Source organism: Saccharomonospora piscinae (assembly GCF_005862235.1).
GTDB classification, from domain to species: domain Bacteria; phylum Actinomycetota; class Actinomycetes; order Mycobacteriales; family Pseudonocardiaceae; genus Saccharomonospora; species Saccharomonospora piscinae.
Genome location: NZ_VCEK01000002.1, coordinates 114,151 through 170,472 on the forward strand (window position 1 = coordinate 114,151; position 56,322 = coordinate 170,472).

A 56,322-nucleotide genomic window follows, 5' to 3' on the forward strand; every position below is an offset into this window, starting at 1 on the left:
CGCATTCTCGCCGACGTGGCACCCGAGCTGGCCGAGAAGGTCGCCGCCTACCGGGCCGGCTACCTGCCGGAGGAGCGGCGCGAGCTGGAGTCGGCGCTCATGGACGGTCGGCTACTGGGCGTGGCGACGACGAACGCACTGGAACTGGGCGTGGACATCTCGGGCCTGGACTCGGTGGTGCTCGCGGGCTATCCCGGAACGCTGGCGTCGTTCTGGCAACAGTCCGGCCGCGCGGGCCGCTCGGGTGACGACGCGCTGGTCGTGTTCGTGGCGCGCGACGATCCACTCGACACCTACCTCGCGCACCACCCGAAGGCGTTGCTGGAGCGTCCCGTCGAGGCCGCCGTGCTGGACCCGGCCAACCCGTACGTCCTCGCTCCGCATCTCGCGTGCGCGGCGGCCGAGTCGGCGCTCAAGGCGGGCGAGTTGGAGCAGTTCGGCGGCGACGCCGCCCGCCGGGTGCTGGACGACCTCGTGGCCGACCGCCTGCTGCGCCGCAGGCCGAGCGGCTGGTACTGGACGACCCGCGACCGCCCGCATCACGACGTGGACCTGCGCGGGTCCGGCGCCGAGCAGATCGCCGTGGTGGAAGCCGACACCTCGCGACTGCTCGGCACGGTGGACGGCGGGTCCGCCTGCGGGACCGTCCATCCCGGTGCGGTGTATCTACACCGGGGCGACTCCTTTGTGGTCGACGAGCTGGATCTGGAACACGGCATCGCGTACGTACACCGCGAGGACCCGGAGTGGAGCACCTCGGCACGGGACGTGGTCGACATCGAGGTCCTGGAGACCGTGGAACGCCGGGCCTTCGGCGGTGTGACGGTGAACCTGGGTCAGGTGGCGGTCACGTCACAGGTGGTGGGCTACCTGCGACGACTGCCGTCGGGCGAGGTGCTGGACCACGTGCCACTCGACCTTCCGGAGCAGGTCCTGCACACCCGGGCGGTGTGGTACACGGTCGACGAGGAGTTGTTGTGCGGCCGGCGCAGGGGGCCGGGGGGCGCCGGCGTAGAACCGGCGCGCGTCCCCGGCGCCCTGCATGCCGCCGAGCACGCGGCGATCGGGCTGCTCCCGCTGTTCGCGACGTGTGACCGGTGGGACATCGGTGGCGTGTCCACCGCGGCGCACGCTGACACCGGGGAGGCAACGGTGTTCGTGCATGACGGACATCCCGGAGGCGCGGGATTCGCCGACCGCGGTTTTCACGCCTTCGTCCCCTGGCTCACCGCCACGCGGGAGGCCGTGACCGCCTGCGAGTGCCCGGCGGGGTGCCCGTCCTGCGTTCAGTCGCCCAAGTGCGGGAACGGCAACGAACCGCTGGACAAGGCTGGGGCGGTGGCCGTGCTGGACATCGTTCTGGCCACCGTCGGGACGGCGGCCGGGCACGGCCACGATGACGCTCAGGCCGCGGAGGTACCGGCCGACAGCGCCGGGTGAGTGTCGGCGCCCACCGGCGCGGTCGGCGATCCGGCACAGGCGCGCACGAGCACGTCGTGGACCACCTCGGCTCTCGGCAGGCGCCATCCCCAGACGTCGGGCTTGACCCGCCAGTGAACGACGCCGTGCTGGAACGGGGTGGGTGGCAGGGGAATCCAGCTGCCCTCGCCGTGCCACTCGATGCCCTCGGTCTCGGCCAGCGCCGTGGGCAGTCGGTCGGCGACACCGGTCAGGAACAGCCAACGGCCGTTCGGCATCGCGACGATGGGCGCGGGCTGCCCCGTGGCTCGCAGCAACACGGCGGCACGCCGACCCACGTGATCGTCGACCTCCACCGCGTCCACCGTCACCCCGGTAGCGACCAGGAGGCTGTACGGCCTTCCCGTCCACCATGCGGCGACCTGTTGCGGATGAGCACCGAGCCGACGTTGCCAGTCCCCGTGCGCCGGAGCGGGCTTCACCCACGGACCGTTCGGGGGTTCGCCGGGGGCGCCCGCCGCCGCTGAAGTCTCACTGTCCGGATACGTGCCCGGGATCACGGGCCAACCGCGCCACGCGAGCCCGATGGCCTCGGCACGCAGCTCGATACGAAAGGCAGCACGCCAGCTGTCCGGCCATTCGGTGTCCAACATCTGTACTCGAGCCTCCTCGGGATTGACCGCCAGGGGTCGTGGTGTTGCATCTCACTCAACGGCAACTTGCACACTGCGGGAACCACCGGCTCGGCAACCGGCATCCGATGCACGACGAGCGAGCACCGCCGCACCATGCGCGCCGAACCGGCCGACCCGCTGACGGCACCGGTCGTCGAACTCGGGGCTCGCGGACCGGGTGCGAGGCCAGCGCGCCGGAGGGCACCCAAGACCGCCACACCCTGCCGACACCCCCCGGCGACCGGCTCGGCTCCGTCCGCCCTACCGCTCGTCGCAGCCGAACGACCGCTGCTCGCGGCGAGGGCCAGCGGGCCGGTGTCCGCTCACCGATGAGGGAGAACCGGCCCTGCTCGCGCCCTGGCCGTGACGGTGCCGCCCAGCCCGGCGACTCCCCGCACGGGCGCGACGACGACCACGCGGGCATCCCAGCCGTCGAGGGCGCAGTCGGTGAGCCGGGCCGCCATCCCCTCGGCGAGTTCCTCGGCCCGCGCGCAGGCCACCTCCACGCCGGCCTCGGCACGCCCCGCCGCCGCGAGCGCCGCCAGATCGGCCACCCCGGCGAGTCGGTGCCTTGTCACCACGACGACTCCCAGCGTCCAGACGATCCCAGCGACCACCAACAGCGCTGCCACGGCACCGGCGGCCCACACCGTCGCGAGCCCGGTGTCGCGGTCCGCGCCGCCGCCCCGCTCACCTCCTGGCGGCGGCATGTGCATCACCGCGGGTAACACCGGGTTCCCACTGGGCGTGCGCTTCGGCTCGGAGGGTGACGCCGGGCAGCAACCCACCCGCCGCATCGACGCTGACCCGGACGACGACGGCGTTCCCGCCGCGCCGCACGGTCATCGTCGCTCCGCCGGGTGCCAGCGCACCGACCAGACGCTCGGCCTCCGCCGTCGGCGCACCCCGTGCCAGGACACGCGCCGCCTGCGTGGCGGCATCGGTACAGCGCAGCTGTGTGCCCACGGCACCCAAGGCGGCGATGACCAGAGCGACGACCGTGACCAGCGCGCACAACGCGATGGCCGCTTCCACCGTCACGCTGCCCCGGTCGCCGGGCACCCGACGCCGTACGACGACCCGCGCGGGCACTCAGAAGTCCACGGCGATCGCCTGCTCGACCAGGGTGGTGAGCCCGTCGTACACCGAGTCGCCCGTGACGACCGCGTAGAGCAGCGCGGCGAACGCGGCTGCGGCGATGGTGCCGACGGCGTACTCCGCCGTCGACATTCCGCCGTCCGGTACACACCCGGCTTCCCGGCGGCGAAGTGTGCGCGGGCGGAACTGAAGCAACATGGGTTGTCCTTTCGTGCGAGTGGAGGTGGCGTGTCAGGGCGTGACGGCGAGACGGTCAGCAAGACCGAGGACGACCGGGATCACCCCTAGACACAGGAACGCGGGCAGGAAGCAGAGCCCCAGCGGGCCCGCGACGAGCACGCCAGCCCGCTGCGCCCTGGCCTCGACGCGGTCGGCTTCCGCACGCCGAACGCGGTCGGCGAGTGCGAAGGCCTGCGTGGCGAGCGCACTGCCGGACGACGCGGTACGGCGTGCCGCACGGGCGAGGTCCGCGGTGTCCGGGTGCCCGTCGGCGTGGCTCCACGCGGTCTCGGCATCCGCCCCGACCGCCAGCGCGTTGGCGGTGCGGCGCAACACGTCGGCGACCGGTCCGCCCGTGCCCGCCGCGACCGCGTCCACCGCCGTGGCCACGGGCAGCCCTCCGCGCAGACATGCGCCGAGCAGGTCCACGACGAGCGCTGGATCGGTCTCGGCCGGTCGTACGCCGGTCACGGCCGCGGGGCACACCGGGCTCACGGTGAGGCTCCTGATCCTCCTCAGCCGCGCCCGCGACCGGGGCACGCCGAGCATCGGCGCTGCGAACACCACCGCCGCGATCACCAGCAGCGGCACGCTCGCGTGCGTCACGGGAGAACCCGCCCGGTCAGTTTCGAGGTCCACGCGACACCGGCCAGCTGCAACAGTGCCCCGGCCACGAACAGGACCGAGCCCGTGGGCATCCCCAGCAAGACGCCGACCGGTCCGGCGCCCATGGCCTCCCCGAGTGCGAGCCCGGCCACCGGAAGGCAGGCGAGTACCGCGGCACCCGCCCGCGCTCCCGCCAGTCGAGCATCGAGCCCGCGGGCCGACCGGGCCGTCGCTTCGACATCCCGGTAGACCGCGTCGAGCACCTCCGCCAGCGGGATACCGTGCCGGGTGGACAGTGACCACGCCGCCGAGACCCGCGCGAACACCAGGTCGGCCTGCACCGCTCCGGGACCGGGCGCCTTCTCGTCACTGCGGCGGAGGCCGGTCGGGCTGCCGCGCTGACGCGCCGAAACCGCGAGCGTTCGCCATCGTCGCCCCAGCCAGGCTGGCGCCTCCCGCGCCACGGCCTCGACGGCCGCCACGGGGTGCGCTCCGGCCCGAATCTCCGTCACCACACCACGGACCGACGCGGCCAGTTCGTCGCAGGCCAGCACCGTCTCCCGCGCCCGCATTCGGCTACGCCGGTGCAGCAGCACGGCGGCCACGAGAAATCCGCCCCCGATCGTGACGGCGATCCCGGCGACGAGTACGCAAGCCAGCGCGGCGACCACTGCCGCCATCCGCCCGAGACGGGGGGTGTACCGCACTTTCTCGCGGCCCGACGATGCCCCGTCACGCAGGCCCGCCAACCGGCGAACGCCCGGCTGTGCGGGCCACAGCGTCAGCCCGGTGGCCAGCAGAGCCGGGGTCAGCACGCCGCTGCTCTCCCGGCATCGGCCCGGCGGCCCCGGCACGCATCACGACCGGAGACCAGGGCGGCTGTCAGCGGCGAGTCCCTGCGGAGCCGTTCCCCGGGCCGCCACATGGGCTCGACGCGGACCACGTGACCCTCCCGGCGCACCATCCCGATCTCGGCCAGTACCCGCCGACCCGACGGTTCACGACGCATGTGCAGCACCACCTGCACCGCCGCGGCGAGTTGGCTGTGCAGTGCCTCCCGGGACAGACCGCCCAGCGCGGCGAGCGCCTCGAGTCGTGCCGGTACCTCGGCGGGAGAGTTGGCGTGTACGGTCCCGGCACCCCCGTCGTGTCCGGTGTTCAGTGCGGTGAGGAGTTCCACCACCTCACGTCCCCGCACCTCGCCCACCACCAACCGGTCCGGCCGCATCCGCAGGGCCTGGCGCACGAGTTCCCGTAACGTCACCTCCCCCGCGCCTTCCACATTGGATGGTCGTGCGACGAGCCGGACGAACTGTGCGTGCCGGGGTTGGAGCTCGCCGACGTCCTCCACACACACCACACGCTCCGCCGGGTCCACCGCTCCGAGCAGGGCGGCGAGCAGCGTGCTCTTGCCCGAGCCCGTGGCCCCCGAGACCAGGAACGCGAGCCTCGCCCTCACGAGCGCGTCCAGCAGTGCCAGCCCGGCGTCGTCGACGGTCCCGAGGCGCCGTAGGGAGCGGAGATCATGGCTGGCGGGACGCAGGACCCGCAACGACAGGCATGTCCCGTCGGCCGCGATCGGCGGAAGCACGGCATGCAACCGGACCCGGCCCGCAGACCCGCTACCCGGCAACCACCCGTCGACGAACGGCTGGGCATCGTCGAGGCGGCGGCCCGCCGCGAGCGCCAGTCGCTGCGCGAGCGCACGCACGGCCTCCTCTCCGGGGAACCGTACGCCGGTCCTGCGCAACCCCTCGGGGCCGTCGATCCACACCTGATCCGGTGCGGTGACGAGAATGTCGGTGACGTCCGGCGTGGCGAGCAACTGCTCCAGTGGCCCCACGCCCACCAGTTCGTCGTCCAGCAGCTTCAGCGCGGCCAGCACGTCGAGGTGCCCCGCGACGCCACCGGCCTCGGCGCGCACCGCCTCGGCCACGACGCGGGGATCGGTCGCCTCGTCGGAGCCCGCGAGTCGCGCCTTGACCCGGTCGACCAGCTCAGTGCTCATGTCTCCCCCTCCTTGTCCTGTTCGGCGTGACTCCCTAGCCACATCGCCAGACTCCCCCGGCACCGGCCACCCCCACAACGCCAACCTCAGCGGCCTGTGGACAACCGCGACTCGAACGGGCACTTTCGGGGCAGAATCGCACGCCACGCGCCAGGACGAAGGACTCTGACGGTGAGCGCGGACAGCGGTGCGCCCGGTGCGCCAGTGCGGTCGCAGTGGCGACGGCGCGCTAACCACGACCGTCCTCACCGGACTCGACGCGCATCGGAATCGGCGGTGGCCTGGCGGACCGCGCGGTCTTTCCCAATCAGTCGTCCGGTCGGCGAGCACGACGGCCGACACGGCGCACGACCAACGCGCTGACAGCCGTCGGCCGTTGCACCGACCGCGCCCAGGTTCCCGGGACCGCGGTCGATGTGGACACTGGCTCAACGCCTGGTCGCCGCCGTGTGCCCGGCCAGGGACGCCAGCACTGCTTCGGCGGCCCTGGCCAGTCGGCGTTGCGAGCCGAGCCCTCCACCGTCCAGTGCGCGCCGTACCGCGCGCTCGTCCCGCAACCACGCCAGGACGGGGACGCCCACCGCGTCGGCCACGTCGGCCTCGGTCAGCCCGGAGTCGGTCCGGGCGCGCACGACCGCTCCGGTGCGCGTGCCGTGGCTCGCGAGCCGTTCCCGGACGCGGCCCGCGGCCACACAGCCGCGCACGTCCGCGGGAACGACCAGGACGACGAGGTCGGCGCGGTTCAGCACCTCGTCCGCGGCCGGTCCGGGATGTCGAGGAAGGTCGCACACGACGGTGCGCCCCGCGCGGCGTCCCGCGTCGACGACCGCGGCCACCGCGGCCGGCGTAGGGCCTGGTCCCGCACGGTCGCAGGAGAGGACGGCGATGCGGCCCCGGCCCCGGCGGCGCGACGGCAACGCGGCGTCCAGCTCGGTCATCGACACCCGGCCCGAGGTGACCCGGAGATCGGGCCAGCGCAGCCCGTCATCTGCTTCGGCGCCCAGCACGAGGTCGATCCCTCCACCCAGGGGGTCGCAGTCCACCAGCAACGCCGCCCCGCCCGTCCGCGCGGCCCGCACACCGGCCGCCGCGGCGAGCACGGAGGTTCCCGCACCGCCCCGTCCTCCGATCACGGCGAGCACCCGACCCTCGCGGGTGCTCGGGCGTTCGACGACGTCGGCGAGCGCGGTGATCACGGTGTCCTCGTCGGCAGGCAGGACCGCCACGCCGTCCACACCCGACGCCACCGCGGCTCGCCAGAGCGCGTCGTCCGGAGCCTCCGCCCGCACCAGGAGCAGTCCGGCGCGCCGGGGCAGGCCACCGTCGGTGGGGAGCTCGTCGAGCAGCACGAGCGGCGCGTCGCCCCAGTGAGGCCTCGCCGCGGTGAGGTCGTCGACATAGCGTGGCGCGCAGCCGACGGCCGCGGCCAGCCGGGCGACGTGGTCGCGGACGCCGTGGTCGGCGACCACCACGAGTGGACGATTGTCGGTCACTGGCTCCCCCGATGACGTTCGCGCTGTCCGAACCACGGTCACGCGGACCGGCGTGCCGTGACAAGACCGGTCCGCACCGCCTGTGGACATCTCACCGACTGCGCACAAGCCTGTGGACAACTCGGGCGAACAGCCCCGGGGTGGCGGCCCTCGCCAGGGGGAGGAGCGAGGGCCGCCGGTATCCGGTCCCGGGGGGTCGGACCGGACGTGCCCGGTGTAACCGAGCGCGAACACTGTAACCCGGTGAACGGAAAGGGGAGAGCGAACCAACAACGAGTGACACGCCACAGTTCGATCACGGCGCGCCCGGCCGTCACGGCGGTGGCGTGCCGAGCTTGCAATATCGTGGTGCCGTGCCAGCACGTGACGACGCCCCCACGGCCGCCTTCTTCGACCTCGACAAGACGATCATCGCGTCGTCCAGCGCGCTGGCGTTCAGCAGACCGTTTCTCCAGCAGGGACTGATCAACCGGCGGGCGGCGCTCAAGAGTGCCTACGCGCAACTGCTGTTCGCGCTGTCGGGCGCGGACGCCGACCGGACCGAACGCCTGCGCGCGGAGATCTCGCGGATGTGCGCGGGCTGGGACGTCAGCCAGGTGAAGGCGATCGTCGGCGAAACACTGCACGACGTAGTCGCGCCACTCGTCTACGCGGAGGCGGCCGAGGCGATCGAGCGGCACAAGGCCGAGGGCAGGGACGTCATCGTGCTGTCGGCCACGGGCGAGGAGGTGGTCCGGCCCATCGCCGAGATGCTGGGGATCGGTCACAGCATGGGAAGCCGCATGGAGATAGTCGACGGCCGTTACTCAGGCAAGGTGGACTTCTACTGCTACGGCGAGTACAAGGCGATCGCGGCACGCGACATCGCGGCCGAGCGCGGATACGACCTCGCCGACTGCCACGCCTACACCGACTCGAGCACCGACCTGCCGTTGCTGGAGGCCGTGGGCCATCCCCACGTGGTCAACCCGGATCGGGCACTTCGCCGGATCGCGCTGGAGCGTGGCTGGCCCGTCCACGCGTACGCGAAGCCGGTCTCACCGCGCGCCCGCATCCCGTCCGCCTCGACGGCCGTGGCGGTGGGACTGGGGGTGAGTGCCGTCGCCGCCGGGGCGACGCTGTTCGGCCTCTCCCGGCGCAGGCGCAAGGACCCGCCCGCGACGGTGTGAGACGGTCGGTGACGGTCGCCGTCACCCGGACGGACTCTGGACCGGTGCACCAGCCGGAGCCCTTGAAGTGATCGCGGTCACTGACTACAAAGGGAAGTGCGGAGGTTCTCTCGGCCAGGGGCCAGGCAGAGGAGAAGCCTGGTCCACCCCGACCGGACGTCCGTGCGTGAGCGACGGGTACCCACGCGGAGCGCGCCGCGGGAGGCTTGTCGTCGAGGGACTGCGGATCGGGACGCCGGACGCCGAGTCCCCACCAGTGACGACTCATATGCACGCTTGGTCGCCCGGCCGTCTCACGCGAACGATGTGGCGCCCGCTGGTTCTCCGCGAACCGGCGGGCGCCTTTCGCGTCACGAGTGCCTGGTTGCGACGTTCGGTCGTTGACCCGCTACGGCTCGGTGAGTAGCTTTCCGGATGCCGATTCGTCCGGGTGGACTTTCCACATCCGCGCGACGCAGACCGGGAGGCCCCGTGACCACCGTTTCAGCCCGGCCGTGGAAGGCCGGAGCCGCCGCACTGCTCGTAGGCTTGCTCTCCGTGACTCCAGGCGCGGCCTCAGCCCAACCACCATCGTCCTCACCAGGGGACGAGGCCAGGTCCCCCGGCGGGAGCCACTGGGCCGAGCGCACCCTGCGCGGCATGTCCCTCGAGCAGAAGGTCGGCCAGCTCTTCGTCGCCGACGTGTGGGGCCTGCACGCCGACGAGACCCATCCCGGCAACCAGGAGAAGTACGGCGTCGACACGGCCGCCGAGGTGGTCTCGAAGTACCAGGTCGGCGGCGTCATCTACTTCAACCACGGCGGTACCGACAACATCGAGACGCCGCGCCAGGTGGCCCGGCTGTCGAACGGGCTGCAGCGCGCTGCCCTGCGGTCGTCGAACCCGAGGGTGCCGCTCGTGGTAGCCGTCGATCAGGAGGGCGGCAGGGTCACCCGCATCGCCGACCACGTCACCGAGTACCCGAGCGCGATGGCGCTCGGTGCGACCCGGGACGTCGGGGGAGCCCGCACCACGGCGGCCATCAGCGCTGCCGAGCTTCGCGCCATGGGGATCACCCAGGACTTCGCGCCGGTGGCCGACGTGAACTCCAACCCGCTCAACCCGATCATCGGCTCCCGTTCGTTCTCCTCGGATCCCGAACTCGCGGGCGAGCTGGTGGCCGCGCAGGTAGAGGGCTACCAGGAGTCGGGCAGGGCGGCGCGCACGGTCTCCGCCGCCGCCAAGCACTTCCCCGGCCATGGTGACGCCGCCACCGACAGTCACATCGGCCTGCCGGTGATCGACCGCAGCGAAGCGGACTGGCGCGCCAACGACCTCCCCCCGTTCCAGCGGGCCGTGGACGCGGGCATCGACGCCATCATGACCGCCCACATCTCCGTACCGAGCCTGGACGACTCCGGCGACCCCGCCACGCTGTCGAAGCCCATCATGACCGGGCTCCTGCGCGAGGAACTCGCCTACGACGGCGTGGTGGTCACCGACTCGCTGGGCATGGCGGGCGTGCGGGAGATGTACTCCGACGCCGAGATTCCGGTGCGGGCGCTCGAAGCGGGCGTCGACCAGATGCTCATGCCCCCTGACCTCGACGCGGCGATGGGCGGCGTGCTGGACGCGGTGGCCGAGGGCAGGATCACCGAGGAACGCATCGACCAGAGTGTGCTGCGCATCCTGAAGCTCAAGCAGCAACGCGGCCTCGTCCCCACTCCGTTCGTGCCGGAGGACAGGGTCGACCGGGTCGTCGGCACCGACGAGCACCGCGAGACCGTGCAGCAGATCACCGACCGGAGCACCACGGTGCTCAGCGACGACGCGAACCTGCTCCCCCTGGCCTCCGACGTCGACGACGTGCTGGTGACGGGCTGGAACAACCCGGCGTACCCGGGCTACGCCGCCGAGCCGGTCGCCGCTCTCGCCGAGGCACTGGCGGAACAGGGCGTCGACACCCGGGCGATCTCCACCGGAGCGGCCCCGGACGCCGAGACGGTGGACCGAGTCGAAGCCGCGGCCGGTGAGGTCGATCTCGTGATAGTCCTCACCAACGGCTTGCGGACCAGCGAAGGGCAGCGTCAGCTTGTAGAGCGGCTGACCAGTACCGATACCCCGATCGCGGCGGTCGCCGTCCAAGAGCCGTACGACCCCGGTCACGCCGATGTGCCCACCTGGCTCGCGACGTACGACTGGCGCGACGTCACCATGACCTCGCTGGCGACGGTGTTGCTCGGCCGACAGGCCCCCGAGGGGACACTGCCGGTCTCCGTCCCGAGTGGATCCGACCCCGACCAGACGCTGTACCCGTTCGGCCACGGGCTGACGTGGTGACGGCGACCCGACGTCAGGAAACGACGACACCATGACCGTGAATAGGCGCAGCTTCCTGTCCACGAGTGCGCTGGCCGGCTCCCTGCTCGCCACCTCGGCCACCGCCGCCGCGGCCTCGCCGCCCGACGTTCCCGGCCGTAACCGCCCACGGGTACGGCCCGGCGCCGACCGTCTCGCCGCCGAGGGCTGGCGACGGCTCGCCGGGCGCAGGGTCGGGGTGCTGTCCAACCCCACCGGCGTGCTCGCCGATCAGGTACACGTCGTGGACTCCCTGGTGCAAGCGGGGTCACCACCGGTCGCCGTGTTCGGACCCGAGCACGGCTTCCGGGGCAGCGCACAGGCGGGCGGCTCCGAGGGCGACTACACCGACCCGCGCACGGGCGTGCCCGTGTACGACGTGTACGGCGTCGGCATCGACAAGTTCACCGAACTGCTGCGCAAGGCCGAGATCGACACGATGGTGTTCGACATCGCCGATGTCGGATCCCGCTTCTACACCTACATCTGGTCGATGTACCGGGCGATGGTGGCGGCGGCCAGGGTCGGGGCCTCGTTCGTGGTGCTCGACCGGCCGAACCCGGTCGGCGGCGCCGCCGCGGGGCCGATGCTGGACCCGGCGTACAGCTCCGGTGTCGGTCTCAAGCCGATCGTGCAGCAACACGGCATGACGGTGGGCGAGCTGGCACGGTACTTCGCCGCCGAGTTCCTGCCCGGCGAGGGCGTCCGGCTGGACGAACTCGACGTCGTCACCGCGCGCGGCTGGCGGCGCGACCAGGTCTTCGCCGAGACGGGACTGGCCTGGACCCCGCCGTCGCCCAACATGCCGACGCCGGACACCGCGCTCGTCTACCCGGGCACGTGCCTGTTCGAGGGCACGGTGTTCTCCGAGGGCAGGGGCACCACCCGGCCGTTCGAGATCCTCGGTGCGCCGGAGGTCGACTGGCGCTGGCGCGAGGAGATGACGTCGCTGGACCTGCCCGGCGTCGCCTTCCGCGAGTGCTACTACGTGCCGACGTTCGGCAAGTTCTCCGGCGAGACGTGCGGCGGGCTCCAGCTCACGGTGACCGACCCGGGCAGGTTCGACGCCATCCGCACGGCCGTGGACCTGATCGTGACGGCACGTCGGCTCTACCCCGGCCTGTTCGCCTGGCGCGAGGACAACTTCATCGACCTGCTCACGGGTTCGGACCGGTTCCGGACGATGGTGGACGCGGGCGCCACGACGGACGAGGTCGTGGGGTCCTGGCGTGCCGAGCTCGACGGCTTCACGCGGAAGCGGCAGCCGTATCTGCTCTATCGGTGACCTCCCGGGCCGGCTACCACCGGTCCACGGACAGCGGCGTGCGCGCCGTGACAAGGTGAGGTGAAGCGACGCGATGCGCGCGAAGGCCACAGTGTTGCGGATCGCGGCCCTGGTCGCGATCCTGACCGTGACAGGAGCGACCGCGATGGCCGCGGTACGGGCGGACTCCGGCCGGTTCGACCGGCCGCAGCGCGGCTTCGCGCCGTCGGACACCGTGCTCGAGGCCGCCTCGCCGGAACGGGCCGGGCTGGATCCCGCTCCGATCAGGGAGGCCGAGCGCACGATCGCGGGCATGGCCGAGTCCGACTACGTCGACGGCCACCCGCTGTTCGCGGGAGCGGTCGGGCTGCTCGCCCACGACGGCAAGGTCGTCGACACCTACGCCACGGGCAGTGCGCTGCGCTACGCCGACGGTGAGGGCACCGAACTCCCCGCGGACGAGCAGGTGCCGATGCGCGACGACACGATCTTCGACATCGCGTCGGTGACCAAGTTGTTCACCTCGATCGCGGTGATGCAGCTGGTCGAACGCGGCGAGGTGGAGCTGACCTCCCCCGTGGCGTCCTACCTGCCCGAGTTCGGTGTGAACGGCAAGCGCGACATCACGGTCGAGCAGCTGCTCACCCACACCTCGGGGCTGGAGCCGTCACTCTTTCTGTGGCGGGACTGGCCGGACCGGCAGGCGCGGATCGACGCCGTGCTGCGCGTCGCACCACAGGACGAACCAGGCACCACCTACACCTACTCGGACCTCAACCTCATCACGCTCGGTCTGCTCGCCGAGCGTGTCACCGGCGATCCGCTGGACGAGGTGGTCGCCGACGGAATCACCGATCCGCTCGGCATGACCGACACCGAGTTCAATCCGCCCGAACGCAAGCTCGACCGCATCGCGGCCACGGAGTTCCAGGCCACTCCCGCACGCGGCATGGTCCGTGGCGAGGTCCACGACGAGAACGCCTGGTCACTGGGCGGCGTCGCCGGGCACGCCGGGTTGTTCTCGACGGCGCGCGACCTTGGAGTGCTCGCGCAGGCCCTGCTCAACGGCGGGACCTACGACGGCGAACGCGTTCTGCGCCCGAGCACCGTGTTGCAGCTGTTCACCGACTACAACTCCGAGTTTCCCGGCGACTCGCACGGACTCGGGTTCGAACTCGACCAGATCTGGTATATGGGCGGGCTGACCTCGCCGTCCACCGCGGGACACACCGGCTACACGGGCACGTCGCTGGTGATCGACCGCCAGTCGCGGTCGGTGGCCGTGCTGCTGACCAACCGTGTCCACCCGTCCCGCTCCTGGGGATCGGTCAACCCGGCGCGGCAGGCGTGGGCGGGTGGGCTCGCCCGTGCACTCGCCGTGAAACCCACGACGGGACCGCGGGCCTGGTTCAGCGCGATCGGCGACGACAACACGGCCACCCTGACCACCCCGCGCCTCGATCCCCGGGGGCGAGAGGCGACGGTGTCGTTCGACGCCTTCATCAGCAGCGAGGAAAGCGACCGGCTCGTTCTGGAGGCCAGTACCGACCGGGGCGCGACGTGGACCACCGTGCCCGTCCGTGCCCGTGGCTCGGGCGCGCCGAAGGGCACCGTGACCAGCCTGTCGGGCACTGATCACCGGCACTGGTGGTCCGTGCGCGCCCGGACCCCGCGAGCCGAGGATCTCACTCTTCGTTGGCGATTCACCACCGATGGGAACTACACCGCACGCGGGGTGCTCGTGGACGGAATCCGGGTGATGGGTGCGCGCGGCGTGCTGTTCGACGGTGAACGCCACCCCGATCGGCTCGACGCGCGGGGATTCACCGCGACAGATCGCTGATAGTTGCCAACTCGTTAACCTTTTCGGGCTAACACCACGACCCTGAACAGCGACTTTCCGGGCAACCACTCGCCACAACCCGGAGTCCGTCGGCTCGGGTTGCGATCACTCGGGAAGGTGCGGGTAACCTTGTCATATATGCCTGGTGTTAGTAAGTTTCCCACGTCGGACGATTCGGGCATGCCGACACCCGTCAACGGAAACGGTACGGATGCGGAGCCGGACGCCAGCCCCCTGGTCCGCATCCGATCACTGCTGCCCGGACTCGCCCGCGCCGAACAGCGGGTCGCCAAGGTCGTGCTCGACGAACCGTCCTCGGTCGCCCGCCGCAGTATCACCGAGGTAGCCCTGGCGGCCAAGACCAGCGAAACCACCGTCACCCGGTTCTGCAAGGCCATCGGCGTCGGCGGATATCCGCAGCTCCGCATCGCGCTGGCCGCGGACACGGCGCGGACCCAGGCTCGTTCGTCACGTGACCTCGGCGGTGACATCACGGCCGACGACGACCTGGACTCGGTCGTGAGCAAGGTCGGTTTCGCCGACGCGCGCGCCGTCGAGGAAACAACCGAGCAGCTCGACATCGCCGAGCTCACCCGCGTCACCGACCTCGTCGCGAACGCGGGGCGCGTGGACGTGTACGGCGTGGGAGCCAGCGCGTTCGTGGCCGCGGACCTGCAACAGAAGATGCACCGCATCGGTCGCGTGTCCTTCGCGTGGTCCGACACCCACATCATGCTCACCTCGGCGGCCGTACTGTCCGAGGGCGACGTGGCGGTGGCGATCTCGCATTCCGGCGCCACCACCGACACCGTGGAAGCGTTGCGCGTGGCGGGAGAGCACGGCGCGACCACCGTCGCCGTCACCAACTTCCCCCGCTCCCCCATCACCGCCGTCGCCGATCACGTGCTCACGACGGCGGCGCGGGAGACGACGTTCCGCTCGGGTGCCACGGCGAGCCGGATCGCACAGCTCACGGTGATCGACTGCCTGTTCATCGGCGTCGCGCAGCGACACCTCGACGAGGCCGTGCCCGCGCTGGACTCCACGCGGGACGCCGTCGACGGTCACCGGCTCGGCATCCGCCCGGACGGGCGGCGCAAAACCGAGCGACAAGGCCGGTAAGGGAAGGGGCGCTCGCAGGACGTGCGCCAGTGGAGAACAGTGAGGCAGGGATGACCGTTTCACCGCAGGTCGTACACGTCGAGTCGCCCACGGAGCGGCGGAACCCGAACACGACCGACATCGACCGGATGCCGACCGCCGACATCCTCGCCGCCATCAACACCGAGGATCACACCGTCCCGGCCGCGGTACGACGAGTGCTGCCCGAGCTGGGCACGGCCGTGGACGCCGCCGCCGAGTCCCTGCGCGGCGGGCACCGGGTCCACTACGTGGGTGCCGGGACCTCCGGCAGGCTCGCCGTGCTCGACGCGGCCGAACTCGTTCCCACCTACAACGTGCCGTCCGACTGGTTCGTCGCCCACCACGCGGGCGGGCAGCGCGCGTTGCGGAGTGCGGTCGAGAACGCCGAGGACAACGCCGAGGCCGGAGCCGACGAGCTGCGCGGCAGCGTCGACGAGGGCGACTTCGTGCTCGGGCTGACCGCTTCGGGACGCACGCCGTACGTCATCGGGGCGCTCCAGGCCGCCCGGCGGCTCGGCGCGAGCACCGCACTCGTGTCGTGCAACCCCGAAGCACCCGTGCCCGACGGTGTGGACGTGCTGATCACCGTGGACACCGGGCCCGAGGCCATCGCGGGCTCGACCCGCATGAAGGCAGGCACGGCGCAGAAACTCGTGCTGACCGCGTTCTCCACCGCGACCATGGTCAAGCTCGGCCGGACCTACTCCAATCTCATGGTCAGTATGCGGGCCACCAACGCCAAGCTGCGGGGCCGGACCGTCCGGATCCTGCGCGAAGCCACCGGGCTGAGCGCTCAGGACTGCAGCGAGGCGCTGACCAGGGCCGACGGTGACCTGAAGGTGGCGCTGGTGCAGCTGCTCGCCGGAGTCGACGTCACCCGGGCCACGCTCGCGCTGGAAGCCGCGGATGGCCACGTGCGGGCGGCGCTGGACAGTGCGCGAGCGAGGGCGTCGTAACGCCGGCGACGACGAGAACTGCGGACACGGCTACACAGCCTGCGGACACGGCTACACAGCTTGCGGACACAGCTACGCAGGCTGCGGACACGGCTACGCAGGCTGCGGACACGGCTTCAGGGGGTGGCGGCGTCGGCGATGCTCTTGGCTTCGCCCGCGCCGGCCTCGAACGTCTCGCAGCAGAACAGCAGCCACTGCCGCACGCCGTCGGCCTCGCCGGAGGCGAACGCCGCCGCGGCCTCGTCGTAGCGGCGCTGCCTGCGGTAGCACGCGACCTCCGGCACGGTCAGCGCCTTGGGGTCGAGCCCCGTGGCGATCATCGCCAGTCGTGCGGCGGCACGAGCGAGCACGCCGTCGGCGGAGCCGAACGGTCGCAGTGTCAGCAGTTCCCCGTGGACGACGGCGGTGAGCACCGGGCCGGGAACGGTCGTGGCTCCGGTGACGAGCTGCCCCAGCAGCTCCAGCCGCCCCGCCACGCCGTCGTCGTCGCGCGGCCTGCCGAGTGCGTCGCTGTCCACCGCCAGGTCCTTCGCCGCCAGGACGTGCAGCTTCGCGAACACCTGGAGTGGGGCGCGGCGCCACGTCGGCAGCAGCGACTCCGTGGCCTCGGCGACCCGCAGCGAGCCCGCCAGCACCGGATCGGCCACCACCCCGTCGTCCGGCAGCTCCGGGTCCGCGCCGTCGAGGGCGGCGGAGGCCCTGGCGGCACGCACCGACGCCTCCGCGGCGGTGGCCGAGCCGCCGCGCAGGTTGGCGGGCAGGCGGTGAACGGCGAAGACGGCGTCCTGCGCGGTCTTCGCGGCCTCGGCGACACCGCCGAGTTCCAGCAGCGGTGCGAGTGGGTCGCTCATGCCCGCGAGCATAGGCAGCGCTCGTCCACCGCTCGTCAGCCACTCGTCCCCCAGCGCTTGTCGGCCGTCGCGGGCTGGCTGCAACCGTGTGACATGGGGTACTAACGTCGCTACCGGCAACGCGGGCGCGCAGAGCCAGAGTTCGGATTTCAGGAGGAACCATGACAGAGCAGTCACCGGCACTCGACAACCTGCTGACCGAGAGCCGCACCTTCCCCCCGAGCGACGAGTTCGCCGCGAAGGCCAACGCGACCGCCGAGCTGTACGCCGACGCCGACACCGACCGGGAGGCGTTCTGGGCGAAGCAGGCCGAGCGGCTGCATTGGGACACGCCGTGGACGTCCGTGCTCGACTGGTCGGACGCGCCGTTCGCGAAGTGGTTCGTCGGCGGCAAGCTGAACGTGGCCTACAACTGCGTCGACCGCCACGTCGAGGAGGGCCACGGCGACCAGGTGGCCATGCACTGGGTCGGCGAGCCCGGCGACACCCGCGACATCACCTACGCCGAGCTGCGCGGCGAGGTCTGCCGTGCCGCCAACGCCCTGGCCTCGTTGGGAGTGGGCGCTCACGACCGCGTGGCGATCCAGCTTCCCATGATCCCCGAGGCCATCGTGGCGATGCTGGCCTGCGCGCGCATCGGCGCGCTGCACAGCGTGGTGTTCGGCGGGTTCTCCCCCGCCGCGCTGCGCTCCCGCGTGGACGATGCGGAGGCCAAGGTCGTGATCACGTCGGACGGCCAGTACCGCAGGGGCAAGGCCGTGCCGATGAAGGCGGGCGTGGACGACGCGCTGGCCGGGGCCGAGAGCGTGGAGAAGGTCGTGGTCGTGCGGCGCGCGGGCGACGACCTCGACGGCGAGGTGGCGTGGACCGACGGTCGCGACGTGTGGTGGCACGACCTGGTGGACGCCCAGCCGGACGACCACACCGCGGAGGCGTTCGACTCCGAGCACCCGCTCTACATCCTGTACACGTCCGGCACCACCGGGAAGCCCAAGGGCATCCTGCACACCTCGGGTGGCTACCTGACCCAGGCCGCCTACACCCACCGGGTCGTGTTCGACCACAAGCCGGGGGAGGACGTGTACTGGTGCACGGCCGACATCGGCTGGGTGACCGGCCACTCGTACATCGTGTACGGACCGTTGGCCAACCGGGCCACGCAGGTCGTGTACGAGGGCACGCCCAACACGCCCCACGAGGGCAGGCACTGGGAGATCGTGCAGAACTACGGGGTGTCGATCTACTACACCGCTCCCACGTTGATCCGCACGTTCATGAAGTGGGGCGCGGACATCCCGGGCAAGTACGACCTGTCGTCGCTGCGGGTGCTCGGTTCGGTCGGTGAGCCGATCAACCCCGAGGCGTGGATGTGGTACCGGGAGCACATCGGTGGTGACCGCTGCCCGGTGGTGGACACCTGGTGGCAGACCGAGACCGGCGCGATCATGATCTCGCCGCTGCCGGGAGTCACCCACGCCAAGCCCGGCTCGGCGCAGCGGCCGCTGCCGGGCATCTCGGCGAAGGTGGTGGACAACGACGGCACCGAGGTTCCCGCCAAGGGCGGCGGTTACCTCGTGCTCGACAAGCCGTGGCCGTCGATGCTGCGCGGCATCTGGGGCGACGACGAGCGCTACCGCGACACCTACTGGTCGCGGTTCGCCGAGCAGGGCTTCTACTTCGCGGGCGACGGCGCGAAGTACGACGCCGACGGCGACATCTGGCTGCTCGGCCGGGTCGACGACGTGATGAACGTGTCGGGTCACCGCATCTCGACGACCGAGGTGGAGTCGGCGCTGGTGTCGCATCCGACGGTCGCCGAGGCCGCCGTGGTCGGCGCCACCGACGCGACCACGGGCCAGGGCATCGTCGCGTTCGTGATCCTGCGTGGCGGCGCGGCCGAGGGCGGTGAGGGAAGCGCGGGCGGCGAGGAGGCCATCCAGGCCCTGCGTGCCCATGTGGCCAAGGAGATCGGCCCCATCGCGAAGCCGAGGCAGATCATGGTCGTACCGGAGTTGCCGAAGACCCGCTCCGGCAAGATCATGCGGCGGCTGCTGCGCGACGTCGCCGAGAACCGCGAGGTCGGCGACGTCACCACCCTGGCGGACAGCTCCGTGATGGACCTCATCTCGAAGGGCATGAAGTCCGGCTCCGGCGACGAGTGATTCCGGCCTGACACGCGACGGCGGCCTCCACCCTGTGCGAGTGGAGGCCGCCGTCTTGTGTGATCAGCCTGTCGTCAGACGATCAGCCGGTCACGTCCAGGTGACCGGGCTGCGGAACGGGCCGCGGGGCCTGGCCGTCCTCGTCCGGCTCGGAACCCGGCGCCTCGCCACCGTTGTTGTCGTCCTCGGACGGCGGGGTGGTCGGCTCCTCGGTCGGCTCCTCCGGCTTCGGAGTCGTGGGCTCGGGCTCCTCGGCGGGCTTCTCGGTGCAGGTGGCCCGGGCGAGGTCCACGGTCTGCGTGCCGTCGAGCAGGTCGACGGAGAGGGCGGTGACGCTGCGCGAACCGTCGCCGTTGTCGACCTGCTTGTTCAGCGTGATGCGGGCGACGCCCTGCAGCGCGTCGGGAACGATCTCCGTGTTGGGAGCGATCTGGTCGAGGTTGACCTCCTTGCCACCGACCTTGAGGTCGGCGACGGAGGTGCCCATGCTGAGGTCGTCGCACTCGGCGGTCACCATGCCGACGCCGATGGCGGGCAGCCCGGGCAGGCCCAGCCCCACATCGGCGGCGCTGGCTTTGGCGTAGCCCTCCTCGACGGCGGAGTTGAACACTCCGGCACGCACGAGGCTGTTGGCCCCGCCGGGGAGCTCGGTGTGGACCAGGTGGTCAGTGCCCGCACCGGTCACGTGCGGCACCTTCATGATGTTCACCAGTCCGCTGGCGCCGAGGGCGTACGCGGAGTCCTCCGGCGCGGCGACGGCGGCCGGGGCGAACGCTACACCGCCGGCGACGAGGGCGGAGAGCACACCGGCGCCGAGAGCGGCTGTCTTCTTCTTGAGCAATGCAGTGCCTTTCGTTCGGGTCGAGCTGCTGTTCGGGAGTCCCGCCCGGATCAGACGATGTTGACGATCGTTCCGAGCGGTAGTTGGACGAGGGCGTCGAGGGCGTCCGAGGTCACCCTGATGCACCCGTCGCTGTTGGCCTTGCCGACAAAGCTGTCGTCCGGCCACGTGTGGATGCCGACGGTCCCGGGACCGCCGCCGTAGGTCTCGTGTGAGTCGGAGTGGTAGCTCAGCGGGAGAACGATGGGGCTGTAGTCGTTCACCGTCTCCTCGATCGAGGCGATGATGTAGGCGCGCCCCGTCGGTGTCGGGGAGTCGGGTTCGCCGATCCCGACGGTCCACTCGCCGATCCGCTCACCGCCGTCGAGGATCTCCAGGTGGAACTCGTCGAGATCCACGTTGACCGCGTAGTCGTTCTGGGCGGACTCGACGGCGTCGCCGGACGTGTCGATCCAGCCGGTCGCACCGTTGGGCCGGGTGGGCAGCAGGATCTGCGCCCAGTCACCGTCCCGCTGGATGACCGGCACCCAGGTCGGTGAGGAGATCTGCTTGACGGGCAACCGGGCGATCTCGGTGCCGTCGACCCCGTCGTGTACCGGCAGTTCCCGCGTCGGGTGGAGGACCTCCCCCTCGGTGGCCGCGTTCGGTTCCGGGTCCTTGGGCGCGTTGGCGACCTTTCCGTAGGTGGTGGCCTCCGGAAGGGCCGCGGCCTGCTGCTGCCCGCCCTCGGCTTCGGCCTGCTGGTCGCCGCCGTCTCCACCGCAGGCGGAGACGAGCAGCGCGAGAGTCGTGACCGCGGCGAGCGACGCCACGCGCCGGAGGGGCCGGGCGCGGGAAATCTCGGTTCTTTCCATTAATCAGAGTCCCTGAGGCATAGATCAACTGGGCGAGGTGAAAGCTATTCAAGCAAACGACTTTCACCCGGGGCACGGCAGGCCCGACTATTCCCTCCGAAACACCGGCGAACCGGCGCCGCATGGCCGGAATGCTGCGAAAACGCCGCCCCGACCGTCCACATGCACGGCCGCTTCGGGCCGGATGCACTGGCGCACAACGGTTCCCCGTCGCGGTGTTGATCACAGTAACCACTACGGAGAGTTGTCCGAGGGCTCCCGGAAGCCGCATTCGCCAACGCGAGGACACCCATCAAATCGACGTGACCAGGCACGATCTACCCGAGAGCTACCAACAGTTCCCGCATTTCACTCTTTCGTGTACATGGGTGTAACGCGGGCGTCGCGAGATCGGCGCAGAACCACATTCCACGCCGGTCTCAATACGATGACGGAGGCAACCCGAAGCACGCCCACGACTCCTATTTCCGGCGCGCCTCCGTGCCATACCCAGCGGAACACGAGTCGAACGCACGTTCTATCCTTGCCGCCTGCACGACCTCGCAGGTACACCCGCTCTCGCTAGGAGACGACACTGACGATGACCGTTGACGCTGGTTCCGCGACGCAGGAACGGGACGAGACCCCGGTGCCGCAGGACGCCGGACAGCAGGAACAGCCTGAGCGGCAGGAGCAGTCCGGGCAGACCCCGCAGACGGGGCAGTCGGGGCAGCCGACGCCGCAACGGGGCAAGCCCAAGAGCAGCGCCCGCAAGACCAGGACCGTCGTGCTCACCCTGACCGTCACCGGCACGGCCGACGGTGAGTGGCAGGCCGAGCTGAAGCACGGCAGCAAGTGGGTCGCCAAGGGCCTGGACATTCCGGCAGCCGCCGTGTCGCGCGCGGCGAAGGAACTGCACGAGGAGCTGTCCGTGCCCATCGACGAGGTGATCAACGAGGCTCGGGAGCAGCAGCAGGCCAAGGTCGCCCAGTTGGAGGCCGAGCTGGAGCGGGCCAAGCAGGCGCTCGCCGAGCTGGAGGACTGAGAACTCCGGGCACAGAGTGCCCGGTTCGGCACGCGGGAGCGCCGGTGGCCGTGCCCGCCGGCGCTCCCGCGTGTTGCCGCGTGTTGCCGCGAAGCCGCCGCTGCGTTGTGATGGCGCGGTGGCCGAAGTTCCGCAGGATTTCCACGACGACGAGCCGCACCGCGACGACGTGAGCGGCAGGCTCAACTGGTTGCGGGCCGGGGTGCTGGGCGCCAACGACGGCATCGTGTCGACCGCGGGCCTGGTCGTGGGCGTCGCGGGAGCGACGACCGAGCACACGACCATCCTGTTCGCCGGGCTGGCTGGACTGGTCGCGGGCGCACTGTCCATGGCAGGCGGCGAGTACGTCTCGGTGTCCACACAACGCGACACCGAGCGAGCGTTGCTGCGGTTGGAGCGGCAGGAACTGTCCACCATGCCGGAGGAGGAGGAACGCGAGCTCGCGCAGCTGTACGAGGCGAAGGGCCTGTCTCCCCGGCTGGCCGCGGACGTGGCGCGCGAGCTGACCGAACGCGACGCCCTCCGCGCGCACGCCGAGGCGGAGCTGGGCCTCGACCCCGACCGGCTCACGAGCCCGTGGCAGGCGGCGTGGGCGTCGATGGTGTCGTTCACGGCGGGCGCGCTGCTGCCCCTGCTCGCGATCCTGCTGTTCCCGCCGGCCGCGCGAGTGCCTGCCACGGCGGCGGCCGTGGCCGCGGCGCTGGCGGTCACCGGCTGGGTCAGCGCGCGGCTGGGCGGGGCCCCTCCACTGCGGGCGGCTGCCCGCAACGTCGGCGTGGGAACGCTGACGATGCTCGTGACCTACGTGGTGGGCCTCGCGTCGAAAACGACGTTCGGTTGAGGCCGCTCGCGGCGCGCCCGGCGAGCCACGAGATTGATCACGTGGCACGATGAGGCGCGTGAGCAGCCCCAGAAACCCCCCGACGGACGGCGTGGGTGGCCCCGCGGTGCCCTACCTCCCGCTGTCCGAGGACGACGGAACAGCAACGCAGGACCAGTCCATCGGCTCGCTGGTGAAGGACGCGACGCAGCACGTGTCCACGCTGGTGAGGGCCGAGGTCGAGCTGATCAAGTCCGAGGCGGTCGGCGAGGCGAAGAAGGCGTTCAAGGGCAGTCTCTTCTTCGTCGTCGCCGGTGTCGTCGCGCTGTACAGCTCGTTCTTCTTCTTTTTCTTCCTCGGTGAGCTGCTGTCCGAGTGGCTGCCCCGGTGGGCCGCGTTCGGCATCGTCTTTCTGCTGATGCTGGTGACGGCCGCCGTGGCGGGGTACGCGGGCCTGCGCAAGTGGAAGCGCGTGCGCAAGCCGCAACGGTCGATCGACAGTCTCAAGGACACCGCCGACACGCTGCGGCACCGCAAGTCGCCCGAGGCGGAACCGGCTCCCGGTTCCGCGCCCACGCGCTGAGAAGGACACGTCCGCCACTCGTGTCCGCTCCCGACCCGTCCACCGTGCGCCTGGAAGGGCCCTGGACACACCGCGACGTGTCGGCGAACGGCATCCGACTGCATGTCGCCGAACTCGGTTCCGGTCCCGCCGTGCTGCTGCTGCACGGATTCGCCGGGTTTTGGTGGAGCTGGCACGGCCAGCTGCGGGCGCTGGCCGAGGCCGGGTTCCGGGTGGTCGCCGCCGACCTGCGCGGCTACGGCGACTCCGACAAGCCACCGCGCGGCTACGACGGATGGACGCTCGCCGGGGATGTCGCGGGGCTCGTCAGGGCGCTCGGGGAGCGCAGGGCTCACCTGGTGGGGCATGCCTGGGGCGGCCTGCTCGCCTGGTCGGTCGCGGCGCTGCACCCGCGCGTGGTCGAGTCGGTGAGCGTGCTCGGCGGGGCGCATCCGCTGGCGTTGCGGTCGGCCATCGGGCACAGCTGGTGGCGACGGCACGGCCAGGCGCGCGCGATGCGGCACCTGCTGCGGTTCCAGGTACCGATGGTGCCCGAACGCAGGCTGGTGGCCGCCGATGCCTCGGAGGTCGAGCGGCTGACACGGAGCTGGTCGGGCGCGGACTGGCCGAGGCGGGACGGCTTTCCCGAGTCGATGCGGCGGTTCCGGCACGCCATGCGAGTGCCGGGTGTGGCGCACAGCTCGCTGGAGTACTACCGGTGGGCGTTTCGCTCGCAGTTCAGAGGAGACGGTCGCCGCTTCGCCCAGTCCGTCGCCGACCGGGTCGCGGCGCCGGTACTGCAGATCCACGGCGCGGACGACCCGTGTGTGCTGCCGGACACGGCGCTCGAGTCGGCACCGTGGCGCGGTCCCGGCTCACGGTTCGCGCTGCTGCCCGCAGTGGGTCACTTCCCTCAGCTGGAGGCGCCCGCCCGGACCAACGAGTTGCTCACGCGGTTCCTGCGCGGCGAGTGAGGCGCGCCGTCACGCCGTACATTGGCCGGTCGCGGTCTCACCGGTGAAGGACCGGGCTCGCTCGATCTCGTCGCGCACCTCGTCGCCGGTCAGCACGAAGCCCGTGTCCTCGTCCTCCACCGAGGCGCCGAACACCACACCGACCACGCGGCCCTCAGGGTCCACCAGCGGGCCGCCCGAGTTTCCGCTGCGGACCTGCCCCCGGACGGTGTAGACGTCGCGCTGCACGGTGGCGGCGTCGTAGATGTCCGGACCACGCAGCTCGATCCGCTCCCGGATCCGCGTGGGGGTGGCGGTGTAGGGCCCGTCGAGCGGGTAGCCGAGCGCGATGGTGTCGTCACCCGCCTCGGCGGGGTCCTCGGCCAGCGGGAGTGGTGGCGCGTCGAGCCCCGGCACGGCGAGCACGGCCAGGTCCGTGGCGGGGTCGTAGTGCACCACGTCGGCGGCCAGCCTGCCCTCGGTGGTCTCCACCAGCACCCGATCGGTGCCCGCCACGACGTGCGCGTTGGTCATGACGCGCTCGCTGTCGACGACGAATCCGGTGCCCTCCAGCGACCGCGAGCAACTCGGCGCGGTGCCCCGCACCTTGAGCACGCTGGGGCGCACTCCCTGCACCACCGCGCTGTTCTGCAGCGCGGGATCGGGCGCGTTGATCTCGCGGACGGGTGCGTCCTGGAACGGGGCGAGGATGGCCGGGAAACCGGACTCGTCGAGCAGCGTGCGCAGATCACCGGGCAGTCCCTGCGCGGCGTCGGGCATGACGTCGTTGACCCCGCCGAGCACGGTGGAGTCGTTGATCGCCCGCGTGAGGCCGGGCAGTGCGGCCACGCTGGTCAGCGGGAGCGCGATGAGCCACGCCACGACGAAGACCACGGCACCCTGCACGACCGCGCCGAGCGCGTTGTCCACACCGGACAGTTTCGGCGAGGAGATGCGGCGTTTGAGCCGGTGGCCGAGGAACACCCCGAGCATCTCGCCGAGCGCGACGAGCAGGATCACCGTGCCGACGGCGAGAGCCACCCTGGCCGCGGGCTGGTCGAACGCGTCGACCACGAGCGGCGCGAGCTGGATCCCGAGCACCGCGCCGCCGATCACGCCGAGGAAGGCGGGTAACGCGACGACGAGACCCTGCCGCGCGCCGGACACGGCCGCGAGCAGGGCCAGCAGGATGACCAGCAGATCGACCCAGTTCACCGTCTCTCCCTCGTCACGTCCGCCGAGCTGCCGTGCGCGCCTCGTGCTCGGCCAACGCTACGTCAAGCGCTCGCACGTCCGTGCGGTCCCACTCCGCGTCCCAGCCACCCAGTTCGAGCAGCGCCGACACGAGCCCCGCCGTGAAGCCCCACACGAACAGTCCCCGCACGGTGAAGGCGGGGCCGCGCCAGCCCGCGCCGGGCAGCGCGACCTGGAACCGGTTCGCCGGGTCGGCGAGTTCGGCGATCGGCACTCTGGCGACAGCGGCGGTCTCGGCGGGGTCCACCGGCCGCACGGGTGAGGGCCGGTGCCAGTGGGCGAGCACGGGTGTGACGGCGAACCGGGACACGGGCACGTACAGCTCGGGAAAGATGGCGACGGGACGCACACCCTCCGGCGCGACGCCGGTCTCCTCCTCCGCCTCGCGCAGGGCCGTCTCCACGGCCGCCTCGCCGTCTTCGGCACCGCCGCCGGGAAAGCCGACCTGCCCGGCGTGGGAACCGAGGGTGTCGGCCCGCCGCAGCAGCAGGACGTCAGGGCCCACGCGGTCCCCGGAGCCGTCGCCTTCGCCGGAGCCGTCGCCGAACAGCATCAGCACCGCGGCCTTACGCGCGCCGTCGAACGGCGGGGCAGTGACGCGGCTGAACCGCTCCGGTGCGGCGACGCGGCTGGCGTCCACCAGCGGTCGCAGCCAGTCCGGCACGGCCTCGACCGGCACGAGCGGCCCCGTCATCGCCCGTCCTCCACCGCGGTCCGGACCTCGTCGAGCGACGTGAACAACCGGGGCTCGGTGACCAGCCGCGCCTGTCCTCCGCTCACGAGGTAGGAGGCGGGCAGCGCCGAGGGCACGCGCAGCGCCTCCCGCACCGGGCCACGCCCGCCCTCGCCGTCATGCACGGTGGGCAGGCCCACACCGAGGTCGGCCAGCAGCCGCAACCCGTCGGCGGGCGAGCTCTGCACCTGCACGGTCACGACCCTGACCGCCCCGGGCTCCGCCGCGTACCGGTCCAGCAACGGCAGCTCGTCCCGGCACGGCTCGCACCAGGTGGCCCAGACGTTGACCAGCGTCGGCCCCTCGCCGAGGACGGCGCCCAGCTCGGGCGTCGTACCGTCACCGAGGCAGTAGGTCTCCACCCCGTCCGCGATATCCGCGCCGGCCACGGCAGACGGGGCGGATGTCGGTGCCCCGCCGCCGGGACGGCAGGCCGCCAGCCCCGCGCGCTCCCTGGCCTGCGCCAGATCGGCACCGGAGTCCTGCGGGGTGTCCTGCGTGCGGGGCAGCAGTGCGACGAGCAGTGCGAGCGCGAGCGCGCCCGCGGCGAGTGCCCACTTCGTCGCCCTGGTCACGACGTCGCCACCAGCTCCAACAGATGTTCTCGCTCGGGTCCCTTGACCAGCTTGGCCGCCGCGTCGAACTCGGTGGGCCCCGCCCCGTAGGAGGGACAGTCCCTGGCCAGCGGGCACGCGCCGCACGCGGGCTTGCGCGAGTGGCACACGCGGCGACCGTGGAAGATCACCCGGTGCGACAGCATGGTCCAGTCCCTGCGCGGGAACAGCGACCCGACCTCCTGCTCGACCTTCACCGGGTCGTCGGACTCGGTCCAGCCCCAGCGCCGCACCAACCTGCCGAAGTGGGTGTCCACGGTGATGCCGGGTACCGCGAACGCCTCGCCGAGCACGACGTTCGCGGTCTTGCGCCCCACGCCGGGCAGCCGGACGAGGGCGTCGAGCGTGCCCGGTACCTCGCCGTCGTGGCGTTCGACGAGCGCGGCCCCGAGGTTGAGCAGCGACGACGCCTTGTTGCGAAAAAAGCCGGTCGGCCGGATGTGGGCCTCCAGCTCGGTGCGGTCGGCACCGGCGTAGTCCTCGGCGCGCGGGTAGCGCGCGAACAACGCGGGCGTGACCTCGTTGACGCGCTCGTCCGTGCACTGCGCGGACAGGATCACCGCGACCAGCAACTCCAGCGGGGTCGTGAAGTCGAGTTCGCAGTGAGCGTTTGGATACGCCTCGTCCAGGCAACGCTTCATACGCCGCGCGCGTCTGACCAACGACAACCGGCTCTGTTCGGCGACTGCACGCCCCTTGCGGGGGGTGTGCCGGGCGGTGGAGGACACCCCGCTAGCCTACGTGCGCCGTCGGATGGGAAAGCCACCTCCGTCGCCGGCATCGGGTCGCCGCCGTCCACGGCGTGGCGATCGAGCCGTAGCGAAGGCCTAGATCAGGAGTGATATGACCGTCTGGTTCGTGATCGCGGTTCCGGTCGTGGTGATGCTGTTCGCGCTCGGCATGGAGCGGGTCGAGCACCGGCTGCGTCACGTGTCCGTGCGCGGCGAGGACGTCGAGGAGTTCCTGGAGCAGGCCCGGCCGGACGAGGTCAGGGCCCTCTACGGGCACGGCATCGGCCGCGCGCTGGAACTGTTCCGTCTGCGGCGGCTCGCCGGAAGGGCGGCCAAGGGTAGGCAACGCGGCCTCCGGGGTTAGGCTGTTCGGTCGGACGAGATCCTCCGCCGAGCCTCTCAACAGGGTGTATTCGGACGAACGCGGTGAGTTCACCGGGTTCGTACTCGCCAGTAGTAGGTTGCCTGCGCGGCCCGAGCGGGGAGCGATCTCGAGGGCAAGCCCTACACTGCATGTAGTGATCGGCGGCACGCTGCTCCGCGCGCGGAGCCCGCTGCCGCTACCCAAAGGAGGCACGAGGTGGACGAGACCCTGGCCCGCGCGGGCATCTTCCAGGGTGTGGAACCAGCGGCGGCCGAGGCGCTCGCGCAGACCCTGGAGACTGTGGAATTTCCCCGTGGCCACGTGATCTTCAACGAGGGCGAGCCGGGGGACAAGCTCTACATCATCAAGTCGGGCAAGGTGAAGATCGGCCGCAAGTCGGCCGACGGCCGCGAGAACCTGTTCCAGATCATGGGCCCGTCGGACATGTTCGGTGAGCTGTCGATCTTCGATCCCGGTCCTCGCACGTCGACGGCCACCACGGTCACCGAGGTGAGCTCGGTCACCATGGACCGGCCCGCGTTGCGGCAGTGGATCTCGACGCGCCCGGAGATCGCGGAGCAACTACTGCGCGTGGTCGCGCGCAGGCTGCGCCGGACCAACAACATGGTCGCCGAACTGATCTTCACCGACGTTCCCGGCCGCGTCGCGAGGGCGTTGCTGCAGCTCGCACAGCGCTTCGGGAGCCAGGAGGCCGGCCTGCTGCGGGTCACCCACGACCTGACCCAGGAGGAGATCGCCCAGTACGTCGGCGCGTCCCGCGAGACCGTCAACAAGGCACTGGCCGACTTCGCACACCGGGGCTGGCTGCGCCTCGAGGGCAAGAGCGTGTTGATCCTGGACCCCGAGCGGCTGGCCCGCCGGGCACGGTGACTCGTCGGGGTACACCCGGACGACGGGTCTTCAGCCCCCGCACCGAAGCGTCGATATCGACGGAAGACACGAACAAGGGGCCGGGCGCCACCCCCGACGTGGCACTGATCCGGCCCCTTGTCCGTTGTTGCGCGGACCGTCCCCCGACAGGCCGCGCTCCCCGCCCTCCGGTTGTAGGCCCCGACCCGAAACCCGGAGGGAGTTTGGAGTTGTGGAGCAACGTCACCCGTTGCGTCCGGAACGTCTGACTTTCATACTCCGCGCGTGGCGTCCGTCGCACTAGGGTCGCATGGCCCCACCCGCGCAGTTCAAGTCCGTTCACCCTCAAAGACGCCTCAGGCCCCGGAATGATGCCGCCACTCGAGTGACCGTTACCGATCTGATACCGAGTACCCATTCAGCCGGGCTTTACACCTCTTTCGAGTCAATCCGCTCGCTCTGACCGGTTCAAAACTGGTACTTGCGTACCACCCCAGGGTCATCGGCATACTGGTACGCGTGTCCCACTCTGACTCCGGCTGGACCACCCTCGGCGATTACCGGATCGCGCTCGCCACCCGGGAGGCCCGGCGACCGCTGATCGCCTCGTTGCTGGCGAGACTCCCCATCGCCATGATCGGCATTTCCGGTCTGCTGTACGTGCAGCACCGCACGGGCAGCTACACCGTCGCCGGATTCGTGTCGGCCGCCACGCTCGTCGGTGTGGCGATGGGCTCGGTCGTGCAGGGCAGGCTCATCGACCGCTTCGGCCCCACCCGCCCCCTGCTCATCGCCGTGGGCCTGTTCGCCACGACCATGGCGGCGCTGATCACCGCCATCGAGGCGGATGCCCCGGTGCCCGCGCTCGTGGCCCTCGCCTTCGGTATCGGCGTGTTCGAGCCCATGTGCGGGTCGGCCTCGCGTGCGCTGTGGGGCAGGCTGCTCCCGCCAGGACCCGCACTGACCGCCGCGTACTCGTACGAGGCGATCAGCATGGAGGTGTTCTTCATTCTCGGTCCCGGGCTCGCGGGTGCGCTCATCGCGGCGCCGTGGCCCGGCACCGGCATGGTGCTCGGCGCCCTCTGCATGGTGACGGGCGCGGTGCTGTTCGCGCTGAGCCCCGCGGTCCGGGCCTGGCCGCCGTCACCGGGTGGGCGAGTCCGCCTGCTCGGCGCGTTCGCGAGTCCCGGCATGCGCACGCTCGCCCTCGCCGCGCTGGGCTTCGGTACGGTCATCGGCTTCGTCGAGGTCGCCGTCCCCGCGGCCGCCACCCTCGCGGGCAACACGGCGCTGGGCGGTGTGCTGCTCTCGGTGTGGTCGGTCAGCTCCGTGGCGTTCGGCATCGCCTACAGCCTGCGGCCCTGGCCCCGGCCCCTCGGTCTGCGCCTGCCGGTGCTGCTCGCCCTGTTCGGCGCCTCGGCCGCGTTGCTGGCCTGGCCGTCGACGCTGTGGGGGCTCGCCGTGGCCATGCTCGCCGCCGGGGCGCTCATCACGCCGCAGTCCACTGCGCACTCCGTGACCATCGAGGTCGTGGCGCCGAAGGGAACGGCGGCGGAGGCGTTCGGGTGGGTCCTCACCGCCATCACCCTCGGTATCGCGTTCGGGCAGTCGGTCAGTGGTTACCTGGTCGAGCGCGGGGGACCACCGGTGGCCTTCCTCGCGGCGGCGGCCTGCGCGCTGGGGGTGGCCTGCCTCGTGTGGCTGCGCCGGGCAACGGTCCGCGCCCCGGCCCCTGCCCCGAGCGCCCACGCCCCGGTGTGAGGCCGTCAGCCCCGCGCGCGCAGGTACTCCAGCTGGGCCCGCACGCTCTGTTCGGCAGGCACCCACAGGGCTCGGTCGACGTCGGCGTAGACCAGCTCCACCACCTGCCGTGCCGTGGCGTCGTCGCCCAGCCTGCGCAGCGCCTCGCGCACCTGGTCGAGCCTGCCTTCCCGGTGGCGAAGGTAGTCCTGGGCCGCGCGCGCCACGTCGGGCAGTTCGGGACCGTGCCCCGGCAACCCCAGAACGGCGGGCGGCAGCGCGCTCAGCACCCGCAGCGAGTCGAGATAGCTCCCGAGGTCCGAGACCACGGTCGTTCCCCTGCCGAGCACCGTGTCGCCGGTCAGGACGTAGTCCCGGTCGCCGTGGGACAGGCGCAGCACCACCGAATCGGCGGTGTGCCCCGGCGTGTGGGTGACGTGCAGGCCCAGGCCCGCCGCGCGCAACTCCTCGCCGTCCTCGATCGGATCGGCTCCCTGACACAGCGCGGGGTCGAGCGCGCGGACCGGAACCCCGGCGCGCTCAGCGAGCAGCGGTGCGGCCTCCGCGTGGTCCGGGTGGTGGTGGGTGAGCACGACGAGCTCCACGTCGCCGAACTCCGCCAGCAGGCTCAGGTGGTCGTCGAGCGCGTGGCCGGGGTCCACCACGATCCGCCCCCGCGCGCCGGGTGCCGACAGCACCCACGTGTTGGTGCCCTCCAGCGTCATCGTCGAGGGATTGCGTTGCAGCAGCACCGACGCCACGGGGGACACGGGGCGCAGCGTTCCGTAGGCGGGATGGCTCACGACAGCTCCACCACGATCCGATCACCGTCTTGGACCAGCCTCGGCGTGATCGGCCGGATCGTGCGCTCGCACGCCAGGACCTCCGCCGAGGACGGAAACCGGCCGATCTCGGCGAGGGTGTGCCAGGTCGGCGGCATGAGCGTGGCACGACCCGCCTCGGCGTCGGCGATCGCGTCCCCGGGACGCTGCCAGCGCGCCGACTCGGCCTCGGTCGTCGCGCCGTCGGCCTGCTGGCCCTCCGGCAACGCCGCCACGAAGAACCGCGCGTCGTAGCGGCGGGGTTCCTGTTCGGGGGTGATCCAGTTCGCCCACGGCCGCAGCAGGTCGGCGCGGACACACAGCCCGGCCTCGGTGAGGAACCGCGCCAGCGACAGCTCCCCGGACACCAGCGCGGCCCTGGCATCGGCGTACTCGCCGGTGTCGGCGACCACTCGCGTCTTCGTCCCGGCGAGCAGCACGCCGGACTCCTCGAACGCCTCCCGCACCACCGCGCACACCAGCGCTCTGGCCAGCGGTTCGGAGCACGAGAACCATTCAGCCCACCGCGACGGCGGCGGCCCCGCCCAGCCGACGGAGGCGTCGGCGTCCCTGCGGTCCACGCCGCCACCGGGGAAGACGGTCATCCCCGCCGCGAACGCCATGCTCCGCACCCGCCGCTGGAGGAACACCTCGACACCGGCTGGCCGGTGGTCGTCGTGGGTGTCCCGCACCAGCACCACGGTCGCCGAGTCCCGCGCCACCGCGGGCTCGCTCGGCGGCGATCCGGACGGCGAGGACGGCGAGGACGGCCGGGACACCGAGCGCCCGGGGACGACGAAGGTCGCCGGGCCCTGGCCGGGAGGTTTCGAAGGGTCGCTCACGATCGCACGATACCGGCTACTCGCCGGAGGTACCGTCGCCCCAGCGCCGCTCCGCACCGTTCGTCCTGGCCGCCTCCGCCCGTTCCCGCTCGGCCAGTTCGGCGTGCAGTTCCCGCAGCAGCTGGCGGTCGCGCTCGGACAGCTGGGGGTCGTCGAGATCGAGTGCGGGCAGGTCGGCCATGTTCGCGCTGAGCCCGGCCATCGCCCTGCCCCGCTCGGGGTCCTCGGCGATGGCCGCACGAAGCTGGGCGACCTCCGCCGCGCTCATCTCGGTGGTCTCGGCCACCCGGTTCTCCAGCTCGGCCAGCTCGTCGGCGGAGAACGACTGCGCGTCGACCCCGCCTGCCCCGTGGCCGTTGTTCCCGGTCTCGACGGGCGCGGGCGGCTCGGCGGGCGCGGGCGGCTCGGGCACCGCCTCGGCCACCGCCTCGGCCACCGTGCCGGACTCCGCAGGGGCGAACGACCCAGGGCTCTCCTCCCGCGCCGGGGGGATCTCCACGGACCCGCTCTCCCGCGCGTCCAACGAATCGGCCCGCGCGCGGGCGGCCCCCGCCGTGATCTTGCGTTGCCTCGGCCGGGGCTTGCCACCCTGGTCGCCGCCGGAGGTTCCCGACGCGAGCCACACCGGGGCCGCCGTGGCCAGCGCGGCCTCGTGGTAGTCGGAACGCTCGGCGCTCGGCCCGGTGACCTCGACGACCGCGCGGATGCCACCACGGCGCAGCGCGTCGTCCACCCGGAACGCGACGGCGGGCGGGTGCGCCTCCGGCCCGATCTCGATCAGCACCACCCGCTGCGGCAGCGGGCCGGGCACGCTGCCGGCCGGGGTGTTGCGCCACACCGCGTGGACCGACCGGACGTCGGGCAGCACCTGGAGCGTGCGGTCCAGCGCCTCGGCCACGCCGGCCTCGGGCTCGTTGTCCCTGCTGAACCGGTGGGTGTACCCGGGAACCGAGTCCCCGACGGTGAGCGACTCGGCCAGTGCCGCGTCCGACCGGCTCATCTCCAGCACCAGCGCGAGTTCGCGCTGCTCGCTGGGCCGGACCATGATGCGGCCCGCGATCAGCGCACCGGCGGCCAGCTCGGCGGCGTCGTCCAGGTGTGACCGGGCGACCAGCTCACGGGCCTCAGACAGAGCGCTGTCGTCGAGCCGGCCCGCCAGCGCCAGCAGGACGTTGTGCAGCCGCAGCGGCACAGCGAAGCCGTCCTTGGGCAGGCCCTCGTGAACGTCCACCATCCCCGATCTCCCTCCAGCCCACCGGCCGGCGGGCGTTATGCGGGTACAAGCCTGTGGTGACCGGCATCCACGGCACCCACGCACACGAACCGGGAGTTCGCGAGCGCTGCCTGATGGTAGGCGGGGAGTTCGACCTGCGTCGGCAGGACCTCGACACTGGGTGCCTCGTCGCCGAGGACGCGGAGGACCCGCTGCAGTTCCCCGGTGAGCCGAGGCAGGCCCGACGTGGCGGTGACCAGCAGAACCCGCTTGGCCTCCTCCTCAGCGGTCCCCCGGTCATGCCGCCAGCTCTCCCGGACCTCTCCCACGTCCGGGCGTCCCCGCAACGTTGCGTGAACCACCACGGACACCGAATCGACGGTGTTCACCCAATCGGGTGCTCCCGTCGTGAATGTGTACCGGTTCTCCGCCGAAGCGTCTACCCCCAGTGTGGAACTGACTTCGTGCCAGTCAGCGCCGTGCGGGATGAGACCCGCGACCAGCAGGCGATACTCCGATTGGTCCAAATCGATCCTGTGCTTGAGCAAAGTCTTGGGCAGCGTCCGGGCCAGCGTGCCCATCGAGCCCTCACCGAGCCAGTCGCGGAACCGCCACAGCAACCGGTCGGGCAACCGGCCTGCCAGCCGCAGCAGCAGTTCGTGACCGGAATCCTCGATGTCCGGATCCATCACGCGACCTCCACGATCAACTCGACCTCCACCGGCGCGCCCAGCGGCAACTCGGCGACTCCCACCGCCGCCCTCGCGTGCGCACCCGCGTCGCCGAACACCTCGCCCAGCAGCTCCGAGGCACCGTTGATCACGGCGGGCTGCCCGCCGAACCCCTCGCTCGACGCGACATAACCGACGACCTTCACCACCCGCACGACCGAGTCGATCCCCACGAGGTCGTGGATCGCGGCCAACCCGTTCAGCGTGGCGGTGCGGGCGTGCTGCTGGGCCTCCTCGGGGCTGACCTCGGCCCCGACCTTGCCCGTCGCGGCCAGCTCACCGGCGACGAACGGCAGCTGTCCCGACGTGTAGACGTGCGATCCGGTGCGCACCGCGGGGACGTAGGCCGCGACCGGGGCCGCGACGGCGGGCAGTGCGATGCCGAGTTCGGTGAGCCTCTCGCTCCAGCGCATGGCCGTCCCCCTCAGTCCTTCGGCCGCTTGAGGTAGGCGACGTGCTGTTCACCGCTGGGGTTCGGCAACACCGTCACCAGCTCCCAGCCGTCCTCGCCCCATTGGTCGAGAATCTGCTTGGTGGCGTGGATCAGCAGGGGCACCGTGGCGTATTCCCACTTCGAGGCACTCATGGTGAGACACCCTAACCACTACGGTCTGGTGACGTGGAGACATGGCGCATCCTCGCGACGGGCCTGATGGCCGTGCCGGGGCTGATCGGAGTGCTGCTCGTCATGGCCAAGGCACGGGAGCGGACCGGCCGCGCGAGTAGCGTCGCGGTGACCGGGCTGGTGGGCGTGACCGCCCTGCTCGTGGCCGGTGTGCTCACTCTCGTGGCGTTGCCGCCCGTGGCCGCGTGGGTGCTGGCGGGGTCCGTCACGGTCATCGTGAGCGTCCTCGCAATGGCGAGCTGAGCTGACCCCACCGCTTTGCGGATACGCTTCATCGTGTGACCACCCCGTCTGGCTGGACCGACCCGCTCGCGCGGACCCGGCTGCACTTCGTCACCGGGAAAGGCGGAACAGGGAAGACGACGCTCGCGGCGTCCCTCGGCCTCGCGCTCGCCCGTGGCGGGCGCCGGGTCCTGCTCGTCGAGGTCGAGGGACGGCAGGGCTTCGCGCAGGTCTTCGACACCGAGCCGCTGCCGTACGCCGAGCAGCGCATCGCGTCCGCTCCGGGCGGCGGCGAGGTGCGTGCCCTGCACGTCGACGTCGAGGCCGCGCTGCTGGAGTACTTCGAGATGTTCTACAACCTCGGGTTCGCCGGCCGCACGCTGCGCCGGATGGGCGCCATCGAGTTCGCCACCACCCTCGCCCCCGGCCTGCGGGACGTGCTGCTGACCGGCAAGATCAAGGAGTGCGTCGGCCGCACCGACACCGACGGCAGGCACTTCTACGACGCCGTGGTGGTCGACGCGCCGCCCACCGGCCGGGTCGTGAAGTTCCTCGACGTCACCAAGGCGCTCACCGACGTCGCCAAGACCGGCCCCATCCGGGGTCAGGCCGAGGGCGTGGTGCGGCTGCTGCACTCGGGCGACACGGCCGTCCACCTGGTGACCCTGCTGGAGGAGATGCCGGTGCGCGAGACGCTGGATGCCGTGGCGGAGCTCGACGGCGCCGACCTGCGTCCCGGCGCCGTGCTGGTGAACCGGGTGCGCCCACCCCGGCTGCCCGCCCGATCGCTGACCCCCGCCGCCGACGGCCGCGTCGACGCCGCCCGGGTGCGGGCCGGACTGACCTCCGCGGGGCTCGACCTGCCCGACACCACGATCGACGCCCTGGTGGCCGAGACCGTCGAACACGCCATCGGCATCGAGTCCGAGCGGCGCTCCGCCGAGCAACTCGACGAGGCGGACCTGCCGACGCTTCGCCTGGGAGACGTCACCGGCGGCGTCGACGTGGCGGGGCTCTACGAACTGGCCGACGCACTGGTGGAGCAGGGAGTACGCCTGTGACCGACCGGCTCGACATCGACGCGCTGCTCGACGACCCCGGCACCCGGGTGGTGGTGTGCTGCGGCTCCGGCGGCGTCGGCAAGACCACCACCGCCGCGGCACTCGCCCTGCGCGCGGCGGAGCGGGGACGGCAGACGGTCGTGCTCACCATCGACCCCGCGCGCAGGCTCGCGCAGGCCCTCGGCCTCAGGGAACTGGGCAACCATCCCCGCAAGGTCACCGTCGCCGGGTTCGAGCCGAAGGGCGAGCTGTGGGCGATGATGCTCGACATGCGGCGCACCTTCGACGACATGGTGCGCAGGCACGCGGGCCCCGAGCGCGCGGAGCAACTGCTCTCGAACCCCTTCTACCAGACCATCTCCACGTCGTTCTCCGGAACGCAGGAGTACATGGCGATGGAGAAGCTCGGGCAGCTCGCCGCCACCGGCGAGTGGGACCTGATCATCGTCGACACCCCGCCGAGCCGCTCCGCGCTCGACTTCCTCGACGCCCCCAACCGGCTTTCCGCCGCGCTCGACGGTCGCATGATCCGGCTGCTGACGACCCCGGCCCGTGCGGGTAGCTGGGGCCTGCGCAAGGTCGTCAGCGCCGGGTTCTCCATGTTCGCCAAGGCCGTGTCCACCATCCTCGGCGGCCAGCTGCTCGCCGACGCCTCGGCGTTCATGCAGGCCTTCGACTCGACGTTCGGCGGGTTCCGCGAACGGGCGAGCAAGACCGCCGAACTGCTGCGCTCGGAGGGCACGGCGTTCCTCGTCGTCGCCGCACCCGAGCCCGACGCGCTGCGGGAGGCCAGCTACTTCGTGGACCGGCTGTCGACGGAGGCCATGCCGCTGGCAGGGCTCGTCGCCAACCGGACCCACCCCGTGCTCGCCGACCTCTCGGCCGTCGACGCGCTCGCCGCCGCCGAGGCGCTGGAGCGCGAGGCGGGCAGCGCGCCGCTGGCAGCCGCGGTGCTGCGGCTGCACGCCGACCGGGTCGAGATGTCGCGCCGCGAGCAACGGCTGATCGCGCGGTTCACCAAGGCGCACCCGACCGTCGCGGTCGCCGGGGTGCCCGCGCTGCCCAGCGACGTCCACGACCTCCCCGGCCTGCGCGACGTCGGCAACCGCATCGCGGCCGACTGAGTCTCCTCGCAGGCCGCGGTGGTGGTCAGGACACGCGCTGGGCGGGCTGGAACTCCCGCTTGGCCGATTCGAGCAGGTCTCGCCAGCTCGGCACCTCCGGCCTCCGGCGCAGCAAAGCTCTCCGCTCGCGTTCGGTCATGCCTCCCCAGACGCCGAAGTCGATGCGGCTGTCCAGTGCTTCGGCCAGGCATTCCGTGCGCACCGGACATCCCATGCACACCAGCTTGGCCCTGTTCTGCTCGGCTCCCCTCACGAACAGGCCGTCCGGGTCCGTGTCCCGGCAGGCGGCCTGCACGCGCCAGTCCGAGTGGCCGTACTCCATACCCCCAGCTCCTACCCTGTCTCGACCGGCAGGCGGGTAGGCGAAGCGTGCGACCGCGCCCCCCACGAGCAGGTCATCCTGTAACTCACGTCCCTCCGACGGCGCCTCCCCTGGCACCGTTCCCGTGAGTTGTTGACGAACTGTAGAGGTTGGCGGTTCCACCCGCCAACCCCGCGTGGTCATTTGTTATCAGATGGCTTCTTGATCAAGGGAACGGGTCACCGCGATCACACCGGGTACCGCGTAGTCTGTGGACGTGAGTATCCGGAGCGGTCTGTTCAAGTTACTGGGGCTGTGCCTGCTCGCCGGAGTCCTCGTCGCCGGAATTATCTTTCCGGTCGCGGGCGCCGCCGGCGTGATCTCCAATCAGGCCAGTGAGACGGTCGAGTCGATGTCGTCGGACCTCGCCGACGAGCCCCCGCCGTTGGTCACGACCATCACCGACCGGGACGGCAACCCGATCTCGACCCTCTACAAGCAGTACCGCATCCCGACGGCCTCGAACGAGATCTCCGACGCCATGAAGTGGGCGATCATCTCCGTCGAGGACCGCCGATTCTACGATCACCCCGGTGTCGACTGGAAGGGCACGCTGCGTGCGGCCATCAGCAACACCTCCGGCGGTGACACCCAGGGCGCGTCCACACTGACGCAGCAGTACGTGAAGAACTATTTGATCAACGTCATCTACCGCGAGGACCCGCTCGGGCAGCAGAAGGCACAGGAAGTGTCCATCGCCCGCAAGCTCAAAGAAGCGCGGATCGCCATTCAGCTCGAAACCAAGATGCCGAAAGAGGAAATCCTCACCGGCTACCTCAACGTCGTCGAGTTCTCCCGGCAGATCTCCGGTGTCGGCGCGGCGGCGAACGCGTATTTCGACACCACGGCGGCCGAGCTGACGGTGAGCCAGTCGGCCCTGCTCGCCGCGATGGTCAACAACCCGGCCGTGCTCGACCCGTGGAACAACCCGGAGGAAGCCACGGAGCGTCGCAACTTCGTGTTCGACAAGATGGTCGAGAACCGCAAGCTCTCCGCCGAGGACGCCGAGCGCCTGAAGGAGGAGCCGCTGGGCGTGGTGCCGGGTGGTCCGAACAAGCCACCCGCCAACTGCATCGGCGCCGGCCCCGAGTACGGCTTCTTCTGCCAGTACGTCGAGGACTACCTGCTCGATCTGGGGATGGACAAGGACGACCTCTACACCGGCGGCTACACCATCCGCACCACGATGGACCCGGAGGCGACCCACGCCGCCAAGGCCGCCGCGGAGGCCGAGGTCGCCAAGGAAGAACCGAACGTGGCCAACACGCTGTCGCTGGTGAAACCGGGCAAGGACCGCCACGAGGTCGTCGCACTGGCCGCCAACCGGGACTACGGCACCGACAAGGACGCGGGGCAGACCACCTACGGGCTGCCGCACGAGGTCTTCAACGTGACCGGAGCCGGGTCGAGCTACAAGATCTTCACCGCGGCCACCGCGATGGAGCAGCGCAAGTACGGCATTTTCGACACGGTGCCCGTGCCGGGCTTCCACACCTCGCAGGTTTTCAACGGTGGTGGCGACCACTGCCCGACCAGGCCGTCGGGCATCAAGGCCTACTGCGTGCAGAACGCGGGCGAGTACGGCGGGTCCATGTCACTCCAGGACGCGCTGGCCCAGTCGCCCAACACGACGTTCGTGATCCTCGAGGAAAAGACCGGGATGGGCCCGGTGGTCGAGATGGCCAGCAGGCTCGGGCTGCGCAAGACGATGGCGTCGAACTTCGCCAACGGCGAGGAGCCCGTCCCGGACCACGAGGACCCGCGCTATTCCATGACCCAGACGGAGTTCCACGGACCGGGCGGCGTCTTCGAGGCGGGAGCGGGCTTCTTCACCCTGGGCGCGAGCCCGGTCAGCAATCTGGAGATGGCCAACGTGGCCGCCACGATCATGAGCGGCGGGGTGTGGTGCCCACCGACTCCGATCCTGGAGGTCATCAACCGGGGCGGCAACGAGTTTCCCGTGGAGGAGAAGTCCTGCGAGCAGGTCGTGCCCGAGAAGCTCGCCGACACGCTCGCGGTGGGCCTGAGCAAGGATGTCGACCCGGGTGGCACGGCGGCCGCGGCGGCGTCGGGAGCGGGCTGGGAACGGCCGATGATCGGCAAGACCGGAACCACGCAGTTCCAGGGCTCGGCTGCCTTCATCGGGGCGACGCCGCAACTCGCGGGCTCGGCGATGGTGTTCCGGCCCGACCGGCCCTACGGCGGCCTCATCGACGGCGGCCCGGGCAACGTGCGCGCCTCGGCCGGCTCCACCGGCAACATGTTCGGCGGGAAGACCCCGGCACGAACCTGGTTCCGGGCCATGAACCCGATCATGGAAGGGCTGCCGGTCGAACCACTGCCGGAGCCCAGTCCGGAGTACTCGTAACCGGCACGGGAGCGTGACGTGCGTCGCTGGATCGAGTGAAATCGACGGGGCCGTTCCGGGTAATCTGCTCCGGCACAGCAACCCGCCGTCCGAGCCGAACGTAGTGTCGGTGACACACGTCACCCCGAGGATGATGATGAAACACCTGATGACGGGGACGGCGGCGACAGCCGTCGCGATGCTCGGCTACGCCGTCGGCGTCGAACGGCGGCACTGGACGCTGCGCACGGCGGAGTTGCCGGTGCTCGCGGCCGACTCGCGCCCCATCCGGATCCTGCACCTCTCCGACCTGCACATGCTGCCCGGCCAGGAGTCCAAGCAGCGCTGGGTGGCCGAACTCGATCGTCTCGACCCCGACCTCGTGGTCAACACCGGCGACAACCTCGCGCACCCGCAGGCCGTGCCCGCGGTCCTGCGGGCGCTCGGGCCGCTGTTGCAGCGACCGGGGCTGTTCGTGTTCGGCAGTAACGACTACTACGCGCCGAAGCCGAAGAACCCCGCGCGCTACCTGATGCCGAAGGGCCGCAAGAAGCGCATCCACGGCACCCACCTGCCGTGGCGTGACCTGCGGGCGGCGTTCGTGGAGCACGGCTGGCACGACCTGACCCACGTGCGCAGGACGCTCACCGTGTCGGGACAACGCGTGTTCGCGGCGGGCGTCGACGATCCGCACCTGCGGCGGGACCGCTACACCGACATCACCGGCGTCCCCGATCGGCAGGCCGCGCTGCGGCTCGGTGTCACGCACTCACCCGAACCGCGCGTCCTGGACCCCTTCGCCGCCGACGGGTACGACCTGGTGCTCGCGGGCCACACCCACGGGGGCCAGCTTCGGGTGCCGGGCGTCGGCGCGCTCGTCACCAACTGCGAACTGGACCGGTCGCGCGCTCGCGGCGCGTCGCGCTGGGGTGCGCACATGTGGCTGCACGTGTCGGCAGGGCTGGGCACCTCGCCGTACGCCCCCGCGCGCTTCGCGTGTCCGCCGGAGGCCAGCCTGTTGACGCTGGTCCCGCGCGGATCACGCCCCGCGAGTACGCGAAACGTGGCCCGCCGTCGGGCGGCGAGCCACGTCCGCTAGACTGTGTGACGACCCGCTGGGAAGTATCGGGGTGTGGCGCAGCTTGGTAGCGTGCCTCGTTCGGGTCGAGGAGGTCGTGGGTTCAAATCCCGCCACCCCGACGAGACGGACCCCGTCCGGTAACACCGGGCGGGGTTCTGTCATATCCGCTCCCGCATCGTGTCAGCGCGCGGCGATCGTTTCCACCCAGCACTCGCTGACCTCGCCCTGACCGCCGCGCACCCACATCCACGCCGATCGCGCGGCGCTGGCGAGCTGGGGGTCCATACCGTTCTCCGCGTCCCGCAGGGCTCCGGCGAGCTCGTTCTCGATGGTCAACGCGAGGCCCCGGTAGTCGTTGCCGGAATGGAAGCGGGGGCGTGAGCGGATGTCGCGGAATCCGGCGCGGCGCACCCAGTCCTCGACGTGCCTGCCTGCCGCGGGGTCACCGCCTTCGCGACGCCGCACCAGGTTCCAGCCGCGCAGTGCGGCGTCGACGTTCGCGGTCTTGGGCTTCACCCTGGTGCGGCTCCAGTCGGGTGTCGACAGGGCCAGCAGTCCGCCGGGGCGCAGCACTCGCAGGAACTCGGCCAGCACGACCATCGGCTCGGGTTCCCGGTCGAGCACGCCATGGGCGTAGACCACGTCGACCGACTCGGACCGCACCGCCAGTGCCCGCGCCCGGGACGAGGCGAAGCTGGTGGTGCTCACGGCCGCCCGCTCGTTCGCCCGCCTGGCACGCCGCAGTTGCTCGGGATCACCCCCGAGCCCGAGTACGTGTACCGGGTGCGTGGCGGTACCGAGACTCGCCGTGGTCACCGCGCCGCGACAACCGACGTCGAGCACCCGCATCCCTGGTCGCAACAGCGGCACCACGAATCCCGTGTGAACCGCGTGCCCCTCACTCACGCGCCCAACCCTACGGATTTGGCAGGATCACCGGGGTGAGCACACCACATCCGAGCCCCGAAGTCCCCGAGGCGCTGTTCGCCGATCCCGAGCGGGAAAGCCGCTGGCGTGCCCGGTTCAGCGCGGCCAGGGTGTCGCTGCCGGACTGGGCACTCGACGCACCGCACGCCAGCCTGTACGTGTCGAACGCGGGCGGCGTCTGGGAGCTCTACGCCTGGGACCGGGCCCGAGACAGTCATCGCCAGGTCACCGACCGGCCCAACGGCACCGTCCACGGCACCCTCTCTCCGGACGGTGAGTGGATCTGGTGGTTCGACGACACGGACGGCGACGAGTTCGGCACCTGGGTGCGTGAGCCGTTCGCGGGCGGCGCGGCGGCCGCGCCCGCGATCCCGGACGTGCCAGCGGGCTACCCGGCAGGGCTGGAGATCGGCCACGAGCTGTGCGCGGTGGGTGTGTCCACCGACGACGGCAGCGCGCTGTACGCGCACCGCGACGGGCGCACCCGGCGCTTCTACGCGAGTGAACACGACGCGGACGTGTCCGCGCTGTCCCGCGACGAGCGGCTGCTCGCGATCGGGCACGCCGAGCACGGCGACTCCCGTCACCCCGCGCTGCGGATTCTCGCGACCGCCGACGACGCGGTGGTGGCGGAGAAGTGGGACGGCGAGGGCAGGGGACTCGCCGCCCTGTCGTTCTCCCCGCGCAAGGGCGATCCCAGGCTGCTGGTCCAGCACGAGCGGCGGGACCGGGAGGAACTCCTGATCTGGGACGTCGAGGCCGACACCGAGACCGAGCTGCACATCGACCTGCCGGGCGAGCTGGCCGGCGACTGGTACCCCGACGGCGAGGCGCTGCTGATCGCCCAGTTCGACCAGGGCCGCAGCAGGCTGCACCGCTACGAGCCGGCCACGGCCACCCTGACGGCACTGGACACCGCACCCGGCTGGATCGGCAGCGCGGGGGTGCGCCCCGACGGCACCGTGGAGTACTCGTGGTCGAACGCGGCCGAGCCTCCGCTGGTGCGCAGCCGGGAGCCGGGCGGCGACGACCGGGTGCTGATCACGCCGCCCGGCGAACGCGCTCCCGGTTCGCGGCCGGTGACCGACGTGTACGTCGACGGCCCAGGGGGCCGCGTCCACGCGTTGGTGTCCACGCCGGAGGCGGCGGGCGGCGAGCCGCTACCCACGGTGTTCCTGCTGCACGGAGGACCGCACGCGGCCGACGAGGACCGGTTCTCGGCGTACCGGGCGGTGTGGCTCGACGCGGGTTTCGCCGTCGTGGAGGTCAACTACCGAGGGTCCACCGGCTACGGTTCGTCCTGGCGGGACGCGATCGAGGGACGCCCTGGCCTCACCGAGCTGGAGGACGTGGCCGCCGTCCACGACTGGGCGCTCACGTCGGGACTCACCGACGCGGACCGGTGTGTGGTCGCGGGGGCGTCCTGGGGCGGGTATCTGACGCTGCTCGCGCTGGGCACCCAGCCGGGGCGCTGGTCGGCCGGGGTCGCCGGGGTGCCGGTGGCCGACTACGTGGCGGCCTACGACGACGAGATGGAACAGCTTCGCGCGTTCGACCGCGCGCTGTTCGGCGGGTCGCCGTCCGACGTGCCCGAGGTGTACGAGACCTGCTCGCCGATCACCTACGTGGACACCGTGTCGGCACCGGTGCTCGTACTGGCCGGGGACAACGACCCGCGCTGCCCGATCCGGCAGATCGAGAACTACCTCGACCGGCTGGCCGCTCGCGGCGCGGAGTACGCCTTCTACCGCTACGACGCGGGCCACGGCTCGCTGGTGGTCGCCGAGACCATCACGCAGGTGGCCATCGAGGTGTCGTTCGCGGCGCGGGCCGTCGGCCTGGCCTGAGACGCCGCGAAGGCCACCTTCGCTGCGCGACACGCAGTGAAGGTGGCCTTCGCCGCACCACCACCGGGCGAGGGGCGGGAACAGGGGGAGATGTCAGGCCTTCTGCGCCTGCCACATCCAGTGTTGCTTCTCGATCTCCTGGGCGATCTCGATCAGCAGGTCCTGCGTGACGAGGTCGCTCTTGTCGGTCTCGTCGATGCGGACCCGCAACCGCTGGATCAGCCGGTCCAGGATCTCGACAATGCGGTCCACGGTGATGTCGGTGCTCTGCCAGTTCTCCGGGTAGTCCGGCAGGCCCGAACTCTCGGAGACGGTCTTCGCCTTGCCGTTGGGCGACACACCGATCGCGTTGGCCCGCTCGGCAACCTCGTCGACATAGCCGCGCGCCGCCGACGTCAGCTCGTCGAGCTGGAGATGCACGCTGCGGAAGTTCTTGCCGACGACGTTCCAGTGGGCCTGCTTGGCGATCAGGCTGAGGTCGACGAGGTCGACGAGGGTCGACTGCAGAACGCTCGCCGTCAGCTCCTTGTCACTCTCCTTGAGCGGGCTCTTGATAGGCGAGTTCGCCATCGCGCTGTCCTCCTCCGTTCGGATACGTCGCGTCGACGTCCGTTGCCGGAGGGCTACCCGTTCGTGGGAGGCTTGAATCCTCTCTCGCCTGAGGGCGGGAGATTGCTGACTCAGGCAGCCTGACCGCGTTGCACGCGGACAGGACTCACGCCCTCAACGCCAGCCGGGTTGAAACCAGCCCGGACGAGCATCACGCGTGCGGAGTTCTTGTCCCTCGGGGACACCGCGCCGCACGTGGTGCAGGTGTAGGTGCGTTCTGACAGGGGCAGGCGGTGCTTGGTTCTCGCGCCGCACTGTCCGCAGTCCGTCGTCGTGTGTTTCGGATCGACCAGCCTCAGCGCACGGTCGTGCTTACGGGCCTGCTCGATCAGTGCTGTCTTGGTCGCGCCGATAGCTGCGTCGGCTGCCTTGCGGGCCATCGTGGTCTTCGCGAGGAACTTCGGCCGGAAGTCCTCGACGGCCACCGCGTCGTGGTCGCGAACGACACGCTTGGCCCACTTGCGCCCAGTGTCCTGCCGCTGCCGCGCGACCTTCTTCGCCAGCTTCGCGGCGTGCCGCTGCGCTCGTCGGTAGCCCTTGCTCTGCGGCTTGTTCTTCGGGCGTGCCCGGCGGGCCATCTGCCGCTGGTAGCGCGCGAGTGTGGCTGCGGCGGACTTCCCGTGCTGCTGGTGTGGCAGGTCGTAGGCTTCGTCGCTGGTGGTGGCGGTCTCGCGCACGCCCCAGTCGATACCGAGCACGCGGCCGGTTTCCGGCAGCGACTCCACCTCGGTCGCGACGACGAACGAGCAGTACCAGTGCCCCAGGTTGTCCTGATACACCCGCACCGACGAGGGTTCAGACGGCAACTCGCGCGACCACACCACTGTCAACACGATGCCGCCCGCGAGGTGCAGGCGGCCGTTCTTGATGCGGAACCCGCGCTTGGTGTAGCTCAGGCTCGAACGGTCGTCCTTGAGTCGCTTCCGCTTGGGCATCCCGGCGCGCTGCTTGATCGGCAGCCGCGCTTTGATGTCCTTCAACGCCTTGGCGCGGGACTTCGCGAAGTCCCGGATGATCTGCTGCTGCGGGACCGACGAACCGTCGCGTAACCACTGGTTGCGCTGGCGCGCGTCGGTCAGGAGCTTGTCCAGATGCGCGGGGCCGCAGGTGTCGTCGGAGCCGGTCGCGCGGTTGCGCTGATGGACCTTGCGGGACATGGCGACGCATTCGTTCCACACCCACCGGCAACGCCCCCACTCCTCGCGGAGTGCGACCTCAGCGGTTTTCGACACGCGCAGGCGATACGTGTACCGGGCGGTGCCGGTGTCCGTGTCGCCTGCCGTGGTCATGTTGACCATTGTAGCATTTGGGTTATGGGCACATACGAGGACTTCCGTGCTGGTCGACACGTGGTTTTCAAGATGCACGCTCACTTGGTTTTTGTTACGAAGTACCGGCACCCGGTGTTCACCGACACGCACCTACAGCGCATGGAAGAGGTCATGCGGCGAGTGTGCGAGGACTTCGAGGTCGAGCTTGAGGAGTTCAACGGCGAGAGAAACCACGTGCACCTACTGGTCAATTTCCCCCCGAAGGTTGCCGTGTCGAAACTGGTCAACAGCCTCAAGGGCGTGTCATCGCGGCTGCTGCGCAAGGAGTTCGAGGACCTGCGGTTCGCCTACTGGAAAGGCGTGCGCCTCTGGTCCGGGTCATACTTCGCCGGGTCGGTCGGTGGCGCGCCGATCTCGGCGGTGCGTCAGTACATCGAGCAGCAGACCCGGCCGGTCGTGTAGGTCACCGCTGAGCACGTCGTACGCGGATCAGATGCGCTTCCTCCCCGCCCTGAAGGGCGAGGCAACCGCGCTACGTTCTTCCGGTGAAACCGGCCGCGGCCTGGGCGAGGGCGAACTCGGCCACCTGCCTGCCGATGAGGCGCAGCGTGGTGCCGACCTTCTCCTCCGAGGCCGCACCGGCGTCGTCGAACTTCACCTCGGCGGTGTTCACGGCACCACCCAGCGGGGTCGGCCACCCGCGCAGCGCGTGCGCGATGGTGCGCATCTGGTTGAGCGTCGTGACCGCCGCCTGCCATCCGTGAGCCACCGCGATCACTCCGACCGCGCGGCCGTGCAGGTAGGGACGCACGTCGTCGCGCAGATCCTCGACGTAGTCCAGGGCGTTCTTCACCAGACCGGACACGGAACCGTGGTAACCGGGCGACACGACGATCACGCCGTCGGCCCGGCGGACGGCCTCGACGAGGTCCTGTGCGGCATGCGCTCGTTCGTCGGTGCCCGCATCGTAGAACGGCAGCACCAGCCGCTCACCGGTGACGGCGCCGGTGGCGGCCCCCGCCTCGGCCGCGCCGTCCAGCGCGAGGCGCAGCGCCCGCTCCGACTGCGAACCGTTGCGCAGTGAGCCGCCGAGACCGAGAACTCTGATCGCCCGTGTCGCTGTCACCCTCCCGAGGCTAGACGCTCGACCTAGGTGGAGAGCCAGTACCGTCCGGAGGAGGTGTGTCACATCTGGTCAGCCGAAACTACCGACGAGTAGCCTTAATCGGGTCACCGGCGACGGGAGAAGGACATGGCGATACCCGCCCACATCCGCGTTCAGTCCGCGGGCGCGCAACTGCTCTACGCGCTGCCACGCCCGCTGCGCCGCCTCGTCGCGGGCACCCCCATCCGGCTCGATGGCCAGGAGCTCGCGCTCGACGCGCAGTTGCTGCTGCGGCTCCAGCAGCTGTCCGGGGCGAGCCTCGCCGACGGCTCGGTCGCACGCTCCCGGGCGGCGCTCGACGCCTCACGGCACCTGGTCAGCGGGCGGCCGGTCGAACCCGTGCTCACCAGAGAGGTGCCCGTCCCCGCGCCGCACGGCACCCTGCCCGCCACGCTCTACACCCCAGAGAAACTGCCGACGGGCTCCGGGATGCTCGTCTTCTACCACGGCGGCGGCTGGGTGGTCGGGACCAGGGCGAGCCACGACAACACCGCGCGGTTCCTCGCCAAGTACGCGGGAGTGAGGGTGCTGTCGGTCGAGTACCGCCTCGCTCCCGAGAACCCCTTCCCCGCGGCGCAGGAGGACGCGCTGACGGCGTTCGACTTCGCCGTCGACAAGGCGGGCGATTTCGGGGCCGACCCACGGCGCGTGGCGGTGGGTGGCGACAGTGCGGGCGGCAACCTCGCGGCGGTGACCGCCCTCGCCACGACACGCCGGGGCGGACCGGCGCCCGCGTTCCAGCTCTTGCTGTACCCCGCCGTGGACGCCACCGTGCGGCGGCGGTCGCGCGAACTGTTCGCGGACGGGTTCTTCCTCACCGACGAGGAGATGACGTGGTTCATCGACCACTACGCCCCCGGTGGCGTGGACCGGTCCGACCCGCTGCTGTCCCCGCTGCTGGCCGACGACCTCTCCGGGCTGCCGCCCGCCTACCTCGCCACCGCCGGGTTCGACCCGCTGCGCGACGAGGGCGAGGCCTACGCGGCCAAGCTCGCCGACGCGGGCGTGCCCGTGGCGCTGAGCAGGCAGGCGGACCTCATCCACGGCTACGCGAACTTCCTCGGCCTCGGGCGGCGCTTCCGCGAGGCCCTGGCCGAAGCGGCCGGAGCCCTCCGCATGGGCCTGCCGGGGTGAGCCGAACGCCGTGTCCGAGTGTCCGCAGCCCCGGTAGCCGTGTCCGCAGCCCCGGTAGCCGTGTTCGCATCGCGCGGTGCGAACACGGCTACGCAGACTGCAAAGACAGCTACGCAGGCTGCGGACACGGCGGGTCAGGCCCGGATCACTTGCCGAAGGCTTGCGCGACCTTGTCGCCGAGGTCCTTGTCGACGTTGCGCCAGTACTCGAAGACACGCTCCAGCACCGGCTCGGACACACCCTTCTTGGCGTGGCCGATGATGTTGTTCGCGAGGCGCTCGCGCTCCTCGTCGTTCATCACCTCACGCACCAGCGTGCCGGCCTGACCGAAGTCGTCGTCCTCCGAGTGCAGCCGGTACGCCGAGCGGACGACCTCGTCCTCGATGCCGAACGTCGCGTGCGTCTCGGACGCCACGGCCGGGTCGGCGTGCGGGCCGCCCGCGGTGTTCGGCGCGTACACCGGGTCAGCCGGGTTGCTGTAGCGCATCTGCCCGTCGCGCGAGTAGCTGTTCACCTCGGACTGCGCGGCGTTCACCGGCAGCTGGGTGTAGTTCGTGCCGATGCGGTAGCGGTGCGCGTCCGCGTAGGCAAACAGCCGGCCCTGCAGCATCTTGTCGGGCGAGGGACCGATGCCGGGCACCAGGTTCGACGGCTCGAACGACGCCTGCTCGATCTCGGCGAAGTAGTTGCTCGGGTTGCGGTCCAGCACGTACCGGCCGACCTTGATCAGCGGGTAGTCGCCCTTCGGCCACACCTTCGTGAGGTCGAACGGGTTGAACCGGTACTCGGCCGCGTCCGCGTAGGGCATGACCTGCACGTACAGCGTCCAGCTCGGGTGGTCGCCCTGCTCGATGGCCGTCCACAGGTCACGGATGTGGTGGTCGGCGTCGGCACCGGCGAGCTGGTCGGCCTCGTCCTGCGTGAGGTACTCGATGCCCTGGTCGGTCTTGAAGTGGTATTTGACCCAGAACTTCTCGCCGGCCGCGTTCTCCCACAGGTAGGTGTGGGAGCCGTAGCCGTTCATGTGCCGCCAGCTCTTCGGGATGCCCCGGTCACCCATCAGCCAGGTCACCTGGTGCGCCGACTCCGGGCGCAGCGTCCAGAAGTCCCACTGCATGTCGTGGTCGCGCAGGTGGTTGTCGGCGCGCCGCTTCTGCGAGTGGATGAAGTCCGGGAACTTGATCGGGTCGCGGATGAAGAACACCGGCGTGTTGTTGCCGACGATGTCGTAGTTGCCCTGGCTGGTGTAGAACTTCACCGCGAAGCCGCGCGGGTCGCGCCACGTGTCGGGCGAGCCGTTCTCACCGGCGACGGTGGAGAAGCGGATGACACTGTCGGTGCGAGTGCCCGGCTGGAACACGGCGGCCTTGGTGTACTGGCTGACGTCCTCGGTCACCTCGAGATAACCGAACGCGCCACCACCCTTGGCGTGGACCACGCGCTCGGGCACACGCTCACGGTTGAACTGCGCGTTCTTCTCGATCAGGTAGTGATCCTGCAGCAGGATCGGACCGTTGGTGCCGACGGTCAGCGAGTCGTTGTCGCTGCCCACCGGGATACCGACGTTGTTCGTGGTCGGCTTGGTCACGCCGATGCCTCCTCGTCGTGGTGCTTACAGGCAGGGCACAGTCCCCAGAAGACGACCTCGGCCTCCTCGATCTCGAAACCGCCCCCGTGGGACGGTTCGAGGCACGGTGCGGCACCGCGGACGCAGTCGACGTCCACAGTGAGCCCACACCGGCGGCACACGAGGTGGTGGTGGTTGTCTCCCGTTCGGGTCTCGTACCGCGCCGGATGTCCGGCCGGTTCGATACGCCTCACCAACTCGGCGTGAGTACAGGCTCCGAGTACGTCGTAGACGGCCTGTGTGGACACCGACCCGAGGACGTCACGCACCCCCGCCGTGACCTGTTCGGCCGTGGCGTGGGGATGGTGGGCGAGCCAGTCGAGAACGGCCACCCGCGGTGCGGTGACCCTCAGACCTGCCGCCTTGAGACGTTCCCGGACGGGGCTTTGCTGGTGAGGCATGACCAGACCATCGTGCCGACTTTTCTGGAACCAGTCAAGTTTTCACAGTGAGTCGATCACCCGTCACCCGAAAACAGAGTTGCACGTACGTGCCACACTGCGGTTCCGTCGGAGTCGTGCCCCTCCAGCCCTACCGGCAACTGTTCCGCATTCCCACGCTCGGCGCCTCGATGCTGCTGCTGCTCTTCAGCCGGGTGCCCATCATCGCGTCCGGCATCACCCTCACCCTGCACGTGGTGAGCGAGCTGGAGCGCGGCTACGCCGCCGCGGGACTCGCAGGCACCGCGACGATGCTGGGCTCGGCTCTGGGAGCGCCCACGGTGGGCCGCATGATCGACCGATACGGCCTGCGCCCCGTCGTCGCCGTGTGCGGCACCGTCTCCTGTGGGTACTGGCTCAGCACCCCGCACCTGCCGTTCGAGGTGCTGCTCGCGGCGGCACTGCCGGCGGGCGCACTGGTGGTGCCTGCCGGTTCGATCTCGCGACAGGTCATCGCCGCCCTCGTCCCCGTGGCCCGCAGGCGCGCGGCGTTCTCGCTCGATCAGGTGGGCATCGAGGTCGCGTACATGAGCGGCCCGGTGCTCGCGATGCTGGTGAGCACGCAGTACTCGACCTCGCTCGCGCTGACCGGCATCGGCGCCGCGAACGGCGTGCTCGCCTTGGCCCTGTGGTCGCTCAACCCGCCCGTGCGCACGGCCGAGGAGAGCACCACCGCGGCGACCATCCGGCCCGCACTCCGGACCTGGGTCACCGGCCGGTTCGTCGCCGCACTGTTCGTGGCGACGGGCGCGGCGGTGGTGCTCATCGGTGTGGAACTGGCCGTCGTCGCCTCGCTGCGCGCGTCGGGCGACGTGGCCTGGACCGGAGTGGTGCTCGCCGGGATGGGAGCCGCGTCACTCGTCGGCGGGCTCGTGTACGGCACCGCGCGGCGCTCGCTGTCGCAGCTCACCCTCATGCTGCTGCTCGCGGCCCTGACGGTGCCCGTCGGTCTCGCCACCGAACCCTGGTGGCTGCTGGCGCTCGCGGTGCTACCGCTCAACGTCGTGTGTGCGCCGACGCTCGCGGCCACCGCCGAGACGATCAGCGAGGCCGTGCCCCACACGGTGCGGGGCATGGCGATGGGGCTTCAGGACTCCGCCACCCGGCTCGGGCTCGGCCTGGGCAGCCCACTGGTCGGCTTCGTGCTCGACCGGGCCGAACCGGGCTGGGGGTTCGTCACCGCGGCGGCGGGCGGGCTCGCCTTCGGCGCGGTCGGAGCCGTGCTGTCCCTGCGGGACCGCAGGCGGGACCGGAGCAGGGCGAGCACGGCCGCCGCGTTGAACTAGAAGCAGGCCTGCCGGAGCTCGTCGAGGTTCTGGAGGTTGCGCTCCAGCCACCCGGAGAAGTTGTTCATGTGGTCGAGCTTTCGCTCCTCCAGCTCCAGGTAGCCGTTGGCCATGTCGAACAGCGTGTCCTGCACGGTCTGGTCCGCCACCTGGTTTCCGAGCTCGCGCAGTTCGTTGGCCTTCTCCTCGGCCCTCGCCGCCACGTCCTCCGGACTCACGTTCGGGTTGATGTCGATGATCTGCAACGCCTCGGTGCAGACCGCGGCCTTGTCACCGGCGCTTTCGACCCCCTCGACCGCTGAATTCACTTCGTCGCAGCCCGCCAGCACGAATCCCGAGAGCACCACGGCGGTACAGACCGCCCGAACAGCCGATGTACGCATGGCGACGAGAGTACCGGTTTCGGCACCGCCGCCGGGGTGCCGTGAAGGCCACCTTCGCTGCGTCTGACGCAGTGAAGGTGGCCTTCACGGCATTGCTGGTCTCGCGTCAGACGGCCCGGGCCACCAGTTCCGCGATCTGCACCGCGTTGAGCGCGGCACCCTTGCGCAGGTTGTCACCCGCGACGAACAGCGCCAGCCCGCGACCGTCGGCCACCCCGGGGTCGACGCGGATCCGGCCCACGTAGCTCGGGTCGGTGCCCGCCGCCTGCAACGGAGTGGGGATCTCGGACAGCGCGACGCCGGGGGCCTCCGCCAGCAGTCGCGTGGCCTGCTCGACCGACAGCGGCCGGGCGAACTCGGCGTTGATCGACAGAGCGTGTCCCGTGAACACCGGGACGCGCACACAGGTTCCCGAGACACGCAGCTCCGGGATGTCGAGAATCTTGCGGCTCTCGTTGCGGAGCTTCTGCTCCTCGTCGGTCTCCAGCGAGCCGTCGTCGACCACGGAGCCGGCCATCGGCAGCGCGTTGAACGCGATCGGCCGCGCGTACTTGGCCGGCTCGGGGAACTCGACCGCCGCACCGTCGTGCGTCAGTTCGTCGGCGCGCCCGGCCACGGCCCGCACCTGACTCGCCAGCTCCTCGACACCGGCGAGCCCGCTGCCGGACACGGCCTGGTAGGTGCTCGCGACGAGCCGGACCAGACCGGCCGCCTCGTGCAGCGGCTTCAGCACCGGCATCGCCGCCATCGTGGTGCAGTTGGGGTTGGCGATGATGCCTTTGCGGGCGTCCTTCACCGCCTGCGGGTTGACCTCGCTCACCACCAGCGGGACGTCCGGGTCGAGCCGCCACGCCGACGAGTTGTCGATCACCGTGGCTCCGCCCTCGGCGAACCGGGGCGCCTGCGCCTTCGAGGTCGCCCCGCCCGCGGAGAACAGCGCGATGTCCAGTTCGGACACGTCGGCCGTGGCGGTGTCCTCCACCACGACGTCCTCGCCACGCCACGGCAGGGTCGACCCCGCCGAGCGCGCCGAGGCGAAGTACCGCATCCGCGACACCGGGAAGTCCCGCTCGGCCAGCAACCTGCGCATCACCGCACCGACCTGGCCGGTGGCACCGATCACGCCGACCCGCACACCGTCCTTCGCCATCAGCGACCACTCCCCGCGTAGACGACGGCCTCTTCGTCGCCACCGAGTTCGAAGGCGTCGTGGATCGCGCGCACGGCGTCGTCGAGCTGCGCGTCGCGGATCAGCACCGAGATGCGGATCTCGGACGTGTTGATGATCTCGATGTTCACTCCGGCCTTGGACAGTGCCTCACAGAACGACGCCGTCACGCCGGGGTGCGACCGCATTCCCGCACCGACCAGCGACACCTTGCCCACGTGGTCGTCGTAGAGCACCGCCGAGAAGTCGAGGTCGTCCTTGAGCCGCTCCAGCTCGCTGACGGCCTTGGGCCCGTTGGCCTTGGAGAGGGTGAACGTGATGTCGGTGCGCCCCGCCGTGTTGGAGATGTTCTGCAGCACCATGTCGATGTCGATCTCCGCGTCGGCCACGGCGCGGAAGATGCGGCCCGCCGCTCCGGCATGGTCGGGCACACCGGTGATGGTGATCTTCGCCTCCGACCTGTCGTGGGCGACGCCGGTGATCAACGCTTGTTCCACGGGGATCTCCTCAATCGAACCGGTCACGGTCGTACCCGGCTTGTCACTGTAGGAAGAGCGGACACGGATCGGCACACCGTAGCGGCGGGCGTACTCCACCGACCGCAGGTGGAGGATCTTGGAACCGCTCGCGGCCAGTTCCAGCATCTCCTCGTACGGCACCGTGTCGAGCTTGCGGGCGTCCGGCACGATGCGCGGGTCCGCCGTGTAGACACCGTCCACATCGGAGTAGATCTCGCACACGTCCGCGTTCAGCGCGGCGGCCAGCGCCACCGCCGTCGTGTCGGACCCGCCCCGGCCGAGCGTGGTGATGTCCTTGGTGTCCTGCGCGACACCCTGGAAACCGGCCACCAGGGCGATGTAGCCCTGCTCTAGCGCCTCGGTGACCCGGGACGGCGTCACGTCGATGATCCGGGCGTTTCCGTGGACCGACGTGGTCACCACCCCTGCCTGCGACCCGGTGAAGGACCACGCCTCCGCGCCCTGCGCGGAGATCGCCATCGCCACGAGTGCGTTGGAGATGCGCTCCCCCGCCGTGAGGAGCATGTCCATCTCGCGTTCGGGAGGAACGGGGTTGACCTCCTCGGCGAGGTCGAGCAGCTCGTCGGTGGTGTCGCCCATGGCGGAGCACACGACCACGACGTCGTTTCCGGCTTTCCTGGTCGCGACGATCCGTTCGGCCACGCGCTTGATGCGATCAGCGCTCTCCAGTGACGAACCACCGTACTTCTGGACTACGAGCGCCACGGCTCGTTCCTCCTCGCATGCCGCGCCTGTCGCCGATCCGGTCTCGACGTCGGCGCGTGCGGATCGCTTGGACGTCAAGGGTACCGGGGGCTCGCTGTCCGATTACCCAGCTCTGTGGCGCCGACCACTCTTCGACCTGCGATTTCGCCCGCTGGCATACTCGACACGCGTGAGTGACAAGCAAGCGCTGACCAGCGTCAGGATTCACGACCTCATCGCCAACCGGTGGAGCCCGCGCGCCCTCGACAGCGAGGCCGAGGTGAGCGCCGAGCAGCTGCGGGCCCTGCTCGAAGCCGCTCGCTGGGCGCCGTCGTTCGGCAACACCCAGCCCGCCCGTTACGTGGCGGGTCTGCGCGGCGACGACACGTACAAGCGCATCCTCGGCGCTCTGACGGACAGCAATCAGTCCTGGGCACACCGCGCCGGGGCCCTGCTGGTCGGCTGCGCCGTCACCCGCAACGCCAAGGGCGACGTGCCCTACGCCGAGTACGGCACCGGGCTCGCCACGGAGAACCTCGTGTTGCAGGCGGTGGCCGAGGGCTTGGTGGCGCGGCAGATGGCCGGGTTCGACCGCGACGCGGTGCGCCGGTCCTTCGAGCTGCCCGACGAGGTGGAACCGCTGGTGACGGTCGCCGTCGGTGTGGCGGCCGATCCCTCGATCTTCACCGAACCGAGGGACGCCGAGCGGGAACGCGCGCCCCGCGACCGCATCGCGCTGTCCGAGCTGGCGTTCAGCGGCACCTGGGGCGACCCGACGTTCTCGGGCTGAACCGGCGCCGCCTCACCGCACGCCTCCGCCACCGAACGCGAGCCGGACGACGCGGACCGCGATCGACGAGGCCACCAGCCAGAAGATCGCGGCGATGCCGTGGTTGAGCAAGACCTCCAACTTGGGGTCGTCGGGCAGGAACAGGTCCTCGAACCCGATCGAGGCCGCACTCGCGGCGTCCGAGACGAACACCACGATGCCGTTGTCGGCGTTGGCCTCCCCCACGACGAACAGCACGTCCAGCACGAGCACCAGCGCGAGCACCAGTCCGACCCAGCGCACGACGCCGGCCAGCACGTCCGAGATCCTGCCGCGCGTGCGCCGCCAGTCCACGGACCGGCGCTCGGTCTCCCGGGCCGCCACCGGCTCGTGGACCTCGGTGGGCGGCTCCGGCTCCGGGGTGACGTCGCGTGGTTGCCCTTCGGCGTGATGTGCACCCATGGGCAGCAGTTTCGCACGGACCGAGCGCGAAAGCTACGCGCCGGTAACTCGGCGTGGCCGAGCCGGAGGTCACACTCCGGCCACGCCCCGGCCCTTGCGTTGCCGCGGGCCGTCGTTAGGCTGGCCCCGTGGCGTTCGCGCTCCTTCTCCTTCGCTGCCGCGACGGGGCCTGATCCGACCGGCTCCCCGTCGCGGGGCTTCTGGTGTCCACGGGCACCACTCGCCGGTCCTCCGGCCGACACCGAAGGAGCGTTCACCGACATGAGCATGTCCGAGCCCCCCGCCAAGCCCGCGAGCCGAATCCGCACCCCGTCCCGGGCCGCCGCCGAGGGACAACCGTCCTGGAACCCGCAGCGCGGCAGTGCGATGCCGTACCACCGGTACCGTCCGTGGCACCGCCTGGTGGAGGACATCCGGCTGCCCGACCGCACCTGGCCCGACCAGCGCATCGAACGCGCACCGCTGTGGTGTGCCGTCGACCTGCGCGACGGAAACCAGGCCCTGATCGACCCCATGTCACCCGCGCGCAAGCGCAAGTTCTTCGACCTGCTGGTCCGCATGGGGTTCAAGGAGATCGAGGTCGGCTTCCCCGCCGCCAGCCAGGCCGACTTCGACTTCGTGCGCGAGATCATCACTGACGGCGCGATCCCCGACGACGTGCGCATCCAGGTGCTCACCCAGTGCCGCCCCGAGCTGATCGAGCGCACCTTCCAGTCACTGGAGGGCGCGCCACGCGCCATCGTGCACGTCTACAACTCGACCTCCGTCCTCCAGCGGCGCGTGGTGTTCCGGGAGGAACGGGAGGGCATCAAGAAGATCGCCACCCAGGCGGCCGAACTGGTGGTGGAGTACGCGGAGAAGTACTCCGACACCGACTTCCGGTTCCAGTACTCCCCCGAGTCCTACACCGGCACCGAGCTGAGCTACGCCGCCGAGGTGTGCAACGCCGTGACCGGCATCTGGCAGCCCACCGCCGACGAG

58 protein-coding genes and 1 tRNA gene (2 of these 59 cut by a window edge) are annotated in these 56,322 nt (G+C 70.8%); 27 read left to right on the forward strand and 32 right to left on the reverse strand.

Annotation, left to right across the window (positions count from 1 at the left end; all coding sequences use genetic code 11):
- Positions 1-1,440 carry the 3' portion of a DEAD/DEAH box helicase gene (locus FFT09_RS06020; protein WP_138382100.1) on the forward strand. Its footprint begins 966 nt before the window's first position, so 1,440 of the gene's 2,406 nt are visible here — the last part of the coding sequence; the start codon falls outside the window, past its left edge; the stop codon is at positions 1,438-1,440.
- On the opposite strand, the gene FFT09_RS06025 is transcribed toward FFT09_RS06020, so the two are convergent.
- The 8 genes from FFT09_RS06025 to ssd form a co-directional block, all read right to left on the reverse strand.
- Complete coding sequence (locus tag FFT09_RS06025; protein ID WP_024875425.1) at positions 1,404-2,072, reverse strand: bifunctional DNA primase/polymerase; 669 nt, start codon at positions 2,070-2,072, stop codon at positions 1,404-1,406. The two genes, FFT09_RS06020 and FFT09_RS06025, sit on opposite strands and share 37 nt — an antisense overlap.
- Positions 2,073-2,416: 344 nt before the next feature.
- Positions 2,417-2,803 carry an Rv3654c family TadE-like protein gene (locus tag FFT09_RS06030; RefSeq protein ID WP_138382101.1) on the reverse strand — a complete coding sequence of 129 codons (387 nt, stop codon included), beginning with the start codon at positions 2,801-2,803 and terminating at the stop codon, positions 2,417-2,419.
- Positions 2,784-3,185, reverse strand: coding sequence for a TadE family type IV pilus minor pilin (locus tag FFT09_RS06035; RefSeq protein WP_244231255.1), 402 nt, complete (start codon positions 3,183-3,185; stop codon positions 2,784-2,786). Before FFT09_RS06035 ends, FFT09_RS06030 begins: the two co-directional genes overlap by 20 nt.
- A complete protein-coding gene (locus tag FFT09_RS06040) occupies positions 3,186-3,389 on the reverse strand; it encodes a DUF4244 domain-containing protein (protein WP_024875428.1) in 204 nt (67 codons plus the stop codon).
- Between the two features lie 33 nt (positions 3,390-3,422).
- Positions 3,423-4,016, reverse strand: coding sequence for a type II secretion system F family protein (locus tag FFT09_RS06045; protein ID WP_244231256.1), 594 nt, complete (start codon positions 4,014-4,016; stop codon positions 3,423-3,425).
- Positions 4,013-4,831, reverse strand: coding sequence for a type II secretion system F family protein (locus FFT09_RS06050; RefSeq protein ID WP_138382102.1), 819 nt, complete (start codon positions 4,829-4,831; stop codon positions 4,013-4,015). Before FFT09_RS06050 ends, FFT09_RS06045 begins: the two co-directional genes overlap by 4 nt.
- A complete protein-coding gene (locus FFT09_RS06055) occupies positions 4,825-6,024 on the reverse strand; it encodes a TadA family conjugal transfer-associated ATPase (RefSeq protein ID WP_138382103.1) in 1,200 nt (399 codons plus the stop codon). The genes FFT09_RS06050 and FFT09_RS06055 overlap by 7 nt, the downstream gene beginning before the upstream one ends.
- A gap of 428 nt (positions 6,025-6,452) precedes the next feature.
- Positions 6,453-7,517, reverse strand: a complete 1,065-nt coding sequence (ssd, locus tag FFT09_RS06060) for a septum site-determining protein Ssd (RefSeq protein WP_138382104.1) — start codon at positions 7,515-7,517, stop codon at positions 6,453-6,455.
- A gap of 353 nt (positions 7,518-7,870) precedes the next feature.
- Here ssd and FFT09_RS06065 point away from each other — a divergent pair, with 353 nt between their 5' ends.
- From FFT09_RS06065 to murQ, 6 genes are all read left to right on the forward strand, one after another.
- Positions 7,871-8,686, forward strand: a complete 816-nt coding sequence (locus tag FFT09_RS06065; protein WP_138382105.1) for an HAD-IB family hydrolase — start codon at positions 7,871-7,873, stop codon at positions 8,684-8,686.
- 471 nt (positions 8,687-9,157) lie between these two features.
- The gene (locus tag FFT09_RS06070; protein WP_081191860.1) at positions 9,158-11,005 is read left to right on the forward strand and encodes a glycoside hydrolase family 3 protein; all 1,848 of its coding nucleotides are present in this window, start codon (positions 9,158-9,160) and stop codon (positions 11,003-11,005) included.
- Between the two features lie 31 nt (positions 11,006-11,036).
- Complete coding sequence (locus FFT09_RS06075) at positions 11,037-12,308, forward strand: exo-beta-N-acetylmuramidase NamZ family protein (RefSeq protein WP_138382106.1); 1,272 nt, start codon at positions 11,037-11,039, stop codon at positions 12,306-12,308.
- Positions 12,309-12,381: 73 nt separating this feature from the next.
- Positions 12,382-14,130, forward strand: coding sequence for a serine hydrolase domain-containing protein (locus FFT09_RS06080; protein WP_138382107.1), 1,749 nt, complete (start codon positions 12,382-12,384; stop codon positions 14,128-14,130).
- A 180-nt stretch (positions 14,131-14,310) separates the two neighbouring features.
- Entirely contained in the window at positions 14,311-15,252 is a 942-nt protein-coding gene (locus FFT09_RS06085; RefSeq protein WP_425273044.1) for a MurR/RpiR family transcriptional regulator, read from the forward strand.
- A 50-nt stretch (positions 15,253-15,302) separates the two neighbouring features.
- A complete protein-coding gene (gene murQ, locus FFT09_RS06090) occupies positions 15,303-16,229 on the forward strand; it encodes an N-acetylmuramic acid 6-phosphate etherase (RefSeq protein WP_081191862.1) in 927 nt (308 codons plus the stop codon).
- Between the two features lie 116 nt (positions 16,230-16,345).
- On the opposite strand, the gene FFT09_RS06095 is transcribed toward murQ, so the two are convergent.
- A complete protein-coding gene (locus FFT09_RS06095; RefSeq protein ID WP_024875439.1) occupies positions 16,346-17,080 on the reverse strand; it encodes a hypothetical protein in 735 nt (244 codons plus the stop codon).
- A gap of 161 nt (positions 17,081-17,241) precedes the next feature.
- Between FFT09_RS06095 and acs the strand changes: the two genes are divergently transcribed.
- Entirely contained in the window at positions 17,242-19,242 is a 2,001-nt protein-coding gene (gene acs / locus FFT09_RS06100; RefSeq protein ID WP_138382109.1) for an acetate--CoA ligase, read from the forward strand.
- An 82-nt stretch (positions 19,243-19,324) separates the two neighbouring features.
- On the opposite strand, the gene FFT09_RS06105 is transcribed toward acs, so the two are convergent.
- Positions 19,325-20,083 carry a choice-of-anchor P family protein gene (locus tag FFT09_RS06105; RefSeq protein WP_138382110.1) on the reverse strand — a complete coding sequence of 253 codons (759 nt, stop codon included), beginning with the start codon at positions 20,081-20,083 and terminating at the stop codon, positions 19,325-19,327.
- A 50-nt stretch (positions 20,084-20,133) separates the two neighbouring features.
- A complete protein-coding gene (locus FFT09_RS06110) occupies positions 20,134-20,937 on the reverse strand; it encodes a L,D-transpeptidase family protein (RefSeq protein ID WP_420852684.1) in 804 nt (267 codons plus the stop codon).
- 580 nt (positions 20,938-21,517) lie between these two features.
- On the opposite strand from FFT09_RS06110, the gene FFT09_RS06115 reads away from it, so the two are divergent.
- The 4 genes from FFT09_RS06115 (at position 21,518) to FFT09_RS06130 (ending at position 24,317) form a co-directional block, all read left to right on the forward strand.
- Positions 21,518-21,961 (forward strand): DUF6319 family protein, encoded by a 444-nt coding sequence (locus tag FFT09_RS06115; RefSeq protein ID WP_081191865.1) that lies wholly within the window; start codon positions 21,518-21,520, stop codon positions 21,959-21,961.
- A 118-nt stretch (positions 21,962-22,079) separates the two neighbouring features.
- Entirely contained in the window at positions 22,080-22,802 is a 723-nt protein-coding gene (locus tag FFT09_RS06120) for a VIT1/CCC1 transporter family protein (protein ID WP_024875444.1), read from the forward strand.
- A gap of 49 nt (positions 22,803-22,851) precedes the next feature.
- A complete protein-coding gene (locus FFT09_RS06125; RefSeq protein WP_024875445.1) occupies positions 22,852-23,364 on the forward strand; it encodes a phage holin family protein in 513 nt (170 codons plus the stop codon).
- A 20-nt stretch (positions 23,365-23,384) separates the two neighbouring features.
- Positions 23,385-24,317: an alpha/beta fold hydrolase gene (locus FFT09_RS06130; protein ID WP_081191866.1), complete on the forward strand. Its 933-nt coding sequence runs from the start codon at positions 23,385-23,387 to the stop codon at positions 24,315-24,317.
- Positions 24,318-24,326: 9 nt separating this feature from the next.
- Here the strand turns inward: FFT09_RS06130 and FFT09_RS06135 are convergent, their stop codons facing one another.
- From FFT09_RS06135 to nth, 4 genes are read right to left on the reverse strand one after another with little or no spacing between them, the layout of a single operon-like run.
- A complete protein-coding gene (locus FFT09_RS06135) occupies positions 24,327-25,511 on the reverse strand; it encodes a MarP family serine protease (RefSeq protein ID WP_024875447.1) in 1,185 nt (394 codons plus the stop codon).
- 13 nt (positions 25,512-25,524) lie between these two features.
- A complete protein-coding gene (locus FFT09_RS06140) occupies positions 25,525-26,244 on the reverse strand; it encodes an NUDIX hydrolase (protein WP_081191867.1) in 720 nt (239 codons plus the stop codon).
- Positions 26,241-26,858: a TlpA family protein disulfide reductase gene (locus FFT09_RS06145; RefSeq protein ID WP_138382111.1), complete on the reverse strand. Its 618-nt coding sequence runs from the start codon at positions 26,856-26,858 to the stop codon at positions 26,241-26,243. The genes FFT09_RS06140 and FFT09_RS06145 overlap by 4 nt, the downstream gene beginning before the upstream one ends.
- Entirely contained in the window at positions 26,855-27,625 is a 771-nt protein-coding gene (gene nth, locus FFT09_RS06150; RefSeq protein ID WP_208544371.1) for an endonuclease III, read from the reverse strand. Before nth ends, FFT09_RS06145 begins: the two co-directional genes overlap by 4 nt.
- 115 nt (positions 27,626-27,740) lie before the next feature.
- On the opposite strand from nth, the gene FFT09_RS06155 reads away from it, so the two are divergent.
- The 3 genes from FFT09_RS06155 (at position 27,741) to FFT09_RS06165 (ending at position 30,623) form a co-directional block, all read left to right on the forward strand.
- Positions 27,741-27,992: a hypothetical protein gene (locus FFT09_RS06155; protein ID WP_024875451.1), complete on the forward strand. Its 252-nt coding sequence runs from the start codon at positions 27,741-27,743 to the stop codon at positions 27,990-27,992.
- A 216-nt stretch (positions 27,993-28,208) separates the two neighbouring features.
- A complete protein-coding gene (locus FFT09_RS06160) occupies positions 28,209-28,883 on the forward strand; it encodes a Crp/Fnr family transcriptional regulator (protein ID WP_019812557.1) in 675 nt (224 codons plus the stop codon).
- A gap of 498 nt (positions 28,884-29,381) precedes the next feature.
- The gene (locus FFT09_RS06165) at positions 29,382-30,623 is read left to right on the forward strand and encodes an MFS transporter (RefSeq protein ID WP_138382113.1); all 1,242 of its coding nucleotides are present in this window, start codon (positions 29,382-29,384) and stop codon (positions 30,621-30,623) included.
- A 5-nt stretch (positions 30,624-30,628) separates the two neighbouring features.
- Here the strand turns inward: FFT09_RS06165 and FFT09_RS06170 are convergent, their stop codons facing one another.
- The 6 genes from FFT09_RS06170 to sp36 are packed head-to-tail and all read right to left on the reverse strand — an operon-like array spanning position 30,629 to position 34,795.
- Positions 30,629-31,405 carry an MBL fold metallo-hydrolase gene (locus FFT09_RS06170; protein WP_208544372.1) on the reverse strand — a complete coding sequence of 259 codons (777 nt, stop codon included), beginning with the start codon at positions 31,403-31,405 and terminating at the stop codon, positions 30,629-30,631.
- Positions 31,402-32,265 carry an NUDIX hydrolase gene (locus tag FFT09_RS06175; RefSeq protein WP_425273045.1) on the reverse strand — a complete coding sequence of 288 codons (864 nt, stop codon included), beginning with the start codon at positions 32,263-32,265 and terminating at the stop codon, positions 31,402-31,404. The genes FFT09_RS06170 and FFT09_RS06175 overlap by 4 nt, the downstream gene beginning before the upstream one ends.
- A 16-nt stretch (positions 32,266-32,281) precedes the next feature.
- Complete coding sequence (locus tag FFT09_RS06180; RefSeq protein WP_138382114.1) at positions 32,282-33,499, reverse strand: hypothetical protein; 1,218 nt, start codon at positions 33,497-33,499, stop codon at positions 32,282-32,284.
- A gap of 35 nt (positions 33,500-33,534) precedes the next feature.
- Complete coding sequence (locus tag FFT09_RS06185; RefSeq protein ID WP_081191872.1) at positions 33,535-34,167, reverse strand: hypothetical protein; 633 nt, start codon at positions 34,165-34,167, stop codon at positions 33,535-33,537.
- A complete protein-coding gene (locus FFT09_RS06190; RefSeq protein ID WP_024875457.1) occupies positions 34,167-34,622 on the reverse strand; it encodes a RidA family protein in 456 nt (151 codons plus the stop codon). Before FFT09_RS06190 ends, FFT09_RS06185 begins: the two co-directional genes overlap by 1 nt.
- A gap of 11 nt (positions 34,623-34,633) precedes the next feature.
- Positions 34,634-34,795, reverse strand: coding sequence for a Sp36 family protein (sp36, locus tag FFT09_RS06195; protein WP_138382115.1), 162 nt, complete (start codon positions 34,793-34,795; stop codon positions 34,634-34,636).
- Between the two features lie 33 nt (positions 34,796-34,828).
- Here sp36 and FFT09_RS06200 point away from each other — a divergent pair, with 33 nt between their 5' ends.
- The 3 genes from FFT09_RS06200 to bagB are packed head-to-tail and all read left to right on the forward strand — an operon-like array spanning position 34,829 to position 37,241.
- Entirely contained in the window at positions 34,829-35,077 is a 249-nt protein-coding gene (locus FFT09_RS06200) for a hypothetical protein (protein ID WP_081191874.1), read from the forward strand.
- 35 nt (positions 35,078-35,112) lie between these two features.
- Positions 35,113-36,117 (forward strand): ATPase BagA, encoded by a 1,005-nt coding sequence (gene bagA, locus FFT09_RS06205; RefSeq protein ID WP_081191876.1) that lies wholly within the window; start codon positions 35,113-35,115, stop codon positions 36,115-36,117.
- Positions 36,114-37,241 carry an ATPase BagB gene (bagB, locus tag FFT09_RS06210; protein ID WP_081191878.1) on the forward strand — a complete coding sequence of 376 codons (1,128 nt, stop codon included), beginning with the start codon at positions 36,114-36,116 and terminating at the stop codon, positions 37,239-37,241. The genes bagA and bagB overlap by 4 nt, the downstream gene beginning before the upstream one ends.
- Positions 37,242-37,266: 25 nt before the next feature.
- Here bagB and FFT09_RS06215 read toward each other — a convergent pair whose 3' ends face one another.
- Entirely contained in the window at positions 37,267-37,563 is a 297-nt protein-coding gene (locus FFT09_RS06215; protein ID WP_024875461.1) for a WhiB family transcriptional regulator, read from the reverse strand.
- Between the two features lie 256 nt (positions 37,564-37,819).
- On the opposite strand from FFT09_RS06215, the gene FFT09_RS06220 reads away from it, so the two are divergent.
- The 3 genes from FFT09_RS06220 to FFT09_RS06230 all read left to right on the forward strand — a co-directional run bounded on the left by FFT09_RS06220 (position 37,820) and on the right by FFT09_RS06230 (position 41,149).
- The gene (locus tag FFT09_RS06220; RefSeq protein WP_138382116.1) at positions 37,820-39,970 is read left to right on the forward strand and encodes a transglycosylase domain-containing protein; all 2,151 of its coding nucleotides are present in this window, start codon (positions 37,820-37,822) and stop codon (positions 39,968-39,970) included.
- 136 nt (positions 39,971-40,106) lie between these two features.
- On the forward strand, positions 40,107-41,048 hold the full coding sequence (locus tag FFT09_RS06225; RefSeq protein WP_138382585.1) for a metallophosphoesterase: 942 nt from the start codon (positions 40,107-40,109) through the stop codon (positions 41,046-41,048).
- 27 nt (positions 41,049-41,075) lie between these two features.
- Positions 41,076-41,149: transfer RNA gene (locus FFT09_RS06230), tRNA-Pro, on the forward strand.
- A 61-nt stretch (positions 41,150-41,210) separates the two neighbouring features.
- On the opposite strand, the gene FFT09_RS06235 is transcribed toward FFT09_RS06230, so the two are convergent.
- Positions 41,211-41,936 (reverse strand): class I SAM-dependent methyltransferase, encoded by a 726-nt coding sequence (locus FFT09_RS06235; protein ID WP_081191880.1) that lies wholly within the window; start codon positions 41,934-41,936, stop codon positions 41,211-41,213.
- Between the two features lie 35 nt (positions 41,937-41,971).
- Here FFT09_RS06235 and FFT09_RS06240 point away from each other — a divergent pair, with 35 nt between their 5' ends.
- A complete protein-coding gene (locus tag FFT09_RS06240) occupies positions 41,972-43,804 on the forward strand; it encodes a S9 family peptidase (RefSeq protein ID WP_138382117.1) in 1,833 nt (610 codons plus the stop codon).
- Positions 43,805-43,897: 93 nt separating this feature from the next.
- Here FFT09_RS06240 and FFT09_RS06245 read toward each other — a convergent pair whose 3' ends face one another.
- Together FFT09_RS06245 and FFT09_RS06250 are read right to left on the reverse strand one after the other, a co-directional pair.
- On the reverse strand, positions 43,898-44,374 hold the full coding sequence (locus FFT09_RS06245; protein WP_081191884.1) for a Dps family protein: 477 nt from the start codon (positions 44,372-44,374) through the stop codon (positions 43,898-43,900).
- A 110-nt stretch (positions 44,375-44,484) separates the two neighbouring features.
- A complete protein-coding gene (locus FFT09_RS06250) occupies positions 44,485-45,786 on the reverse strand; it encodes an RNA-guided endonuclease InsQ/TnpB family protein (RefSeq protein WP_244231257.1) in 1,302 nt (433 codons plus the stop codon).
- Between FFT09_RS06250 and tnpA the strand changes: the two genes are divergently transcribed.
- On the forward strand, positions 45,727-46,146 hold the full coding sequence (tnpA, locus tag FFT09_RS06255; protein ID WP_081191886.1) for an IS200/IS605 family transposase: 420 nt from the start codon (positions 45,727-45,729) through the stop codon (positions 46,144-46,146). The genes FFT09_RS06250 and tnpA overlap by 60 nt on opposite strands.
- A 70-nt stretch (positions 46,147-46,216) precedes the next feature.
- Here tnpA and FFT09_RS06260 read toward each other — a convergent pair whose 3' ends face one another.
- Entirely contained in the window at positions 46,217-46,810 is a 594-nt protein-coding gene (locus FFT09_RS06260) for an NADPH-dependent FMN reductase (RefSeq protein ID WP_138382118.1), read from the reverse strand.
- 126 nt (positions 46,811-46,936) lie between these two features.
- Here FFT09_RS06260 and FFT09_RS06265 point away from each other — a divergent pair, with 126 nt between their 5' ends.
- Positions 46,937-47,983 (forward strand): alpha/beta hydrolase, encoded by a 1,047-nt coding sequence (locus tag FFT09_RS06265; RefSeq protein ID WP_138382119.1) that lies wholly within the window; start codon positions 46,937-46,939, stop codon positions 47,981-47,983.
- 145 nt (positions 47,984-48,128) lie between these two features.
- On the opposite strand, the gene FFT09_RS06270 is transcribed toward FFT09_RS06265, so the two are convergent.
- Positions 48,129-49,571, reverse strand: a complete 1,443-nt coding sequence (locus FFT09_RS06270) for a catalase (protein ID WP_081191892.1) — start codon at positions 49,569-49,571, stop codon at positions 48,129-48,131.
- A complete protein-coding gene (locus FFT09_RS06275) occupies positions 49,568-50,011 on the reverse strand; it encodes a Fur family transcriptional regulator (protein ID WP_024875469.1) in 444 nt (147 codons plus the stop codon). The genes FFT09_RS06270 and FFT09_RS06275 overlap by 4 nt, the downstream gene beginning before the upstream one ends.
- 116 nt (positions 50,012-50,127) lie before the next feature.
- Here FFT09_RS06275 and FFT09_RS06280 point away from each other — a divergent pair, with 116 nt between their 5' ends.
- Positions 50,128-51,336: an MFS transporter gene (locus FFT09_RS06280; protein WP_138382120.1), complete on the forward strand. Its 1,209-nt coding sequence runs from the start codon at positions 50,128-50,130 to the stop codon at positions 51,334-51,336.
- Here FFT09_RS06280 and FFT09_RS06285 read toward each other — a convergent pair.
- From FFT09_RS06285 to FFT09_RS06295, 3 genes are all read right to left on the reverse strand, one after another.
- Positions 51,333-51,719 carry a hypothetical protein gene (locus tag FFT09_RS06285; RefSeq protein ID WP_081191896.1) on the reverse strand — a complete coding sequence of 129 codons (387 nt, stop codon included), beginning with the start codon at positions 51,717-51,719 and terminating at the stop codon, positions 51,333-51,335. The two genes, FFT09_RS06280 and FFT09_RS06285, sit on opposite strands and share 4 nt — an antisense overlap.
- Positions 51,720-51,825: 106 nt before the next feature.
- Positions 51,826-52,869 carry an aspartate-semialdehyde dehydrogenase gene (locus tag FFT09_RS06290; RefSeq protein ID WP_138382121.1) on the reverse strand — a complete coding sequence of 348 codons (1,044 nt, stop codon included), beginning with the start codon at positions 52,867-52,869 and terminating at the stop codon, positions 51,826-51,828.
- Positions 52,869-54,131, reverse strand: coding sequence for an aspartate kinase (locus tag FFT09_RS06295; protein WP_024875473.1), 1,263 nt, complete (start codon positions 54,129-54,131; stop codon positions 52,869-52,871). The genes FFT09_RS06290 and FFT09_RS06295 overlap by 1 nt, the downstream gene beginning before the upstream one ends.
- Positions 54,132-54,300: 169 nt before the next feature.
- Between FFT09_RS06295 and FFT09_RS06300 the strand changes: the two genes are divergently transcribed.
- Positions 54,301-54,900 (forward strand): nitroreductase family protein, encoded by a 600-nt coding sequence (locus tag FFT09_RS06300; RefSeq protein ID WP_081191900.1) that lies wholly within the window; start codon positions 54,301-54,303, stop codon positions 54,898-54,900.
- A 12-nt stretch (positions 54,901-54,912) separates the two neighbouring features.
- Here FFT09_RS06300 and FFT09_RS06305 read toward each other — a convergent pair whose 3' ends face one another.
- Positions 54,913-55,341 carry a hypothetical protein gene (locus FFT09_RS06305; RefSeq protein ID WP_244231258.1) on the reverse strand — a complete coding sequence of 143 codons (429 nt, stop codon included), beginning with the start codon at positions 55,339-55,341 and terminating at the stop codon, positions 54,913-54,915.
- Between the two features lie 261 nt (positions 55,342-55,602).
- On the opposite strand from FFT09_RS06305, the gene leuA reads away from it, so the two are divergent.
- Positions 55,603-56,322: the start of a 2-isopropylmalate synthase gene (gene leuA / locus FFT09_RS06310; RefSeq protein WP_081191902.1), read on the forward strand. Its footprint extends 1,065 nt past the window's final position; only the first 720 of its 1,785 coding nucleotides appear in the window; its start codon is at positions 55,603-55,605; its stop codon lies off the right edge, out of view.

Bases quoted from the DNA above. Each gene is read 5' to 3' on its own strand.
- tnpA (WP_081191886.1), top strand. From the start codon at position 45,727: ATGGGCACATACGAGGACTTCCGTGCTGGTCGACACGTGGTTTTCAAG.
- FFT09_RS06080 (WP_138382107.1), top strand. From the start codon at position 12,382: ATGCGCGCGAAGGCCACAGTGTTGCGGATCGCGGCCCTGGTCGCGATC.
- FFT09_RS06180 (WP_138382114.1), bottom strand. From the start codon at position 33,499: ATGGTGGACGTTCACGAGGGCCTGCCCAAGGACGGCTTCGCTGTGCCG.
- acs (WP_138382109.1), top strand. From the start codon at position 17,242: ATGACAGAGCAGTCACCGGCACTCGACAACCTGCTGACCGAGAGCCGC.
- FFT09_RS06190 (WP_024875457.1), bottom strand. From the start codon at position 34,622: ATGCGCTGGAGCGAGAGGCTCACCGAACTCGGCATCGCACTGCCCGCC.
- FFT09_RS06030 (WP_138382101.1), bottom strand. From the start codon at position 2,803: ATGCCGCCGCCAGGAGGTGAGCGGGGCGGCGGCGCGGACCGCGACACC.
- FFT09_RS06245 (WP_081191884.1), bottom strand. From the start codon at position 44,374: ATGGCGAACTCGCCTATCAAGAGCCCGCTCAAGGAGAGTGACAAGGAG.
- FFT09_RS06110 (WP_420852684.1), bottom strand. From the start codon at position 20,937: ATGGAAAGAACCGAGATTTCCCGCGCCCGGCCCCTCCGGCGCGTGGCG.
- FFT09_RS06305 (WP_244231258.1), bottom strand. From the start codon at position 55,341: ATGGGTGCACATCACGCCGAAGGGCAACCACGCGACGTCACCCCGGAG.
- FFT09_RS06215 (WP_024875461.1), bottom strand. From the start codon at position 37,563: ATGGAGTACGGCCACTCGGACTGGCGCGTGCAGGCCGCCTGCCGGGAC.
- FFT09_RS06040 (WP_024875428.1), bottom strand. From the start codon at position 3,389: ATGTTGCTTCAGTTCCGCCCGCGCACACTTCGCCGCCGGGAAGCCGGG.
- FFT09_RS06140 (WP_081191867.1), bottom strand. From the start codon at position 26,244: ATGACGGGGCCGCTCGTGCCGGTCGAGGCCGTGCCGGACTGGCTGCGA.
- sp36 (WP_138382115.1), bottom strand. From the start codon at position 34,795: ATGAGTGCCTCGAAGTGGGAATACGCCACGGTGCCCCTGCTGATCCAC.
- FFT09_RS06155 (WP_024875451.1), top strand. From the start codon at position 27,741: ATGACCGTCTGGTTCGTGATCGCGGTTCCGGTCGTGGTGATGCTGTTC.
- murQ (WP_081191862.1), top strand. From the start codon at position 15,303: ATGACCGTTTCACCGCAGGTCGTACACGTCGAGTCGCCCACGGAGCGG.
- FFT09_RS06265 (WP_138382119.1), top strand. From the start codon at position 46,937: ATGGCGATACCCGCCCACATCCGCGTTCAGTCCGCGGGCGCGCAACTG.
- FFT09_RS06225 (WP_138382585.1), top strand. From the start codon at position 40,107: ATGAAACACCTGATGACGGGGACGGCGGCGACAGCCGTCGCGATGCTC.
- FFT09_RS06275 (WP_024875469.1), bottom strand. From the start codon at position 50,011: ATGCCTCACCAGCAAAGCCCCGTCCGGGAACGTCTCAAGGCGGCAGGT.
- FFT09_RS06055 (WP_138382103.1), bottom strand. From the start codon at position 6,024: ATGAGCACTGAGCTGGTCGACCGGGTCAAGGCGCGACTCGCGGGCTCC.
- FFT09_RS06115 (WP_081191865.1), top strand. From the start codon at position 21,518: ATGACCGTTGACGCTGGTTCCGCGACGCAGGAACGGGACGAGACCCCG.
- FFT09_RS06285 (WP_081191896.1), bottom strand. From the start codon at position 51,719: ATGCGTACATCGGCTGTTCGGGCGGTCTGTACCGCCGTGGTGCTCTCG.
- FFT09_RS06075 (WP_138382106.1), top strand. From the start codon at position 11,037: ATGACCGTGAATAGGCGCAGCTTCCTGTCCACGAGTGCGCTGGCCGGC.
- FFT09_RS06025 (WP_024875425.1), bottom strand. From the start codon at position 2,072: ATGTTGGACACCGAATGGCCGGACAGCTGGCGTGCTGCCTTTCGTATC.
- FFT09_RS06125 (WP_024875445.1), top strand. From the start codon at position 22,852: ATGAGGCGCGTGAGCAGCCCCAGAAACCCCCCGACGGACGGCGTGGGT.
- FFT09_RS06095 (WP_024875439.1), bottom strand. From the start codon at position 17,080: ATGAGCGACCCACTCGCACCGCTGCTGGAACTCGGCGGTGTCGCCGAG.
- FFT09_RS06290 (WP_138382121.1), bottom strand. From the start codon at position 52,869: ATGGCGAAGGACGGTGTGCGGGTCGGCGTGATCGGTGCCACCGGCCAG.
- FFT09_RS06085 (WP_425273044.1), top strand. From the start codon at position 14,311: ATGCCGACACCCGTCAACGGAAACGGTACGGATGCGGAGCCGGACGCC.
- FFT09_RS06185 (WP_081191872.1), bottom strand. From the start codon at position 34,167: ATGGATCCGGACATCGAGGATTCCGGTCACGAACTGCTGCTGCGGCTG.